The sequence below is a fragment of the Micromonospora sp. C28ISP2-4 genome (genome assembly GCF_030519385.1).
GTDB classification, from domain to species: Bacteria; Actinomycetota; Actinomycetes; order Mycobacteriales; family Micromonosporaceae; genus Micromonospora; species Micromonospora tulbaghiae.
This window is the reverse complement of the sequence record NZ_JAUMKG010000005.1, coordinates 508,175-558,004: the sequence shown is the minus strand read 5'-3', so window position 1 is coordinate 558,004 and position 49,830 is coordinate 508,175. Positions and strand designations below refer to the sequence as shown.

At 73.0% G+C, this 49,830-nt stretch carries 50 protein-coding genes (1 of these 50 running past the window's edge); 17 read left to right on the top strand and 33 right to left on the bottom strand.

The genetic code is table 11. The features are described from left to right. The 6 genes from Q3W68_RS21500 to Q3W68_RS21475 form a co-directional block, all read right to left on the bottom strand. On the bottom strand, positions 1-2,864 hold a 2,864-nt coding region (locus Q3W68_RS21500; RefSeq protein WP_302907138.1), incomplete at its 3' end, for a discoidin domain-containing protein. Positions 2,865-3,014: 150 nt separating this feature from the next. Continuing rightward, positions 3,015-4,640 carry a glycoside hydrolase family 13 protein gene (locus tag Q3W68_RS21495; RefSeq protein ID WP_302907165.1) on the bottom strand — a complete coding sequence of 542 codons (1,626 nt, stop codon included), beginning with the start codon at positions 4,638-4,640 and terminating at the stop codon, positions 3,015-3,017. 109 nt (positions 4,641-4,749) lie between these two features. After that, positions 4,750-5,637, bottom strand: coding sequence for a carbohydrate ABC transporter permease (locus Q3W68_RS21490; protein WP_302907137.1), 888 nt, complete (start codon positions 5,635-5,637; stop codon positions 4,750-4,752). 3 nt (positions 5,638-5,640) lie between these two features. Next, entirely contained in the window at positions 5,641-6,600 is a 960-nt protein-coding gene (locus Q3W68_RS21485; protein ID WP_302907136.1) for a carbohydrate ABC transporter permease, read from the bottom strand. A gap of 60 nt (positions 6,601-6,660) precedes the next feature. Beyond that, complete coding sequence (locus Q3W68_RS21480; protein ID WP_302907135.1) at positions 6,661-8,037, bottom strand: ABC transporter substrate-binding protein; 1,377 nt, start codon at positions 8,035-8,037, stop codon at positions 6,661-6,663. A 304-nt stretch (positions 8,038-8,341) separates the two neighbouring features. After that, complete coding sequence (locus Q3W68_RS21475; RefSeq protein WP_302907134.1) at positions 8,342-9,478, bottom strand: LacI family DNA-binding transcriptional regulator; 1,137 nt, start codon at positions 9,476-9,478, stop codon at positions 8,342-8,344. A gap of 64 nt (positions 9,479-9,542) precedes the next feature. On the opposite strand from Q3W68_RS21475, the gene Q3W68_RS21470 reads away from it, so the two are divergent. Beyond that, positions 9,543-11,543: a glycosyl hydrolase family 28-related protein gene (locus tag Q3W68_RS21470; protein WP_302907133.1), complete on the top strand. Its 2,001-nt coding sequence runs from the start codon at positions 9,543-9,545 to the stop codon at positions 11,541-11,543. Positions 11,544-11,597: 54 nt separating this feature from the next. On the opposite strand, the gene Q3W68_RS21465 is transcribed toward Q3W68_RS21470, so the two are convergent. From Q3W68_RS21465 to Q3W68_RS21450, 4 genes are all read right to left on the bottom strand, one after another. Continuing rightward, the gene (locus Q3W68_RS21465; protein ID WP_120570051.1) at positions 11,598-12,407 is read right to left on the bottom strand and encodes a SigB/SigF/SigG family RNA polymerase sigma factor; all 810 of its coding nucleotides are present in this window, start codon (positions 12,405-12,407) and stop codon (positions 11,598-11,600) included. Between the two features lie 142 nt (positions 12,408-12,549). Then, positions 12,550-13,113, bottom strand: a complete 564-nt coding sequence (locus Q3W68_RS21460; protein ID WP_302907132.1) for a GerMN domain-containing protein — start codon at positions 13,111-13,113, stop codon at positions 12,550-12,552. Continuing rightward, a complete protein-coding gene (locus Q3W68_RS21455; RefSeq protein WP_302907131.1) occupies positions 13,110-14,459 on the bottom strand; it encodes a cell wall metabolism sensor histidine kinase WalK in 1,350 nt (449 codons plus the stop codon). The genes Q3W68_RS21460 and Q3W68_RS21455 overlap by 4 nt, the downstream gene beginning before the upstream one ends. Continuing rightward, positions 14,456-15,130: a response regulator transcription factor gene (locus tag Q3W68_RS21450; RefSeq protein ID WP_302907130.1), complete on the bottom strand. Its 675-nt coding sequence runs from the start codon at positions 15,128-15,130 to the stop codon at positions 14,456-14,458. Before Q3W68_RS21450 ends, Q3W68_RS21455 begins: the two co-directional genes overlap by 4 nt. 149 nt (positions 15,131-15,279) lie before the next feature. Here Q3W68_RS21450 and Q3W68_RS21445 point away from each other — a divergent pair, with 149 nt between their 5' ends. The 5 genes from Q3W68_RS21445 (at position 15,280) to Q3W68_RS21425 (ending at position 18,404) form a co-directional block, all read left to right on the top strand. Further along, on the top strand, positions 15,280-15,645 hold the full coding sequence (locus Q3W68_RS21445) for an STAS domain-containing protein (protein WP_302907129.1): 366 nt from the start codon (positions 15,280-15,282) through the stop codon (positions 15,643-15,645). A gap of 9 nt (positions 15,646-15,654) precedes the next feature. After that, positions 15,655-15,969: a hypothetical protein gene (locus Q3W68_RS21440; RefSeq protein ID WP_302907128.1), complete on the top strand. Its 315-nt coding sequence runs from the start codon at positions 15,655-15,657 to the stop codon at positions 15,967-15,969. Then, positions 15,966-16,532: an STAS domain-containing protein gene (locus tag Q3W68_RS21435; protein ID WP_302907127.1), complete on the top strand. Its 567-nt coding sequence runs from the start codon at positions 15,966-15,968 to the stop codon at positions 16,530-16,532. The genes Q3W68_RS21440 and Q3W68_RS21435 overlap by 4 nt, the downstream gene beginning before the upstream one ends. Then, positions 16,532-16,816 carry a BON domain-containing protein gene (locus Q3W68_RS21430; RefSeq protein ID WP_269707092.1) on the top strand — a complete coding sequence of 95 codons (285 nt, stop codon included), beginning with the start codon at positions 16,532-16,534 and terminating at the stop codon, positions 16,814-16,816. Before Q3W68_RS21435 ends, Q3W68_RS21430 begins: the two co-directional genes overlap by 1 nt. 136 nt (positions 16,817-16,952) lie before the next feature. Continuing rightward, positions 16,953-18,404: a cellulase family glycosylhydrolase gene (locus tag Q3W68_RS21425; RefSeq protein ID WP_302907164.1), complete on the top strand. Its 1,452-nt coding sequence runs from the start codon at positions 16,953-16,955 to the stop codon at positions 18,402-18,404. 44 nt (positions 18,405-18,448) lie between these two features. On the opposite strand, the gene Q3W68_RS21420 is transcribed toward Q3W68_RS21425, so the two are convergent. Continuing rightward, a complete protein-coding gene (locus tag Q3W68_RS21420; RefSeq protein WP_302907126.1) occupies positions 18,449-19,351 on the bottom strand; it encodes a diiron oxygenase in 903 nt (300 codons plus the stop codon). A 51-nt stretch (positions 19,352-19,402) separates the two neighbouring features. On the opposite strand from Q3W68_RS21420, the gene Q3W68_RS21415 reads away from it, so the two are divergent. The 4 genes from Q3W68_RS21415 to Q3W68_RS21400 all read left to right on the top strand — a co-directional run bounded on the left by Q3W68_RS21415 (position 19,403) and on the right by Q3W68_RS21400 (position 21,911). Beyond that, entirely contained in the window at positions 19,403-20,119 is a 717-nt protein-coding gene (locus tag Q3W68_RS21415) for a TetR/AcrR family transcriptional regulator (RefSeq protein WP_302907125.1), read from the top strand. After that, positions 20,116-20,385 (top strand): DUF4873 domain-containing protein, encoded by a 270-nt coding sequence (locus Q3W68_RS21410; protein ID WP_302907124.1) that lies wholly within the window; start codon positions 20,116-20,118, stop codon positions 20,383-20,385. Before Q3W68_RS21415 ends, Q3W68_RS21410 begins: the two co-directional genes overlap by 4 nt. A 21-nt stretch (positions 20,386-20,406) precedes the next feature. Then, complete coding sequence (locus Q3W68_RS21405) at positions 20,407-21,045, top strand: YdcF family protein (RefSeq protein WP_302907123.1); 639 nt, start codon at positions 20,407-20,409, stop codon at positions 21,043-21,045. A 104-nt stretch (positions 21,046-21,149) separates the two neighbouring features. Continuing rightward, complete coding sequence (locus tag Q3W68_RS21400; protein WP_302907122.1) at positions 21,150-21,911, top strand: glycosyltransferase family 2 protein; 762 nt, start codon at positions 21,150-21,152, stop codon at positions 21,909-21,911. Here Q3W68_RS21400 and Q3W68_RS21395 read toward each other — a convergent pair. The 4 genes from Q3W68_RS21395 to Q3W68_RS21380 form a co-directional block, all read right to left on the bottom strand. Next, positions 21,871-22,644 carry an SDR family oxidoreductase gene (locus tag Q3W68_RS21395; protein ID WP_302907121.1) on the bottom strand — a complete coding sequence of 258 codons (774 nt, stop codon included), beginning with the start codon at positions 22,642-22,644 and terminating at the stop codon, positions 21,871-21,873. The two genes, Q3W68_RS21400 and Q3W68_RS21395, sit on opposite strands and share 41 nt — an antisense overlap. 5 nt (positions 22,645-22,649) lie before the next feature. Further along, positions 22,650-22,772 (bottom strand): ribosomal protein bL36, encoded by a 123-nt coding sequence (locus Q3W68_RS21390; RefSeq protein WP_091428126.1) that lies wholly within the window; start codon positions 22,770-22,772, stop codon positions 22,650-22,652. 122 nt (positions 22,773-22,894) lie between these two features. Then, positions 22,895-24,262, bottom strand: a complete 1,368-nt coding sequence (locus Q3W68_RS21385; RefSeq protein WP_302907120.1) for a PHB depolymerase family esterase — start codon at positions 24,260-24,262, stop codon at positions 22,895-22,897. Between the two features lie 127 nt (positions 24,263-24,389). Continuing rightward, entirely contained in the window at positions 24,390-25,475 is a 1,086-nt protein-coding gene (locus Q3W68_RS21380) for a DUF4037 domain-containing protein (protein WP_302907119.1), read from the bottom strand. Positions 25,476-25,574: 99 nt separating this feature from the next. Here Q3W68_RS21380 and Q3W68_RS21375 point away from each other — a divergent pair, with 99 nt between their 5' ends. Further along, complete coding sequence (locus Q3W68_RS21375; RefSeq protein ID WP_302907118.1) at positions 25,575-26,498, top strand: 5'-3' exonuclease; 924 nt, start codon at positions 25,575-25,577, stop codon at positions 26,496-26,498. Between the two features lie 8 nt (positions 26,499-26,506). On the opposite strand, the gene Q3W68_RS21370 is transcribed toward Q3W68_RS21375, so the two are convergent. Together Q3W68_RS21370 and Q3W68_RS21365 are read right to left on the bottom strand one after the other, a co-directional pair. After that, a complete protein-coding gene (locus Q3W68_RS21370) occupies positions 26,507-27,394 on the bottom strand; it encodes an MHYT domain-containing protein (protein ID WP_302907117.1) in 888 nt (295 codons plus the stop codon). 163 nt (positions 27,395-27,557) lie between these two features. Beyond that, positions 27,558-30,338 (bottom strand): RNA helicase, encoded by a 2,781-nt coding sequence (locus Q3W68_RS21365; RefSeq protein ID WP_302907116.1) that lies wholly within the window; start codon positions 30,336-30,338, stop codon positions 27,558-27,560. A gap of 103 nt (positions 30,339-30,441) precedes the next feature. On the opposite strand from Q3W68_RS21365, the gene Q3W68_RS21360 reads away from it, so the two are divergent. Both Q3W68_RS21360 and Q3W68_RS21355 read left to right on the top strand, forming a co-directional pair. Beyond that, positions 30,442-31,188 carry an HAD family hydrolase gene (locus tag Q3W68_RS21360; protein ID WP_302907163.1) on the top strand — a complete coding sequence of 249 codons (747 nt, stop codon included), beginning with the start codon at positions 30,442-30,444 and terminating at the stop codon, positions 31,186-31,188. A 56-nt stretch (positions 31,189-31,244) separates the two neighbouring features. After that, a complete protein-coding gene (locus Q3W68_RS21355; protein ID WP_302907115.1) occupies positions 31,245-32,210 on the top strand; it encodes a DMT family transporter in 966 nt (321 codons plus the stop codon). On the opposite strand, the gene Q3W68_RS21350 is transcribed toward Q3W68_RS21355, so the two are convergent. The 3 genes from Q3W68_RS21350 to Q3W68_RS21340 all read right to left on the bottom strand — a co-directional run bounded on the left by Q3W68_RS21350 (position 32,173) and on the right by Q3W68_RS21340 (position 34,668). Next, positions 32,173-33,099, bottom strand: a complete 927-nt coding sequence (locus tag Q3W68_RS21350) for a diacylglycerol kinase family protein (RefSeq protein ID WP_302907114.1) — start codon at positions 33,097-33,099, stop codon at positions 32,173-32,175. The two genes, Q3W68_RS21355 and Q3W68_RS21350, sit on opposite strands and share 38 nt — an antisense overlap. Before the next feature lie 108 nt (positions 33,100-33,207). Continuing rightward, the gene (locus Q3W68_RS21345) at positions 33,208-33,858 is read right to left on the bottom strand and encodes a fasciclin domain-containing protein (RefSeq protein ID WP_302907113.1); all 651 of its coding nucleotides are present in this window, start codon (positions 33,856-33,858) and stop codon (positions 33,208-33,210) included. A 111-nt stretch (positions 33,859-33,969) separates the two neighbouring features. Continuing rightward, on the bottom strand, positions 33,970-34,668 hold the full coding sequence (locus Q3W68_RS21340; RefSeq protein WP_302907112.1) for a hypothetical protein: 699 nt from the start codon (positions 34,666-34,668) through the stop codon (positions 33,970-33,972). Between the two features lie 186 nt (positions 34,669-34,854). Between Q3W68_RS21340 and Q3W68_RS21335 the strand changes: the two genes are divergently transcribed. Further along, positions 34,855-35,742 (top strand): ABC transporter substrate-binding protein, encoded by an 888-nt coding sequence (locus tag Q3W68_RS21335; RefSeq protein WP_302907111.1) that lies wholly within the window; start codon positions 34,855-34,857, stop codon positions 35,740-35,742. Between the two features lie 256 nt (positions 35,743-35,998). Here the strand turns inward: Q3W68_RS21335 and tatC are convergent, their stop codons facing one another. The 5 genes from tatC to Q3W68_RS21310 form a co-directional block, all read right to left on the bottom strand. Continuing rightward, positions 35,999-36,952, bottom strand: coding sequence for a twin-arginine translocase subunit TatC (gene tatC / locus Q3W68_RS21330; protein WP_302907110.1), 954 nt, complete (start codon positions 36,950-36,952; stop codon positions 35,999-36,001). A 21-nt stretch (positions 36,953-36,973) separates the two neighbouring features. Continuing rightward, positions 36,974-37,312 carry a Sec-independent protein translocase subunit TatA gene (gene tatA, locus Q3W68_RS21325; RefSeq protein WP_302907109.1) on the bottom strand — a complete coding sequence of 113 codons (339 nt, stop codon included), beginning with the start codon at positions 37,310-37,312 and terminating at the stop codon, positions 36,974-36,976. Positions 37,313-37,529: 217 nt separating this feature from the next. Beyond that, positions 37,530-37,778: a hypothetical protein gene (locus Q3W68_RS21320; RefSeq protein ID WP_302907108.1), complete on the bottom strand. Its 249-nt coding sequence runs from the start codon at positions 37,776-37,778 to the stop codon at positions 37,530-37,532. A gap of 10 nt (positions 37,779-37,788) precedes the next feature. Beyond that, a complete protein-coding gene (locus tag Q3W68_RS21315) occupies positions 37,789-38,796 on the bottom strand; it encodes a YafY family protein (protein ID WP_302907107.1) in 1,008 nt (335 codons plus the stop codon). Beyond that, a complete protein-coding gene (locus Q3W68_RS21310; protein ID WP_047893699.1) occupies positions 38,793-39,791 on the bottom strand; it encodes a YafY family protein in 999 nt (332 codons plus the stop codon). Before Q3W68_RS21310 ends, Q3W68_RS21315 begins: the two co-directional genes overlap by 4 nt. 104 nt (positions 39,792-39,895) lie before the next feature. Here Q3W68_RS21310 and Q3W68_RS21305 point away from each other — a divergent pair, with 104 nt between their 5' ends. Next, on the top strand, positions 39,896-40,888 hold the full coding sequence (locus tag Q3W68_RS21305; protein WP_302907106.1) for a cation diffusion facilitator family transporter: 993 nt from the start codon (positions 39,896-39,898) through the stop codon (positions 40,886-40,888). Positions 40,889-40,932: 44 nt separating this feature from the next. After that, positions 40,933-42,018: a DUF3866 family protein gene (locus Q3W68_RS21300; RefSeq protein WP_302907105.1), complete on the top strand. Its 1,086-nt coding sequence runs from the start codon at positions 40,933-40,935 to the stop codon at positions 42,016-42,018. A 12-nt stretch (positions 42,019-42,030) separates the two neighbouring features. On the opposite strand, the gene Q3W68_RS21295 is transcribed toward Q3W68_RS21300, so the two are convergent. From Q3W68_RS21295 to arc, 8 genes are all read right to left on the bottom strand, one after another. Then, complete coding sequence (locus Q3W68_RS21295; RefSeq protein WP_302907104.1) at positions 42,031-42,249, bottom strand: hypothetical protein; 219 nt, start codon at positions 42,247-42,249, stop codon at positions 42,031-42,033. Positions 42,250-42,308: 59 nt separating this feature from the next. Beyond that, the gene (gene pafA / locus Q3W68_RS21290) at positions 42,309-43,667 is read right to left on the bottom strand and encodes a Pup--protein ligase (protein ID WP_013286109.1); all 1,359 of its coding nucleotides are present in this window, start codon (positions 43,665-43,667) and stop codon (positions 42,309-42,311) included. A 146-nt stretch (positions 43,668-43,813) separates the two neighbouring features. Next, complete coding sequence (prcA, locus tag Q3W68_RS21285) at positions 43,814-44,647, bottom strand: proteasome subunit alpha (RefSeq protein WP_302907103.1); 834 nt, start codon at positions 44,645-44,647, stop codon at positions 43,814-43,816. A 54-nt stretch (positions 44,648-44,701) separates the two neighbouring features. Further along, positions 44,702-45,541 (bottom strand): proteasome subunit beta, encoded by an 840-nt coding sequence (gene prcB, locus Q3W68_RS21280; RefSeq protein ID WP_302907102.1) that lies wholly within the window; start codon positions 45,539-45,541, stop codon positions 44,702-44,704. Continuing rightward, positions 45,460-45,642 carry an endonuclease VII domain-containing protein gene (locus tag Q3W68_RS21275; protein ID WP_225853395.1) on the bottom strand — a complete coding sequence of 61 codons (183 nt, stop codon included), beginning with the start codon at positions 45,640-45,642 and terminating at the stop codon, positions 45,460-45,462. Before Q3W68_RS21275 ends, prcB begins: the two co-directional genes overlap by 82 nt. Before the next feature lie 76 nt (positions 45,643-45,718). Continuing rightward, the gene (locus Q3W68_RS21270) at positions 45,719-45,925 is read right to left on the bottom strand and encodes a ubiquitin-like protein Pup (protein ID WP_013286106.1); all 207 of its coding nucleotides are present in this window, start codon (positions 45,923-45,925) and stop codon (positions 45,719-45,721) included. 107 nt (positions 45,926-46,032) lie between these two features. Continuing rightward, on the bottom strand, positions 46,033-47,550 hold the full coding sequence (gene dop / locus Q3W68_RS21265) for a depupylase/deamidase Dop (protein WP_368045756.1): 1,518 nt from the start codon (positions 47,548-47,550) through the stop codon (positions 46,033-46,035). 165 nt (positions 47,551-47,715) lie between these two features. After that, positions 47,716-49,497, bottom strand: a complete 1,782-nt coding sequence (arc, locus tag Q3W68_RS21260) for a proteasome ATPase (RefSeq protein ID WP_174535578.1) — start codon at positions 49,495-49,497, stop codon at positions 47,716-47,718. Between the two features lie 177 nt (positions 49,498-49,674). On the opposite strand from arc, the gene Q3W68_RS21255 reads away from it, so the two are divergent. After that, positions 49,675-49,830: the 5' portion of a ferredoxin gene (locus Q3W68_RS21255; RefSeq protein WP_013286103.1), read on the top strand. The gene runs 138 nt beyond the window's last position; 156 of the gene's 294 nt are visible here — the first part of the coding sequence; it begins with the start codon at positions 49,675-49,677; its stop codon lies off the right edge, out of view.

The window sequence follows — 49,830 nt, the reverse complement described above, 5'->3', positions numbered from 1 at the left end:
CACGAGGCGTACACCTCGAACTCGGACAGCTGGCCGGCCGGCCAGCCGGTGTTGCCGGTGAAGGTCAGCCGCACGAAGCGGCGGTCACCGGCGGGCAGCGCGATCGACAGGCTGTTGCCGCCCGCCGGGTCGAACGTGTAGCCCGCCGCCGCCTTCAGCGTCGAGAACGACGAGCCGTCGGTGGAGCCGAGCACCGACACGGTCTGGGTGCGGGTCTGCCAGGCCGCCGACGGGGGCAGCTTCAGCACCACCCGAGCGACCGGCCGGGCGCTGCCCAGGTCGACTGTCACCGACTGGGGGAAGGCGTTGCCGGCGCTCTCCCAGTAGGTGTTCGCGTTGCCGTCGACGGTGTTTGCGGCGCCGTACACGTCGGCGTGGCTGGTCTCGGTGACCGGACGACCCGCTGCCAGGTTCCCGGCCGGTGGCGCGGTGGTGGGCGGCGCAGTCGTGGTGGGCGGCGGTGTGGTGGTGCCGCCGCCGTACACCTCCAGCTCGGCGAGCTGGCCCGCCGGCCAGCCGGTGTTCCCGGTGACCGTGACCCGGACGAACCGCCGGTCGCCGGACGGCAGCGCGATCGACACGGTGTTGCCGGCGGCCGGGTCGAACACGCGGCCCGCGGACGCGGCGAGCGTGGTGTACGAGGAGCCGTCGGTGGAGCCGAGCACCGACAGCGTCTGGGTGCGCCGTTCCCAGCCGGGCGGCAGCTTGAGCACCACCCGGTCGACGGTGCGGGACGCGCCGAGGTCGACGGTGAGCGACTGCGGGAACGCGTTGTTGGCGCTCTCCCAGTAGCTGGCCGGGTTGCCGTCGACCGCGTTGCCGGCGGCGTACGTCTGGGTGGTGCTGGTGGCGGTCGCCGGCCGGCCCAGGGCCAGGTTCCCGCCGGCCGGCGGCGGCGTGGTCGGCGGCGCGGTGGTCGGCGGGGCCGTCGTCGGCGCTGCCGTGGTCGGGGGCGGGCTGGTGGGCGGCGGGCTGGACGGGCCGTTGCCCCACTGCGGCTGCGGCCACGGCCCGCAGTACGGGGTGGGCGTGTACCAGCCGGAGTTGCCGGTGCCCTGGGTGATCTGGAAGCCGCTGCCGACGCAGTTGTGGATCGGGTTGGACTGCGCGATGCCGGTGGCCCGCACGTTCGTGAACCGGACCTGGCTGGGCGCCTGCACCTGGAGCGCGTACGTGCCCGCGCCGTCGATGCGCACGTTGTCGAACGAGATGCCGCTGGTCTGGCCCTCGATCCAGTGCAGCGCCGCGTACGAGCTGTCCAGGATGTCGGTGCCGGTGACGTTGATGGCGGCGCCCTGGATCGGCTCGTTGAGCGCGGAGAACCAGATCGCGCCGACGCCGAACTGCCAGTTGTAGTCGGAGTTGCCGTTGCGGATCAGCGTGTTGCGGGCCACGGTGATGGTCCCGGCCACGGCCGTCGGCCCGGTGACGCCCGGATAGCGGTTGGCGACGTGGATGCCGCCGCCGTTGGTGACCGAGTCGGCGGTGACGTTGTCGGCGATGGTGATGTCCCGCCCGCCGTACGTGACCAGGTGGTTGGCCAGGACCGTCACGCCGATGGTGTTGCGGGTGAAGGAGTTGCCGACGTTGGGCACGCTCTGCGCCCACATGGCCAGCGCGTCGTCGCCGGTGTTGCGGACGAACGTGTTGGTGACAGTGGAGTTGGTGACGCCCCAGTGGAAGTTCACCCCGTCGGCGGTCTGGTCGAGGATGCGGCTGTTGCGGATGGTGAAGTTGTCCATCGGCCCGTCCATCCAGGCGCCGACCTTGGTGTGCTGCAACCACAGGTTGTCCACCACCGAGTTCGTCATCGCGCCGCCGATGGCGTTCACCTGGTCCTCGTCGACGCGTTCCCGGATGTCGCCGATGATGGCGAAGTCCCGCAGCGTGACGTTGCGGCTGGGCCCGCCGGCCTCGTGCGACCGGATCTCGCCGGAGTAGCCGCCGCCCGGCACGTACTTGCCGTAGATGCCGGCGGCCCGTTTGCGGTCGGTGGGGTGCCGGCCGCCGAGGACCGAGTACCAGGGGCCGGCGCCGCGCAGTGTCACGCCGTCGACCACCACGTGGTCCCAGAGCGTGAACGTGCCGGCCGGGATCCACACCGCCCGGCCCTGCGCCTTGCCGGCGTCAACGGCGGCCTGGAACTTCGCCGTCGAGTCGGTGGCGCCGGTGGGGTCGGCGCCGAAGTCGGTCACCACGTCCAGCACGCCGGACGGTTTGGTGATCTGTGCTCCGACCAGCTCGAAGTCGGCCAGGTCGATGGTGAACGTGGGCGACTGGGCGGTCGAGGAGACCTGGAGGCGGATCTTCGTGCCGGCCGGGTAGGTGGTGCCGAACATGGTGCGGGTCTCGTCGTAGAAGTGGTGCGGGTTGGTGTCGCCCGGGTTGTTGTTGAACGGGTAGCCGCCGTAGTACCAGCCGTACCGGGAGGTGACCGGCACGGCCTTGACCAGGGTGCCGTTGGCGCGCAGGTCGATGCTGGCGTCGCGGCCGGTGCCGGCGGCGTTGTCCGGCAGGCTGTACCGGAACGTGACCGCGTTGGCGGGGGCGGTGAGCGTGAACTCGACGTACTCGCCGACGGCGTCGAGCGTGACCGCCTCCCGGCCGGACGCCTCGGACGGCAGCGTGCCGTAGCGCCGGTCGGGGCCGATCTTTGTGCCGGTGTGTGCGGCCTGCTCGGCCTCCTGCTCCCGGAACGGCACAGTGGCGCCGCGTCCGGTGATGTCGAACGGGGACAGTCCGGCGGCGCGCGCCGGGGTGGCGGTCGTGGTGAGCGCCACGACGACGAGTGTCGAGGCGGCGAGCGCGACGGCGGCCAGGGCGGCCACGGTGCGGTGGCGGTGCGCGGTGCGGTGCTCGGCCATGCGGGGTGTGCTCCCTTTCGTCGGTGGCCAGATCCCCCGTGCGGCGTTGCCTCTCCTTCCTCCTCCCCAGGTGTGCGGCGTGGTGGCGGCCGGGACGGCCGCCCGGTGTCGCTGCGGCGCCGGCGGCGGGACGGGCCGCCGGCGCCGCGGTCAGGCCGATCGGGTACGCAGCCAGACCGCTGTGTCCGGCGGCAGCCGGTCGTCGTCGAGTGGGCCACTGGCCAGCAGCAGCCGGTCGTGCGCGGGCAGCGGCACTGCCGCGCCGCCAAGGTTGACCAGGCAGGTGAAGCCGGGTTCGCGGGCGAACGCGAGCACGCCGTCCGGTGCGGGCAGCCAGGTCAGCGTGCCGTCGCCGAGCGCGGGTTCGGCGCGGCGCAGCGTCAGCGCGGCCCGGTACAGCTCCAGCATCGAGTGCGGGTCGCCGGTCTGGGCGCGGACCGTACGGTCCTTCCAGTCGGCCGGCTGCGGCAGCCAGGGCGCGGCGCTCGCGCCGTCGGGGCTGAACCCGAACGGCGGGGCGTCGCCCTGCCAGGGCAGCGGCACCCGGCAGCCGTCGCGGCCCGGGTCGACCCGCCCGGACCGCTCCCACATCGGGTCCTGCCGCAGCTCGTACGGGATGTCCTCGACCTCCCAGAGCCCCAGCTCCTCGCCCTGGTAGACGTAGGCGGCGCCGGGCAGCGCGAGGGACAGCAGCGCGGCGGCGCGGGCCCGGCGGGTGCCCAGTTCCAGGTCGGTGGGGATGCCCTCGCGCTTGGCGGCGAAGCTGAACCGGGTGTCGGCGCGGCCGTACCGGGTGACGTGGCGGGTGACGTCGTGGTTGGACAGCACCCAGGTGGCGGGCGCGCCGACCGGGGCGTGCGCGGCGAGCGTGCCGTCGATGCTCTCCCGCAGCGCGGTGGCGTCCCAGGCGCAGCCGAGGAAGTCGAAGTTGAACGCGGTGTGCAGCTCGTCCGGGCGCAGGTAGTTCGCGAACCGCTGCCGGTCGGGCAGCCACACCTCGCCGACAAGCGCCCGGCCGCCCGGGTACGAGTCGGCGATGCGCCGCCACGCGCGGTACACGTCGTGTACGCCGTCCTGGTCGCGGAACGGGTGCGGCCGGTCGGTGTGGACCTCGGGCAGCGTGCCGTCCTTGACCAGCAGGCCGGCCGAGTCGATGCGGATGCCGTCCACGCCCCGCTCGAACCAGAACCGCAGGATGTCCTCGAACTCCTCGCGGACCCGGGGGTGGTCCCAGTTGAAGTCGGGTTGCTGCGGGGCGAACAGGTGCAGGTACCAGTCGCCGGGCGTGCCGTCCGGGTCGGTGGTGCGGGTCCAGGTCGGTCCGCCGAACTCGCCGGTCCAGTCGGTGGGCGGCAGGTCACCGCCCGGTCCCCGGCCGGGACGGAACCAGAACAGGTCCCGCTCGGGCGCGCCCGGTCCGCCCGCGAGGGCGGCCTGGAACCAGGGGTGCGCGTCGGAGCAGTGGTTGGGCACCACGTCGACGATGCTGCGGATGCCGAGCGCGTGCGCCTCGGCGATCAGCGCCTCCACCTCGGCGAGCGTGCCGAAGACCGGGTCGATGTCGCGGTAGTCGGACACGTCGTAGCCGGCGTCGGCCATCGGCGACGGGTACCAGGGGCTGAACCAGATCGCGTCGACGCCGAGAGCGGCGAGATGATCCAGGCGCGACCGGATGCCGGCGACGTCGCCGATCCCGTCGCCGTCGCCGTCGGCGAAGCTGCGCGGATAGACCTGGTAGATCACCGCGGAGCGCCACCACGGGCTGTTGTCGGCCATGGACACGGGCACCTGCTTTCTGCGGGGTCGGTTCTGCGGCGGCGGGCGAGCGACCGGCGGCGGGCTGTACGACCGGCGGCCGGCTCGCGGCGGGCGGCGGTAGGCCCGGTCAGCCCTTGAGGCCGCCGGTGGTCAGGCCGGACATGATGTTGCGGTGGAAGATCAGGAACAGCACGACTGTGGGGATCGCGGCGATCACCGACGCGGCGATGACCACGTTCATCGGGGTGCCGCCGGCGAAGGCGTAGATGCCGACGCTGACGGTCCGCGTCTCCGGTGACGGCATGACCAGCTTCGGCCAGAGGAAGTCCTTCCAGACCGCCGTCACCGCGAAGATCGCCACCACGCCGAGGATCGGTCGCGACATCGGCAGGACGATGGACCAGAGCGTGCGCAGCGGGGTGGCGCCATCCATCACCGCGGCGGCCATCAGGTCCTCCGGGATCGAGTCGAAGAACCGTTTCAGCAGGAAGATGTTGAACGCGTTGGCCACCAGCGGCAGCCAGATCGCGAACGGCGAGTCGAGCAGGTTGACGTGCACGATCGGCAGGTCGATCACCGTCACGTACTGCGGGACGATCAGCACCATCGCCGGGATCATCAGCGTCGCCAGCATCATGCCGAGGATCAGCTTGCCCAGCACCGGGCGCAGCTTCGACAACGCGTACGCGGCTGCGGTGTCGAGGACGAGCTGGAACAGCACCGCCCCGGTGGCGTAGTAGAACGTGTTGAACAGCAGCTTCGCCAGGTCCAGGTTGGTCCAGGCGTCCACATAGTTGCCCGGTTGCGGATCGCGGGGGAACAGCGACGGCGGTGTCTGCGCGATCTCCTGGCCGGACTTCAGCGCGCCGGTGACCATCCAGTACAGCGGGCCGAGGAACACCAGCGTGAACCCGGCCACGACCACGGAGAGCACGATCCAGTAGAGGACCCGGCCACGACCGCGCCGCAGCTGGGCGTGGGAGATGAGCGTACGGGTGGTGGAGTCGGCGGCCATGTCCTAGTCCTGTCTCGCGGTCAGTCGCAGGTAGACGGCGGAGAACCCGGCCAGCACCACCAGCATGATCACGCCGAGCGCGGCGGCGCCGTTGAGGTCGTTCTGGAAGAACCCGTGCTGGTAGATCAGGTACGCCACGGAGGTCGCCGAGTCCTGCGTACCGGCACCGTTGGCGAGGATCAGCGGCTCGATGAACAGCTGCATGGTGGCCACGATCTGGAGCATCGCCAGCAGCGCGAGGATCAGCCGGGTCTGCGGCACGGTCACGTGCAGGATGCGCCGCCACACCCCGGCGCCGTCGATCTCGGCGGCCTCGTACAGCTCGCCGGGGATGTTCTGCAACGCGGCCAGGTAGATCAGCACGGCGCCGCCCATGTTCATCCAGGTCGAGGCGATCACCAGGGCTGGCATCGTCATGGTGGGCGACTGCATCCACTCCGACGTGGGCAGTCCCAGCGCGGTGAGGATCGCGTTGAACAGCCCCGCCTCGCTCGGGTCGTACGCGTAGAACTTGAACAGGAACAGCGCGGAGGCCGGCGGCAGCATCACCGGCAGGTAGACCAGCACCCGCAGGTAGCCCTTGGCGTGACGCAGCTCGTTGAGCAGGATCGCCACGACGAACGGCACCAGGTAACCGAGCACCAGCGCCAGGCCGGTGAAGACGAACGTGTTCTTCCAGGCGGTCCAGAAGCTCGGATCGGCGATGATCCGGCTGTAGTTGTCCCAGCCGACCCAGGTGGTCTCGCCGCGCCGGGTGCGCTGGAAGCTCATCACGACGCCGCGGACCATCGGGTACCAGGAGAAGACGGCGAAGCACACGACCGCGCCGATGAGGAACGTGTGCCCGGTGAGGTTGTCCCGGACCTTGCGGCCGAGGCCGGCGCGGCGTCCGGCGGTACGCGACGGCGTCGGCGCGACGGGGCCGGGACGGCGGGTGGCGCCGGGGGCGGTGGTGAGCGCCAAGGCGACTCCTGCGGTGCTCGGGGAGGTGGAGCCGGTGCGCCGGCCCCACCTCCGGTCGGGTCAGCTCTGCGTGGCCAGCAACTGGTTGACCTTGTCCTCGGCGGTCTTGAGCAGCGCGTCGATGTTCGCGTTCGGGTTGGTCAGCACCCCGGACATCGCGGCGTCGAGCACCGCGTAGATCGTCTGGGCGTTGCGCGGCTCCCCCTTGATCGGCACCGGGTTGGCCTCGAAGACCGCGAAGTTGGTGGTGTCCACGTTCGCGTTGGCCTTGCGCAGCTCCAGTTCCTGCTTCTGCGCGTCGCTGCCGTTCGTGAACAGCAGCGGCTGGGGCAGGCCGACCGGGTAGTTCTGCGGCTTGGCGCGCACGTAGTCGAACTGGCCCTTACCAGGGGTGAGCTTCTGGTAGGCGAGCCACTTCAGACCGGCCTTCACCTGCTCCGGGCTCAGGCCCTTCTTGAAGAAGTAGCCCTCGCCGCCGCCGAGCGTGGCCTTGGCGGGGCCGTCCTGGCCGGGCAGCGGGCCCATCGCCCAGTCCTGGTACTTGCCCTGGAACTGGCTGACGATCGCCTGGGTCGCGTCCGGCGCGCCGATGAACATGCCGACCTTGCCGGCGCCGGCGTTTGTGAGCAGGTCACCCCACTGGAGGAGCTGCCGGGCACCCATGCTGTTGTCGCCGTACCGCATGTCCTTGAGGTTCTGCAGGACCTGCTTGCCCATGGCGTTGTTGAAGTCGGCCTTCTTGCCGTCGGCGCTGAGCACCTGTCCGCCCTGGGAGTAGAGCAGCGAGGTGAAGTGCCAGCCGCCGGTGTTGCCGGCGCTGTACTCGGCGTATCCGGCGATGCCGTCGCCGAGCGCGGAGATCTTCTTGGCCGCGGCCCGCACCTCGGGCCAGGTCTTCGGGGGGTTGTTGACGTCGAGCCCGGCCCGCTGGAACAGCGCCTTGTTGTAGATCAGGCCCATCGAGTAGTTCTTCACCGGTACGGCGTAGAGCTTGCCGCCGTCGGTGAACACGTCCTTGAGCGCCGGGTCGACGCTGTCCCAGGTGGGGATGGTGTCCCTGGTGGCGTACTGGCCGATGTCCATCGCCTGGCCGGAGTCCAGCACCTGCTGGAGGTCGGTCATGTAGCCGTAGAACACGTCGGTGACGGTGCCGCCGGCCAGGCGGGCGGTGAAGTCCGGCGGGTTGTTGCACTGCTCGCCGACGCTGACGCTCTTGACGACGATGTCCGGGTTCTGCCGCTGGAACTCGGCGACGTCGTCGTTCCAGTTCTTCAGCAGTTCCTTCTGCGCGCCGACCGGCTGGCAGTCGACGGTGATGGTGACCTTGCCGCCGGCGTCGCTGCTGTCGTCGCTCTTCGTGGAGCACGCCGCAAGGCTGAGCCCGAGGCCGGCCGCGAGCGCTGCCGCCGCGACCTTCCGATACTGCCGTACGGACATCTGTCCATCCCTTCGGGAACGGGTGTATCCATGGCCTTCACTGATGTGCGGTGACCGCGCGGCTGCCTGCGGTGGTGGAACGGCAACCGGCGCGCGCCCTGCCTCCCGAAACCGCGCCCCGGGTCAGGTGTGAGTGGAGTCACTGTAGCGACGCCGACCGAAGCCAGCAAGATGCCAACTCAAGAATGCAAGAACGCGACTTTCGCGCTCGCGGGCGCACGGGTTCACCCGGCTGCGGGCATGAGGCGTCCACGTGGGACCGGGTGAGAGTCGCGAGGGCGAGGCGGGCGGAGGCGCCCGGGGATCAGCGGCGAGGAGCGGGGGCGGTGGAGCCGCGTACCACCAGCTCGGGCTCGAACAGCAGCTCGTCGTGCAGCACGCCGGCACCCTCGATCTGGGTCACCAGCAGATCCACGGCGGCCTGGCCCATCGTCTCGATCGGCTGCCGCACAGTGGTCAGCGGCGGGTCGGTGCAGGTCATGAACGCCGAGTCGTCGAACCCGACCACCGACACGTCGGCCGGCACCGCGCAGCCCAGGCGGCGGGCTGCCCGGATGGTGCCCAGCGCCAGGACGTCGCTGGCGCAGACGATCCCGGTGACGCCGCGCTCGATCAGTTTCGTGGCCGCGACCCGCGCGCCCTCCATGGAGAAGCTGGACCGTTCCACCAGGGACCGGTCCTCGGCCCAACCGGCGGCCCGGACCATGGCGTCGAGCTTGCGGCGCGAGGGCACGTGGTCGGCCGGGCCGAGCACCATGCCGATCCGCTCGTGGCCGAGGGAGCGCAGGTGCCCGTACGCCTGCTCGACGGCGACGGCGTCGTCTGTGGACACCCGAGGGAAGCCCAGCTCCTCGACACCGGCGTTCACCAGCACCACCGGCAGGCCCCGGTCGGTCAGGCGCCGGTAGTGCTCGTGCGAGGCGTCGGCCAGGGCGTACGAGCCGCCGGCGAAGATGACGCCGCTGACCTGGTGGTCGAGCAGCATCTCCACGTACCCGGACTCCGGCACGCCGCCGATGGTGCGGGCGCACAGCGCCGGGGTGAAGCCGCGCTGCGCGAGCGAGCCGGTGACCACCTCGGCCAGCGCCGGGAAGATCGGGTTCTGCAACTCCGGCAGCACCAGGCCGACGAGGCGGGCGCGCTCGCCGCGCAGCTTCGTCGGGCGCTCGTACCCGAGCACGTCGAGGGCGGTCAGCACTGCGGTCCGGGTCGCCTCGGACACGCCGCCGCGACCGTTGAGCACCCGGCTCACCGTCGCCTCGCTGACACCCGCCTTGCGGGCCACCTCGGTCAGGCGCTTCGTCACGGCGGCAATCGTACGTCGGATTCTTGCAAGAAATGAACAGCCGAAGCGGTCAGGTCTTGCTCGGAACGGCCGCAAGCGGTCCGAAAGATGGAGGCAGATTGATGCTTGAAAGGCAACAGATAGCCGGAATAACATGAGGAACCCTTTCGATGGCCTGTGCCGCCGAGGCCACCCGTCCCCCGAGAAAGTGGGTGCTCCGATGTCGCGGAGCGTGCCGAGGATCCTCGCGGCGCTTGTCGTCGCCGCCGCCCTGCTCGTACCGCCCGGCGCCGCCACAGCGGGCCAGCCCCGCGGACCGGCCCCGGTGGTGACGCGCGCCGGGCTCGACCCCGCGCTGGTGGCCGGGCGCGGCGCCGCTGTGGACTACGTCGAGCAGGAGGCGGAACACGGCCGGACCACCGGAACCGTGATCGGACCGGACCGGTCGGCGTACACACTGGCCGGTGAGGCGTCCGGCCGCCGCGCCGTGCGTCTGCTGCCCGGCCAGTACGTCGAACTCACGCTCCCCCGGCCCACCAACGCGCTCACCGTGCGCTACAGCATCCCGGACGCGCCGGGCGGCGGCGGGATCACCGCGCCGCTGCGGGTGGCCGTCGGACGCGCGCCCGCCCGGACCATGACGCTGACCTCGCAGTACGCCTGGCTCTACAACCAGTACCCGTTCACCAACGACCCCGCCGCCGACCTGCTGCACCCGGACTGGTGGATCACCGAGTGCTCCTGCGTCCCGGCCGCCACCACGCCCGCGCCGGTGATCAGCAAGCCGTTCCGGCCGCACCACTTCTACGACGAGCAGCGGATGCCGCTCGGCCGCACCCACCTGGCCGGCGAGGTGGTCCGGCTGACCGCGCCGCGCGGCACGGCCGCCGCGTGGACGGTGATCGACCTGGTGGACGCGCATCTGGTCGCCCCGCCCCGGACGGTCCCCCGCGCGGTGAACGCGCTGTCCTTCGGCGCCGACCCGACCGGCCGGCGGGAGTCCGCCGACGCGTTCGACCGGGCGATCGCGTACGCCCGCCGGGTGGACCGTCCGCTCTACCTGCCGCCGGGCACCTACCAGGTCAACCGGCACGTCCTCGTCGACGACGTGACGATCGCCGGGGCCGGGAGCTGGTACACGATCGTGCGGGGACGCGAGGTCGCCCTGGACACGCCCGCGCCCGACGGCTCGCGGCACACCGGCGTCGGCTTCTACGGCCGCGACGCCGCCGACGGAGGCAGCAGCAACGTGCACCTGTCCGGCTTCGCGGTCGAGGGCGACGTGCGGGAGCGGATCGACACCGACCAGGTCAACGCCGTCGGCGGGGCGCTCAGCCACAGCACCATCGACGGCCTCTACCTGCACCACACGAAGGTCGGCATGTGGTTCGACGGGCCGATGACCGGCCTGCGGGTCACGAACACGGTGATCGCGGACCAGATCGCGGACGGGCTGAACTTCCACACCGGCGTCACGCACTCGTCGGTGACGAACTCGGTGGTCCGCAACAGTGGCGACGACGCGCTGGCGATGTGGTCGGAGGGCACGGCTGACGCGTCGAACACGTTCGCGTACAACACCGTGCAGTCGCCGGTGCTCGCCAACGGCATCGCGCTGTACGGCGGCGCCGACCTGACCGTGGCGCACAACCTGATCGCCGACCCGGTGCGCGAGGGCAGCGCGATCCAGGTGGGCTCCCGGTTCGGGGCCGAGCCGTTCACCGGAAGGCTGCGGATCACCGGCAACACCACGGTCCGGGCCGGCACGTACGACCTGAACTGGAACATCGGCCTCGGCGCGATCTGGTTCTACGCGCTGGACCGCAGCATCGACGCGGCGGACATCGAGGTGCGCGGCGACGCGTACCTGGACAGCACCTACAACGCGATCATGCTGGTCAGCGACTGGCCGGTGAAGGACAGCGTCCGCATCGGCAACGTGCGCTTCCGCGACATCCGGGTCGACGGCACCGGCACGTCGGTGGTCAGCGCGCGTACGGCGGGCGGGGCGAGCTTCGCGAACGTCGACGCCCGCAACGTGGGCGCGGTCGGCGTGAACAACTGCGGGTCGTTCCACTTCACCCCGGCCGGGTCGGAGTTCGCCCTGACCGACCTCGGCGGCAACGACGGCGGGTGGCTGGCGCCGTGGTTATTGCCGAACACCATCACCTGCGACGACCGGCCGCCCGTGGTGCCGCCGCCCCCGCCCTCGCGCTGGTGACAGGACGACGCGACCCCCGCCGGCCGGGCCGGTGGGGGTCGCGTTCGGGGTCGATCAGGCCTCGGTGAGCTGGCCGCGCAGCTTGGTCAGGGCGCGGGCGAGCAGCCGGGACACGTGCATCTGGGAGACACCGACCCGGGCGGCGATCTCGCTCTGGGTCAGGTTGCCGTAGAAGCGCAGCGTGAGGATCTTCTGCTCCCGCTCGTCGAGCGTGGCGAGCGCCGGGCCCAGCGAGGCGCGCAGGTCGGCCAGCTCGTACTCGTTGTCCTCGGTGCCGAGCGTGTCGCCCAGCTCGGTGGCGCTGTCGCCGTCGCCGATCGGGGTGGACAGCGACACCGCGTTGTACGCGCGGGCGCCCTCCAGGCCCTCCAGGACCTCTTCCTCGGTGACGTCGAGGTGGGCGGCGATGTCGGCGACGGTCGGGGCCCGGTTGAGCGTCTGGGTCAGGGTGCTGTTGGCCTCGGAGATGCGCAGCCGCAGCTCCTGGAGGCGACGCGGAACCCGGATGTTCCAGGTGCGGTCACGGAAGTGCCGCTTGATCTCGCCGAGGATGGTCGGGATGGCGAAGCCGGCGAAGTCGACGCCGCGCGAGGCGTCGAACCGGTCGACGGCCTTGATCAGGCCGAGCGCCGCGGTCTGGGCCAGGTCGCCGGCCGGCTCGCCGCGACCGCTGTAGCGGGCGGCCAGGTGGTTCGCCAGCGGCAGCCACGCCTCGATGACCTGGTTGCGCAGGGCGGCCCGCTGCGGGTGGTCGGCGGGCAGCGTGGCGAGCGCCGCGATCAGCTCACTGGCGCGGCTCTCCTCACCGGTCTGCGGCGCGCGCTGCACCTCGGTCGCGGTCGATGCCATGGTCATCGTGGTCATGCTGCCCTTCCTGTCCTCGGAGAACGGGTGGCCTCCCACACCGGTCGTGCCAGCCACACTAGACCAAAGGTTACCGCCAAATCAACCGAACGGACGATGGAGATTTCGTGTCATAACCGGACAAGGCGGCGAGGAGGGGGTGTCAGCGAGGTAACAGCGGCCGGTAGTCGGCGGCGGTGAGCGGCAGCGCGGAGAGGCTTCCGTCCGCGCGTGGCACCTCCAGCGGCTGTCCGTCCCGGCGGAACGCCACGCTGAACACGTCGGGCCGCTGAGTGAGGCTGCACACGATCTGCCCGAAGGCCAGCACCTCGTCGTTGCGGCCGGTCTCCTCCCCCGCCTGGCGCACGTCGACGGTGGCGAGCGTGCCGGCCAGCGTCGCCCCGGCCACCGCCACCGTGCCGGGCAGCGCCGTGGCCAGCCCCTGACGGCGCTCGCCGCCGTCCGGCCCGGCCAGCAGGTGCTGGAGGTGCGCGTCCACCCCCGGCAACCCGTCCACCCGGCGCTTGACCACGACCAGCCCGTCGTCCCGGACGAAGCAGAACGGCTCGTCCACCCGCCCGTCCCCGTCGACGGTCGAGGACACCGCGGGCGTCGGGAAAGCGCCCGGCGGCGTCTGCACCAGGCGCGGCTCGTCGTCCACCGGCACCCCGCAGCCGGCCAGCAGCACGGCCGCGAACAGGGCGGGCAGGAGCCGCCGGCGGGTCACCTCAGCGCTCCGGGCAGCTCGACCCGGAACCGGGCGCCGGGCTCGCGGTCCAGCACCGCGGCCGTACCGCCGTGCGCGGCGGCGTGCTGCGACACCAGCGCGAGCCCGAGGCCGGTGCCGTCGGTGCCGGCCCGGTCGTGCGCCGCCCGCCCGCGCACGAACCGGTCGAAGATGATCTCGCGGTCGCCGGCCGGCACGCCCGGACCGTCGTCGTCGACCTCCAGCACGCCCACCCCGTCGCGCCCGCCGAGGCGTACGGCGACCGGCCCGCCGCCGTACCGCTCGGCGTTCTCCACCAGGTTCAGCAGCGTCTGGGCGAACCGGCGCCGGTCGACCCACCACAGGCGCGGGGCGTCGCCGTCGAGCCTCACCAGGCTCTCCGGCAGCGACCGCTCCCGGCAGACGGTCCGGGCCAGCTCCACCACGTCGACCGTCTCGCGGTGCGCCGGCTGCTCGGTGCGGGCCAGCTGGATGAGGTCGTCGACCAGGCGCTGGAACCGGGTCACCTCGTCGGCGACCAGGCCCGCCGCGGTCGCGGTGCGCTCGTCCTGGTGCTCCCGGCGGCGGTTGAGCACGCTCGCGGCCGCGGCCAGGGTCTGCAACGGCGAGCGCAGCTCGTGGCTCACGTCGGCGGCGAAGCGCCGGTCCCGCTCGATGCGGTGCACCAGCTTGTCGACCATCTCGTTGAACGAGCTGGACAGGCGGGTGAGGTCGGGATCGGTGGTCGGGTCGAGCCGGGTGGCGAAGTCGCCGGCCGCGATCCGTTCCGCCGCGTCGGCGACCGCGGTGAGCGGCCGCAGGCTGTGCCGGGTGGCGTACCAGCCGAGCGCCGCGCCCGCCCCGGCGACCATGATCGCCACGGCGATCAGCGCCAGGCCCACCACCTGGAACGTCTCCTCGACCTCCCGCAGCGAGGTCAGCTCGTAGTAGCCGAGCGCGCCGGGCAGCGGCACGCCGACCAGCAGCGCGGGCTGACCGTCGAGCCGGATCCGCTGCACCGCGGGCTTGCCGTCGGCCACCATCCGTTGCAACTCCACCGGCACCGAGCTGGCGCCCACGTCGGCGGTGCGGGCGTACCAGCCGTCGGGCAGGTGCAGCAGCGGGCGGCGGGCGCTGCCGGTGTCGAGCGAGCGCAGCACGGCCACCACGTCCGGGGTGCCGGTGTCCAGGCCGGAACGGACCACAGCGGCGTCGTAGTAGGCGGCCCGGACGGCGGTGCGCTCCCGCTCGTCGAGCAGCGAGCGCCGGGTCAGGTCGTACGAGAAGAGGGCCATCAGCGCCGACAGCAGCAGTGCCCCGACGGCGAACGCCGCGGTGACCCGGGCGCGCAGGCCGGGACGGGTCATCGCTGGAGCTTGTAGCCGAGGCCGCGCAGCGTGACCAGGTGGCGCGGGTTGGCCGGGTCGGGTTCGATCTTCTGCCGCAGCCGGCCCACGTGCACGTCGACGAGCCGCTCGTCACCGGTCTCGTAGCCCCAGACCCGGCTGAGCAGCTGCTGGCGTGACAGCACCCGGCCGGCGTGCTCGGCCAGCTCGCACAGCAGCCGGAACTCGGTGCGGGTGACCGGCACCGGCTGTCCCGAGCGCCGCACCTCGCCGGCCTCCGCGCTGATCTCCAGGTCGCCGAAGAACTGGGCGGGCACCGGCCCGGACACCGTGCGGACGCGCCGGCGCAGCGCCCGCAGCCGGGCGGACAGCTCCTTGATCGCGACCGGCTTGACCACGTAGTCGTCCGCGCCCGCCTCCAGCGCGGCGACGATGTCGTGGGTGTCGTCGCGGGCGCTGATCACCACGACCGGCACGTCGTCGTCGCGGCGCAGTTGACGGATGCAGTCGAACCCGTTCATGCCGGGCAGCATCAGGTCGACGAGCACGTAGTCCGCCGGCTTCTCCCGCTGGCGGCGCAGGCCGTCCTCGGCGGTCGGCGCGCCGTCCGCCTCGTAGCCCTCCTCCTCCAGGGCGAGCTGCAGCGCGAGCCGGATGCGGTCGTCGTCCTCGATCACCAGTACGGCCGTCATATGGGCATCATGACCGGCGCGGCACGGGTCGCCCAACCGCGTGGGCCGTTCGTGGTTTTTGTCATCGAACCGTCATACAACCGTCCGGTGACCTCCAAGATCCCTGCGCAGAGTGGGGTCTGACCCGATCACGTCACGGAAGCGACCCGATGCCTGCCAGCCTGCCGTCCCCGCCGGAGTCCGCCGTGCCGCACGTGCGCGTGGACATCACCGACGAGCTGGACCTCGCCGGGCTGCCCGAGGTCGCCCACGTGCTGGACCGCATCCTCGCGCTACGGCCCCGCGAGCTGACGATCGACCTCGCCGGGTGCCGGCATGTGGACGCCGCCGCCGTAGCGCTGCTGCTGGACGTGCATCGCCGGCTGGCGCGGCGGGGCGGCCTGCTCACGTTGAGCAATCCCCATCCGCGGATCCGGCGCATCCTGGAGAACTCCGGGCTCGGTGCCGTACCCGTCGTCGACACGCCCCGTCCGGCCGCGCGCGGCCGGGCCCGGGTCGCGTCCGCATCACGCTGAGGAGGAGTGGTGACCGGCAGCACGCTCGTGGGAGCGCTCGTGGTTGGTCTGGCCGTCGGCGGGCTGGGACGCCTCGTCCTGCCGGGGCGCAAGGCCGTCCCGGTGTGGCTCACACTCGCGCTCGGTGTCGCGGCCGCGCTGCTCGGCGCGATCGTGGTCGGGCTGGTGGACCACCGCACCGACGGATCCCCGGTGCTGCCGCTGATGGTGCAGACCGGCTTCGCCGCCGTGGCGGTCGTGCTGGCGGTGGTCGCCGCGGGCCGGCCGGCGGCGGAGGGGCAGACGCCTCCCGGCACGGGCGGCCGGCGGAAGGAGGAGGTGTGACCGTCGTACCCGCGGACCATCTGATGATGCTCATCTGCGACGGCTGCGGCGACAGCGTCACCGGCGCGGGTGCCACGCTGCCCGACGCCGAGGTGGTGTGGACGCTGGTGTTCGAGCACGACTGGGTCGGCTCGCCGTTCGCGTCCGGACCGCATCACTGCCCCCGGTGCAGCGCCCGGGCGGCCATCGCCGAGGACGGCCTGGGCACCGAGGATCTGGAGCAGGTGGGTGGCACCCCGGCCGCCCACGACGTCGACCCGGCCACGGCGGTCCGCCGCGCCCTCGACGAGCGCTCGCTGCGCGACGACGTGGAGCTGGTCGACCTGTCCGGCTTGGAGGTGATCGACTCCGCCGGGTTGAGCCTGCTGGTGCGCGCGCACCAGGACGCCCGGCGCGACGGCCGGCGGCTGTGCCTGCTGTCCCCGTCGCGGTTCGTGCTCACCGTGCTGCACACCATGCGGCTCGACGGCGTGTTCACAGTCGTCGACGGCCGCGTCCCGGCGCCGGGCTCCGCGTCCCGGCAACCGGTCCTGACCGAACAGAAGGAGCCCTCCCCGTGGTGATGCCCTGGCCGTACCCCGAGTTCCCGTTCACCGGCGGCGGACCGGAGCCCGACGACGCTGACACCCGCCTCGCGTCGCTCGTCGCTCAGCGGCTCAGCGCCGACTGGACCACCCGCCGGCAGCAGATCACCGTGACCGTGCAGAACCGGGTGGTCATCCTCGCCGGCCTGGTGGCCGACCCGCAGACGCGCCTGGTCGCCGCCGAGCTGGCCTGGGACGTGCCGGGCGTGTTCGACGTCTGCAACGCGTTGCGGCTCTACGGCGGGCGCCGCGGCGGCCGCTGACCGGCGGTTGCACGCATCGGCATCCACCTCTACGCTCGGCCGTGGGAGCGCTCCCCCAGGCCGCCGCGTCGGGCTTTCCGGGCAGGTTCACGACGGGCACCGTCCGATCACCATCCAGACGATGGGACCTTCCCGCATGTTCTCGATTCCCCGCCCGTCCCGGCGGCACCTGCTCGTCGGCGGCGCGGTCGGCGCGCTCGCCCTGGCGGCCACGGCCGTCCTGCCGTCGCCGAACGCGATGGCGGCGACCGGCTGCGCCGTCACCTACACCACCAACTCCTGGCCCGGCGGCTTCACCGCGACGGTGGCGGTGCGCAACCTCGGCGACCCGGTGAGCAACTGGACGCTGGGCTTCACCTTCCCCGACGGCGGCCAGCGCGTGGTGCAGGGCTGGTCGGCCACCTGGCAGCAGAGCGGTTCGGCGGTCACCGCGCGAAGCCTCGACTACAACGGCGCGCTCGGCACCGGCGCGAGCACCACTGTCGGTTTCAACGGCTCGTGGACCGGGTCCAACCCGAACCCCACGTCGTTCACGCTCAACGGCACCGTCTGCACCGGCGGCACGAGCGCCCCGCCGCCCAGCACGCCCCCGCCGAGCACCCCGCCCCCGCCGACCACTCCCCCGCCCACCACGCCGCCGCCGACCGGCACCACGCCGGTGGCGATCAACGGCCAGCTCCAGGTGTGCGGGGTCAACCTCTGCAACCAGTACGGGCGGCCGATCCAGCTGCGCGGCATGAGCACGCACGGGTTGCAGTGGTTCGCCAACTGCTACACCGACGCCTCGCTGGACGTGCTCGCGAACGAGTGGCGGTCCGACCTGCTGCGCATCTCCATGTACGTGCAGGAGCAGGGCTACGAGACCAACCCGGCCGGCTTCACCGCCCAGGTCAACACGCTCGTGGACAAGGCCGAGGCCCGGGGCATGTACGCGCTCATCGACTTCCACACGCTGACGCCCGGTGACCCGATGTACAACCTGGACCGGGCCAAGACGTTCTTCGCCGACGTCTCGGCGCGCAACGCCGCGAAGAAGAACGTGATCTACGAGATCACCAACGAGCCCAACGGGGTGAGCTGGTCGACCATCCGCAACTACGCCGAGCAGGTCATTCCGGTGATCCGGGCCAACGACCCGGACGCGGTGGTCATCGTCGGCACCCGGGGCTGGTCCTCGCTCGGCGTGTCCGAGGGCGGCAACTCCGACGAGATCGTGAACAACCCGGTGCGGGCGCAGAACATCATGTACACGTTCCACTTCTACGCCGCGTCGCACAAGGACAACTACCGCAACGAGGTGCAGCGGGCGGCGAGCCGGCTGCCGCTGTTCGTCACCGAGTTCGGCACGGTCACCTACACCGGTGACGGCGCTGTCGACACCGCCAGCAGCAACGCCTGGCTCGACCTGCTCGACCGGTTGAAGATCAGCTACGCGAACTGGACGTTCTCCGACGCCCCCGAGGGCTCGGCGGCGCTCCGGCCGGGCACGTGCGCGTCCGGCTCGTTCAGCGGGACGTCGGTGCTCACCGAGTCCGGCGCGTTCATGCGTGAGCGCATCCGTACCGCTGACGACTTCCCCGCCTCCTGACCGGGCGGCCGGCGGCGGTCCTTTCCCCTTCGGGTCGCCGCCGGTCAGCCCTCCACCAGCCCGGCCCGGCGCCACAGCGCCCGGCCCGGCCCGGCGACCAGCCCCAGTTCGGTCAGATGGTCGGCGATCCGCTGCGCGGACCAGCGCAGCGTGGCCCGCCAGTGCGGGTTGGCCCGCGCCGCGGCCCGGCCGGCCGCCGGGTCGATCCCGACCGCCGCGTACGCCCGCGGGTGCACCAGGCGCCGCGTGATCGAGTACGCGGCCCGGCCGATCACCAGCCGCGAGTACGCCAGCGCCACCGGCCCGGCCGCCTCGACCTGCCGGGTCAGCTCGTCGCGGGCGAAGCGCACGTGCCGGGCCTCCTCCACCACGTGGATGCGCGACACCATCCGGATCAGCGGCTGCAACGACTCGTCGGCCATGATCTCCCGCTGGAACGAGTCGAGGATCTCCTCGGCGATGAGGATGGCCGCGTACATCTGCGGGCCGGTCGCTGTGGACTTGAGCCAGCGTCCGAGCAGGTGGTCGAACGGCTCGGCACGGTAGACCGGCGCGCCGGCGGCCTCGATGAGCCGGCCGAACATGATGGAGTGCCGGCACTCGTCGGCGACCTCGGTGAGCGCGTACTGTGCGTGCCGGCTGGTCGGGTCGGCGTCGTAGTAGTGCCGGATCAGCATCTGCATGAGGATCGTCTCGAACCAGATCCCGGCGCTGGCAGCGCTGGCGACCTCGTGCTTGGTCAGCTCGACCCGCTGGTCCTCGGTCATCGCTTCCCACAGTGGAGTGCCGTAGAGGCTGCTGCGTGACGGCGGCAGCCAGTACGCGCCGGGCACCGGTGGCGCCGACCAGTCGATGTCGACCACCGGGTCGTAGCTGGTGCGTACCGAGGCGGAGAGCAGGCGATCGGCGACCGCCTCGCGCGGGAATCCGGCCGTCGTCCGCTCCATGGTGACCCCTCCGTATTGACGTAACTTCGAGTAACTGTTACGAGTGGTAGCATGCGACGCACCACCACCGATGTCAATGGCCCCGACGCTCCCGGGGAGCCGGCCGCGCCCCGTCCCGGCGGGCGGCGCGACCGCTGGGCCGACCACCGCGAACAGCGGCGGCAGGAACTGATCGCCGCTGCCATCCAGGCGCTGCTGCGGCACGGCCCGAGCGTCGACATGGACCAGGTCGCCGCCACCGCCGGGGTCAGCAAGCCGGTGCTGTACCGCTACTTCGCCGACAAGGCGCAGCTCTGGCTGGCGGTCAGCGAGGTGGTCGCGGCGCGCGTGGTGGCCGCCGTCGCCCCCGCCGTGGAGCAGGTCCGCGAGGAGCGGGCGCTGGTCGAGGCGACGATCGACGCGTACCTGAGCGTGGTGGAGTACGAGCCGTCGCTGTACCGGTTCCTCGTGCACGAGTCCGGGCATCCCGGCATCCAGCAGGTGGTCACCGGCACCAGCCGGCAGGTCGCGACCGGGCTGGCCCGGGTCATCGGCGACCGGCTGCGCGCGCTCGGCCTCGACGCCGGCCCGGCCGAGCCGTGGGCGTACGGGCTGGTCGGGTTCGTGCAGGCGGTCGGCGACTGGTGGACCACACACGGGCAGCCGATCCACCGGGCCGCGCTCACCGAATACCTGACCACGCTGCTGTGGAGCGGCATCGAGGGGGTACGCCGGGGCGCCGACCTTCCGCCGGAGCTGACCCGCGCGCACGAACGGATCGACAGGTGACCTGGCAGGGCACGGCCGAGATTGCCGGCACCTCGGTACGGCTGCACGCCGGCGGGCGGTTCGAGCCGATCGACGGCCGCTACCACTGGGCCGGGCGGGTCGAGCCGGAGCCGCGCCTGGTGCGGCTGCTGCGCTCCGGCCGCCGCGACGTGGAGGTCCGGATCGGCGAACGGGTCGCCCGGGCCCGGCTGGCCGAGGTGGACCCGTGGGGCGGCGTCCGCATCACCGGTGTCGGCACCCCGCCGTGGCCGCCGGACGACGAGTGATCCTGCCCGTACCGTGAAGGGATGACGCCTCCCGCCACCGTGCTGCTGGTCTTCGGCCGGGGGGTGGTGGCCGGCGACGACGGCTACCGGCTCACCGCGGAGAGCGTCGCGCGCACCGAGGCGGCGGTGGCGTACGTCCGCGCCCACGCCGAGGCGTTCCGCCGTACGCCCGGCGCGCGGGTGGTGTTCACCGGCGGCTGGCCGCACGGCCCGGCCGGCACGCCCGGCCCGCCGGCCGGATACCGGGAGGCGGAGCTGATGCGGGCGCTGGCGCGCGACGCCGGCCTCGACGCGTACGCCCGGTCGGCGGCCGAGACCCGCTCCCGCACCACCGTGCAGAACCTGGCGCACACCGTCCAGGACGGGCTGCTCGGCGCGGCGGAGTTCACCGCCCAGCGCCCGCTCGGGCTGGTCTCCCACCCGTGGCACCTGCCCCGCGTCCGGCTGCTCGCCGCGCGCGTGCTCGGGCTGTCCGGCCCGGCGCTGGCCGACGTGCCGGTGACCGCACCCGACCCGGTGCCCGTCCGGCGGGAGCGGGCCGCCCGGGCGTTCAGCCGGATCGGCTTCCTCGGTGTGCGTACCCCGGAGGCGTCGCTGCGCCGCGAGCGCGCGCTGACCCGCGCCGCCGACCGGATCGCACGCCTCACGCCCCGCCGCTGATCCGCCGTCGCGCGCCAGTGATTCACCGTCGCACGCCCGGGGTACGACGGTCCTCGATCGACCCGGCGGGCCGTACCGGCGGGCGAGTCCACCCGGGAGGTTCCGTGATCGTGCTCGTGCCGGTGTACCGGCCCGGTGACCGGCTGCCGCCGCTGGTCGGCGACCTGCGGGCCGCGCTGCCCGGCGCGGACGTGCTCGTCGTCGACGACGGCAGCGGCCCGCCCGCCGCGGAGGTGCTGCGCGCGGCCCGCGCCGAGGGGGCGACGGTGCTGCGCCGCCGGGTCAACCGGGGCAAGGGCGTGGTGCTGCGCACCGGCTTCCGGTACGCCTCGACACACCACCCGGGACGCGACGTGGTCTGTGTGGACGCCGACGGCCAGCACGGCGTGCCCGACGTGTGCCGCGTGGCGGAGCGGACGCGCGCCACCGGAGCGCCGACGCTCGGCGTACGCCGCTTCGACGGTGAGGTCCCTCCGCGCAGCCGGTTCGGCAACGAGGCGACCCGGGTGGCGTTCCGGCTGGCGACCGGCCGGGACGTGCGCGACACCCAGACCGGCCTGCGCGCCTACCCGGCCGCCCTGCTCGGCTGGCTCACCACCGTTCCGGGTGACCGCTTCGAGTACGAGATGACCGTGCTGCTGCGGCTGGTCCGCGCCGGGCTGCCGGTCGAGCAGGTGGACATCGCCACCCGCTACCACGGCGACAACTCGGGATCGCACTTCTCCGCGCTCGCCGACTCGGTACGGATCTACCGGCCGCTTGCCGCCTCCGCCGCCGCCCGCCTGGTGGGGCGTCGCGAGGCGGACGCCGTACCGGCCGCCGCCGTCACGACGTCGCGTCCCACACCTGCGACTCGAACTCCCTGAGCTGGTCGCGCAGCGACGGCGGATACGCGGTGCGGTACGCGTGCTCCCCGGCCGGCACCACCCGGACCATCTCGTCGATCATCTCCTGCGGGTCGCGCTGGTGGCCGAGGTAGTCGCCGAAGTCGGGCCGGGGCAGCAGGGCGGCCGACTCGTCCCACCACTGGGACATGGTCTCCACCCCGGTGTCGTTGTACCCGGTCCGGTACGGGCCGGGGTTGATCACCGCGACGCGTACCCCACGCGGTTCCAGCTCGCCCTTCATGGCCCAGGCCAGCGCCTCGATCGCGTGTTTGGTGGCGGCGTAGACGCCGATGAAGGGCCGGGTCCGCACGCCCACCGCGGAGGACACCCAGACCACCTTCCCCGCGCCCCGGGCCAGCATCGGCGGCACCAGGTCCCGCGCCAGGTGCAGGTGGCCGAACACGTTCACCTCGAAGGACCGGCGGACCCGGTCCATCGGGATCTCCACCACGGCGCCGGCCTCCTGCACGCCCGCGTTGAGCACCAGGATGTCCACCCGGTGCCGGGCCGCGGCCGCCCGGTCGGCCGGGTCGGTGACGTCCAGCTTGATCGCGTCCAGCGCGACGCCCGCCCGCTGCGCCTCGGCGCGCAGTTCGCGGACCTGGGGCCAGACCTGAGCGGCGGCGATCACGTGGTGACCTTCGCGGGCCAGCCCGAGCGCGGTGCCCCGGCCGAGCCCGCTGCCGGCCCCGGTGATCAGGATGTCGGCCATCGGGCTCAGCCCTGCCGGGCCTTCTGCCGCCGGTCGGCCTTGTTGAGGACGAACAGCTTGCCCCGGCGCCGGACCACTATCGAGCCGGCCTTGCGCTTGAGCGCGCGCAGGGAGCTTCGGACCTTCATATCCGCTCCTTCGGTTCCCGCCGGTGTCCGTCCGGCACGGGTACCCGCCGCCGGTGCGGTCATGCCCGGCCGCGCCCGCCCCGGTCGGGACGGGCGCGGCCGGGATGCCACCAGGACCCCGCTCAGGCGGTCGTGCAGGTGCTCCCGTTGAGCGTGAACGAGGCGGGCCGCCCGGTGTTGCCGTTGTGGGTGGCCTGGAAGCCGATGTCCACCGAGCCGCCCGGCGGGACCGACGCGTTGTAGGACACGTTGCGGGCGGTCACCGCGCCGCTGGACGGGCTGTACGTGGCGTTCCAGCCCCCGGTGATCGTCTGACCGCCCGGCAGCGTGAACGCGAGGTTCCAGCCGTTGATCGCCGTGGTGGACGTGTTGGTGATCGTCACGGCGGCGGTCAGGCCGTTGTTCCAGGCGTTCACCACGTACCCGACCCGGCAGGCGCCCGACGGCGGCGGTGTGGTCGGCGGCGCCGTGGTGGGCGGCGGCGTGGTGGGCGGGGGCGTGGTGGGCGGCGGAGTGGTCGGCGGCACGGTGGTCGGCGGCGGAGTGGTGGTCGGCGGCGTGGTGGAGTCCAGGCCGAAGAAGCGGATCGCCTGGGCCGCGTCGACCGGCAGGTTGTGCGTGACGCCCTGCATGCTGATCGCCTCGACGGTCGCGGTGCCGCCGGTGCCGCCGTAGCGGGTACGGGTGTAGCCGGCCTGCGGACTGTCCGTGTACGCGGGCGTCTGGCTCAGCCCGTTCACGTTCGTCCACTGGTCGATCTGCTCGCCGAAGTTCGGGTAGCGCAGCGTCTCGTCGTTCGTGCCGTGCCAGATCTGCATCCGCGGGCGCGGGCCGGTGTAGCCCGGGTACGCGTTGCGCACCAGGTCACCCCACTGCTGTGGGGTCTTCAGCACCTGCCCGTTGGCGCACTCGCTGTTCCACTCCGAGCCGTTGGTGGTGGCGAAGCAGCCGAACGGCACACCGGCGAAGGCGGCACCGGCGCGGAACACGTCCGGGTAGTCGCCGAGCAGCACGTTCGTCATCATCGCGCCGGACGAGGTGCCGGTGGTGAAGATCCGCTGCGCGTCGACCGGGTAGCGCTGCCGCACGTAGTCCACCATGGACTTGATACCCACCGGGTCGCTGCCGCCGTCGCGGCGCAGAGCCTGCGGCGACGAGACGTCGAAGCACTTGCTGCTGCGGGTCACCGAGGGGTAGACCACGATGTAGCCGTACCGGTCGGCGAGCGCCGCGAACTGGGTGCCGGAGTACATGGCCGGGCCGCTGCCGGTGCAGTAGTGGTTCACCACGAGCAGCCCGGGACGGGCCGCCACGGTGTCCGGGACGTACAGGTACATCCGCAGGTTGCTCGGGTTGGCGCCGAAGTTCGTCACCTCGGTCAGCGCGGCGGCCGAGGCCGGCCCGGGAACGGCGAGCGCCGCCCCGACGGCGAGCCCGGCGGCGGCCAGCGCCGCGCCGAGCAGCCGGAGTCTGCTCCTTCTGGACAGCATGCTTCTCCTCGGATGGTGGGAACGCCGCGTGGCGCGGCGTCCTCGCCGGCGAGGCGCCTGCGACGGGCGGCCCGGACCCTCGGAGACGAGATAGACAGTCGCGGATCGATGCGACTCGAATCGGAGTCTAGGCCCCGCCCGGCGGGCCGACAACCGCCGCGGCCACCCGGCGGGCACGGTCGGCGTGGGTGAGCACGTCCACGCTGTCCACGTACTGGTCCACCGCGCCGACCGGCGGCCGGTCGCGCAGCTCCGGGTCGGTGATCGCGGCGCGTAGCGTCTCGACGAACCGGCAGGCGTGCAGCACCAGGAACGGCCGGTCGTGGAACGGCCGGGCGGCCGGATCCACCGCCGGCGCCGGCGCGGCGTCGTTGGTCCAGCCGGCGACCGTCTCCAGCGCCCGGACCAGACCCGGCTCCCGGGCCGCCCAGTCACCCGGGCCGAGCGCGGCGGCCAGCCCGTCCACCACCGGCGCCGCGTCCGGCAGCGTCGCGAACACCGTGCCGAGCCATTTCGCGTACGGCGGCCAGCGCCGGTGCAGCAGCAGGCCGAGGCGCATCAGATCCCGGGCCAGCCCGGCGACCACGACCCGGCTGCCCAGATCGTCGCCCACCTCGGCGCACCGGCCCGCCAGGTGCTCGGCCTGCGCGATCCGCTGCCACCCGGAGGCGAGCACGTACCGCCACACGTCGTCCGGATACCAGGCCAGCCGGGCGCGGACGGCGGTGAGCGCGCCGTCGAGCCCGTCGTGGAACACCGCTCCCCCGGTCAGCTCGGCCAGCCGCTGCGTCGGCGTCGCCAGCCAGTCCGCCGCCGTCAGTCCGGCGCGCGGGTCGGCGCCGAGCCGCTCCCGCAGCCATCCGCCGAGTTCGTCCACCGTCACGCCGTGCCGATCGCCGTCGGCGCGGACCGTGCCGAGCCGCGCCTCCGGCCCGCCCGCGTACCGGGTCGGCCAGTCGAGGAACCGCGCCGGCAACTCCGCGTCCAGCACCGCCCGTACCGGCGCGACGTCGCGCGCGTCCGCCACGAAAAGCTGGGTACGCGGACCCCAGTCGTGGTCGGTGGAGCGGGGCGTGTCGAGGCCGAGCAGCTCGGAGCCGCCGTCGAGCAGACCGGCGCAGTACGGCAGGCCAGGCAGCCACCGCGCCAGCAGCGGGCCCACCACCTCGTCGTGGAACCGGCGGGCCAGGGTCAGGCCGGGTACGAAGCTCACCCCGCCAGTCTGCGCACCGGACGCCCCGCGCGCGCCCGCGTTTCCGGTCCGGCGGCCGCCTCCCCCATCCCGTCACAGGGCTGTGGAAGGCTTGTCGCCGTGGCACACCGACAGCCGATCCTCCTGATCGACTCCCCCAGCCTCTACTTCCGCGCCTACTTCGGCATTCCCGAGTCGGCCGCGAAGACCGGCGACGGCCAGCCGGTGAACGCCGTACGCGGCTTCCTCGACATGCTCGCCCAGCTCGTGCGCACCCGCCGGCCCGACCGCATGATCTGCGCGCTCGACTACGACTGGCGGCCGGCGTGGCGGGTCGAGCTGCTGCCGTCGTACAAGGCGCACCGGGTCGCGCCCGAGGGCGGCGAGGTCGTGCCGGACACCCTGTCCCCGCAGGTGCCGATGATCCTGGAGGTGCTGGACGCGCTCGGCATCCCGGCCGTGGGCGCCGACGGCTACGAGGCCGACGACGTGCTCGGCACGCTCGCGGTGACCCAGCCCGGGCCGGTCGAGGTGGTCTCCGGCGACCGCGACCTGTTCCAGCTCGTCGACGACGCCCACCCGGTCCGCCTGCTCTACGTCGGCCGTGGCGTGGCCAAGCTGGACGACTGCGACGACGCGGCGGTGCGCACCCGGTACGGCGTGCCGGCCGACCGGTACGCCGACTTCGCGGCGCTGCGCGGCGACCCCAGCGACGGGCTGCCCGGCGTGGCCGGGGTGGGCGAGAAGACCGCCGCCCGGCTCATCGACCGCTACGGCGGGCTGGACGGCATCCTGGTCGCGCTGGACGACCCCCGCTCCGGTTTCGCGCCGGGGCTGCGGGCGAAGCTCGACGCCGCCCGCGACTACCTGGCCGTGGCGCCGAAGGTGGTCCGGGTCGCCACCGACGTGCCGCTGCCCGAGCTGGATCCGGCACTGCCGACGTCGCCCGCCGACCCGCACCGGCTGCTGGAACTGGCGCAGCGCTGGAACCTCGCCGGCTCGTGCCGCCGCCTGGTCGACGCTCTGGCCGGCGACCGATCGTGATCAGTTGATCACGACTGGCGGTCGGTGCTCCGCCGGGACGGGAACTGCGCGCCGGGCTGTGCCAGCGTCGACCGGGCACGCAGGCCGACCGGGTCCGGCGCGGGTTCGGCGGCCACGGTCTGCGGCCCCTCGTCGAGCCGCGCGCTGACGTACGCGGCGCCGGCCCGGTCGTCGTCCGACGGCGCGGCGAGCAGCGCGTAGACGAGCCCGACCACGCCGAAGACCACCGCCAGCACGATCGGCACCAGCAGTCCGCTCACCTCGGTGCCGGAGGCCGGGCCGCGGCTGTCGTGCAGGTGCACCGACAGCGCGCTCATGCCGGTGAAGTGCATGCCGTTGACCGCGATGCCCATGACCAGCGCCGACGCGGCGATGGCGAGCGCCCGCCGGACGGTCATCGCCAGCCAGAGCGCCACGGTGGCGGCCACGATCGCGATGACCACCGACAGCGTCACCCGCAGCGGGTCGTAGCCGAGCGAACCGTCCAGGCGCATCGCGGCCATGCCCGTGTAGTGCATGGCGGCCACGCCCGCGCCGGTGAAGAACCCGCCGGCGAGCAGCCGGGGCGCGGCGAGCCGACCGGTACCCACGATCGCCAGCCCGATGCCGACCGACGCCACCGCGATCACCGTGCTGGCGGCCGTCAGCGGCACGTCGTAGCGGATCCGGGTGCCGCCGACGGCGAACCCGAGCATCGCCATGAAGTGCATGGCCCAGATCGCCGTGCCGCCGAGCGCCCACGCCGCGAGCAGGCCCCACCAGGCGCGCTGGCCGGCGCTGGTGGCGGTCCGGATCCGCCCGGCGCAGACCAGCCCGAGCGCCGAGCCGAGCACCGACAACGCGTAGCTGAGCGCGGGTGTGATCCACCCGTACTCGAAGTGATTGATCTCGCCCACGACGCCCTCCCCCACCATCGGCCGAGCGCGATCCACGGCGCCCGGGGCAATGATGGAATAGGCCCTGACCAGGGCGTGCATCGCCCCCCCGACAATTCGCGGGGTGGCAGCGCCGTGACGCAGCAGTGCGTCGGTTTCGGCACTCGGCGACCGGAAGTGACCGTCAGGCGGAAGCGTGGTAGGCCAGCACGCCGCGGTTGACCGCCGCGATGGCCTGCCGGGCGGTGCCGCGCAGCTCGGCCGAGGCGCCGCCCGAGTCGGCGACCTGCCCGAGCAGGTCGACCACCTGGCGCGCCCAGCGGACGAAGTCGCCGGCCGGCATCTCCCCGTCGATCTGGTGACCGCTGGCCAGCACCTTCGCCAGCGCCTCGCCGCGCGCCCACCGGTAGATCGGCCAGGCGAAGCCGAGATCCGGCTCCCGGGTCACGGCCAGGCCACGAGCCGCCTCGTCCGCTTCGATGTCGCCCCACAACTTGAGCGTCTCGTCGACCGCGTCGGCCACCGCGCCGCGCGGCAGCGACGCCCGCTCGTCGACGTCCCGCCGGGCCTCGAAGACCACCACCGACACGGCGGCGGCCAGCTCGGCCGGGGACAGGCCGTCCCACACCCGGCGGCGCAGACACTCGGCCACCAACAGGTCGGCCTCGGTCCAGATCCGGGCCAGCATCCGCCCGGCGTCGGTGACCTCGCCGTCGGCGGCCAGGTAGCCGCGCGCCGTCAGCAACGCGACGATCCGGTCGAAGGTACGGGCCAGCGAGCCGGTCCGCCCGGACACCCGCTCGCGCAGCTCCTCGGTGTCGCGCTCCAGCCGGCGCCGCCGCTCCGCCCAGCGGGCGTGCTCCTCCCGGTCCGGGCAGGCGTGACACGGGTGCGCGCGCAGCTCGACGCGGAGCTGGCTGAGCCGGTGGTCCTCCCCCACCGCCTGGCGGGACCGGCCGCCCCGCCGGCCGCCGTGCCGGTCCAGGCCGGTGCCGCTGACCGCGGCGGCCAGATCCCGCCGGGCCGCCGGCGAACGGTGGTTGAAGTGCTTCGGCACCCGGATGCGGGTCAGCACCTCGGCCGGGGTGGTGAAGTCGCCGGGGGTGACCCGGCCGGCCCAGCGGTCCTGCGTGAGGACCAGCGGCCGGGGCTCGCCGAACCCGCCGGTGGCCGGGTCCAGCACCACCGCCAGGCCGGCCCGCCGCCCGGACGGCACCCGGATCACGTCACCGACCCGCAGCCGCTCCAGCGAGGCTACTGCGGCCGCCTTGCGCTGGGTCTGCCCCTGCCGGGCGATGGCGCGTTCCCGGTCGGCGATGGCCACCCGCAGCGCGAAGTACTCGTCGAAGTCGCCGTGGTGGCAGGCGGCCTCCGCGCCGTACGCGTCGATGGTCTCGGTGTTGCGCTGCACCTGCCGGGCCAGGCCGACCACCGACCGGTCCGCCTGGAACTGCGCGAACGAGGACTCCAGCAGTTCCCGGGCCGGCGCCGCGCCGACGCTGCCGACCAGGTTGACGGCCATGTTGTACGACGGCCGGAAGCTGGAACGCAGCGGGTAGGTGCGGGTGGAGGCGAGCCCGGCGACGTGCCGGGGGTCGGTCTCCGGCGACCACACGACGACCGCGTGGCCCTCCACGTCGATGCCCCGGCGGCCGGCCCGGCCGGTGAGCTGGGTGTACTCGCCGGGCGTCAGGTCGACATGCGCCTCGCCGTTGAACTTCACCAGGCGTTCCAGCACCACGCAGCGGGCCGGCATGTTGATGCCCAGCGCGAGCGTCTCGGTGGCGAACACGGCCTTGACCAGCCCGCGGACGAACAGCTCCTCGACGACCTCCTTGAACGCGGGAAGCATGCCGGCGTGGTGCGCGGCCAGGCCGCGCTCCAGGCCGTCGAGCCACTCCCAGTAGCCGAGCACTGACAGGTCCTCGCCGGGGATGGCGGTGACCCGGGACTCCACCAGCCGGCGGATCTCGGCGCGTTCGTCGGGGGAGGTGAGGCGCAGCCCGGCGGCCAGGCACTGCTGCACGGCGGCGTCGCAGCCGGCCCGGCTGAAGATGAACAGGATCGCCGGGAGCAGCCCCTCCCGGTCGAGCCGGTCGACGATGTCCGGGCGCATCGGGCCGCGCCAGCGGGGGCCGCGCCGCCCGCCGCCGGGGCCGGCGCTGCGGCCCTCGCCCAGCTCCAGCCGGCGCATCGTGTCCCGGGTGTAGCGAAGCAGCTCGGGGTGCACGTCGTGCTTGCGGGCCGCGTCGGCGTCGTGGAACAGGTCGAACATCCGCTTGCCGACGAGCATGTGCTGCCACAGCGGCACCGGCCGGTGCTCGGAGACCACCACCGCGGTCTCGCCGCGTACGGTCACCAGCCAGTCGGCGAACTCCTCGGCGTTGGAGACGGTGGCCGACAGCGACACCAGCGTGACCGACTCGGGCAGGTGGATGATCACCTCTTCCCAGACCCCGCCGCGGAACCGGTCGGCCAGGTAGTGGACCTCGTCCATCACCACGTACGCCAGGCCCTCCAGGGTAACCGAGCCGGCGTAGAGCATGTTCCGCAGCACCTCGGTGGTCATCACCACCACCGGCGCGTCGCCGTTTATCGCGTTGTCGCCGGTGAGCAGGCCGACCTGCTCGGCACCGTAGCGGTCCACCAGGTCGTGGTACTTCTGGTTGGACAGCGCCTTGATCGGCGTCGTGTAGAAGCACTTGCGCCGGGTGGCGGGCGCGTCGCCGCCGGGCCGGCCGCGCAGCGCCAGGTGCACCGCGAACTCGCCCACCACGGTCTTGCCGGCGCCGGTGGGAGCGCAGACGAGCACGCCGCTGCCCCGCTCCAGCGCCTCGCACGCCTCGCGCTGGAAGTCGTCGAGATCGAACCCGAGATCCAGGGAGAATTCGTCCAGGGCCGGGAAGGCGGAGGCCTGCGCGGCCCGGCGGCGCGCCGCGGCGTACCGCTCGGCGGGGCTCGACATGGATCCAAGATTAATCGCTGCCGCCGACGAGTACCGGTCAAGGCCATCCGACAGGACGGTCGGAGCGGTCGGTAGGGTGCACGACGTGCCGGACCGTACCGAACTGCCCCACGCCTCGAGCGGCGCCGACGACGCCGTCCGCCCAGGCCCGTCCCGCCGGCCGGTGGAGGCGGTGCTCTTCGACTTCCACGGCACCCTCGCCCAGGTGGAGGAGCCGCTGGCCTGGGTGCTCGCCGCCGCTTCGGCCTGCGGCGTCGAACTGGACCGGATCCGGGCCACCTCGCTGGCCGACCGGCTGCTCACCGCCGGGCGCGCCGGCGGCCCGCTGCCGGCGCGGGTGCCGCCCCGGCTGGCCGAGCTGTGGGCCGACCGTGATCTCTACCCGCACGCGCACCGGGGGGCGTACACCGGGCTGGCCGAGACCGTGGACACCGGCATCGACGGGTTCGCCGACGCGCTCTACGAGCGGGTGCTGGTGCCCGAGGGCTGGGTGCCGTACCCGGACACCGCCCCGGTGCTCGGTGCGCTGCGGTCCGCCGGGGTGAAGGTGGCGGTGGTCAGCAACATCGGCTTCGACCTGCGGCCCCTGTTCGCCGCCTGGGGACTCGACGGGCTCGTCGACGCGTACGCGCTGTCGTACGAGGTGGGGCGCTGCAAGCCGGACCCGGGCATCTTCCTGCGGGCCTGCGGGATGCTCGGCGTCGACCCGGAGCGCACGCTCATGGTGGGTGACACACCGGCAGACGCGGGCGCGGTGGCGGCCGGGTGCGGGGTGCTGGTGCTGCCCTGCGCCGACGCGGGCCGCCCGAACGGGCTCGGCGCGGTGCTGGACCTGGCCGGGGCCGGCTGACCGCTCGGCCCTCAGCGGCGCGAACCCGTCCCGGGACACCGGCTACCGTCAGGGGCATGACCGGTGTCCACCCCTTGCCGCCGCGTGCGCCGGGACGGCTCGGCGGGGTCGCGCTGGTGCTCGGCGGGGCACTGTCCGTGCAGTTCGGCTCCGCGCTCGCCGCCCTGCTGTTCCCTCGCACCGGGGTGGCCGGGGCGGTGACGCTGCGGCTGACCATCGGCGCGCTGCTGATGCTCGTGTTCTGCCGACCGCGGGTACGCGGGTACGGGCGCCGCGACTGGGCGGCGGTACTGGCGTTCGGGCTGGCCCTGGCCGGCATGAACTCGATCTTCTACCAGGCGATCGAGCGGATCCCGCTCGGCCCGGCCGTCACGCTGGAGGTGCTCGGCCCGCTGGCGCTGTCGGTGATCGCCGCGCGCCGGATGGCCGCCTGGTGCTGGGCCGCGCTGGCGCTGGCCGGTGTGGTCCTGCTCGGGCAGGGCGGCTTCGACCGGCTCGACCCGGCCGGCGCCGTGCTGGCGCTGACGGCGGGCGCCATGTGGGCCGCGTACATCGTCTGCTCGGCGCGGATCGGCGCGCGGTTCCCCGGCGCCGACGGGCTGGCCCTCGCCCTGACCGTCGCGGCGCTGCTCACCCTGCCGTTCGGGCTGGCCGACGGCGGCGGCCGCCTCGCCGACCCGGTGGTGCTGGGGCTCGGTACCGGGCTGGCGCTGCTCGCGTCCGTGCTGCCGTACAGCTTGGAGCTGGCCGCGCTGCGGCGGCTGCCGACCGCGACGTTCGCGGTGATGATGAGTCTCGGCCCGGCGATCGCCGCCGTGGCCGGCTGGCTGGTGCTCGGCCAGGCGCTGCGCCCGGTCGAGGTGCTCGCCATCGCGCTCGTCGTCGCCGCGAGCGCCGGCGCGGTCCGCGCCGCCGCCCCGCCGCCGTCCCCTACCGCGCCGCCGGCCGTTCCCGGCCCGCCCGCCGCACCGGACCCGGCGGCGGTCAGCGCAACAGCCGCAGCGCAGCCGGCGCGGCGGTGACTGTCACCGGCAGGTCGATGGAGCGTTCCCCGTCGGCGTACGTGGTGATGCCCTCGGCGGACAGCTCCACCGTCCGCGCCCGGTAGACGCGCGCCAGCGGGTGCGTGACGTGGGTGCCCCGGTAGATCTGCGGCTTGACCCGCATCAGCGTGCGCCTGTCGAAGCGCCCGCCGACCACCACGTCCAGCAGGCCGTCGTGCGGGTCGGCGTCCGGGCAGATCCGCATGCCGCCGCCGTAGCTGGCCGTGTTGCCGACGGCGACCAGCACCGCGTCCAGCTCCTGCGCCACCCCGTCGAGGACCAGCCGGTAGCGGCGTGGCCGCAGCCGGGCCAGCTCCACCACTATCGCCAGGTCGTACCGGCGCGGGCCGCGCGGCCAGCGCATCCGGTTGGCGCGTTCGTTGACGATCGCGTCGAAGCCGGCCGCGAGCACCGCGCCGAACCAGCGGTCGGCGACGCCGGGCCGGGACAGCCGCGCCAGGTCGACCGGGCGGGCGCGGCCGGCGGTGAGCGCCGCGGTGATCACCTCGACGGCGGCCGTCGGGTCGGCCGGGAAGCCGGTCTCCACCGCGAAGTCGTTGCCGGTGCCCGCCGGGACCGGCCCGAACGGCACGGCCGTGCCGGCGACCGCCTGCAGCGCGCGGTGCATCGTGCCGTCACCGCCCACCGCCACGACCGCCCCGGCGCCGCCGGCGACCGCGGCGTGGCACGCCGCTTCCGCCTCCTCGGGGGTACGCGCGCGCAGCAGCTCGACCGGGCGGCCCGCTGCGGCGAGGCGCTCCAGGATCCCGGGCAGCAGACCGCTGTGCCGCCCCCGGCCCGCGGCCGGGTTGGCGAGCACGGCGACGGGGCCGGGCGGGACATGATCGTGCGCGGTCACGGCGAGCACCGTACGGCACGGCTGACGCCGCCCACCAGAGGCAGGTCAGGCAGGGTACGTCCGGCGCACGCCGACGGCGCCCGGCAGGGGGTGGCCGGGCGCCGTGGCGGGGGTGGTTCAGGGCAGGTCGATCGGGCGAAGCACCCGGTCCACCGCGTGCGCGATCTGCTTGTTGCCCTTGTTGATGTCGTACCGAACCACCTTGGCGTTGCGGTCGCTGGTGTCGGCGTCGACGAGGCGCACCTCGCGGCCGTACCAGCAACGCTTCACGTCCACCTCGACGGTGGCGCCGAGCGCGGTGGTCAGGTCCGCGCCGTCGGCCTTCAGCGCCGCCCTGCGGTCGATCGTCGCGCCGGGCACGACGTGGTAGAGCAGGACGTCCTCCACGGTGTCCACGCCCAGGCCGGCGACCGCGTCGAACGCGGCCTTCTCACCGGGCAGCTTCCTCGCGGCGGTGATGTCCCGCACCAGCTCGCGGAACGCGTAGTCGTTCGGCACGAACGCGGTCAGCGCGACGGTGCCGTCGGTGAGCACCTTCACCGGCGAGTCCGGCTTGGCCTGCAGCACCGTCAGGACCGCCTTCGTGAGGACGTCGAAGTCCCGCGAGTTGCGGTCGAAGCCGCTCTTGTCGGCGGTGAGCACTGCCGCCAGCGACCGCGTACCCGGCTGCTTGGCGCCGGCCTGGGCGGGCACGGCGACGGCGGTGGTGGCCACCGCCGCGGCCGTGGCGCCCACGGCCAGCCGGGCGGCGAGACGAGCGATGTTCATCGGGGAGCCTTTCGTCGAAGCGACCAGGTCCGTGACTTGTCGTCACGACCATTGCTTCGCCCGGACCGTCCCCGGTGGATGCACCCGGATCGACGCGTTTTCGCGGCCGCGTCAGCGCACCACCAGGCGCTTGCTCACCGACGGCACACCGTCGCCCTTGACCTTCAACGACCAGTCCCCCGCCGCGCCCAGCGTCACCACCGTCTCGGCGGTGCCGTTGGCCTCGGCCTTCATCTCGGCGACCCGCTTGCCGTCGGGGTTGAGCACGTACAGCGTCCGGGCCCCGGCGGTCTTGTTCGTCACCTTGAACGCGAGCTTCTCGCCGGGCTCCGCGATCAGGGCGTCCACGCCGTTCATCGCGTCGTCGGTCAGTTCGATCGTCACCGACCGGTCGTAGGCCACCTCGGCCGCGGCGCTGGCGAGGTTGCCGTCGTCGGAGACGGTGATCCGGGTCCGCACACCGTCGCCCTGCCGGCCCGGCTTGCAGGCCACCTCGTACGTGCCGGTCTGCAGCGACGCGCGCAGGTCGCCGGTGCGGCCCGCCGGCACGTCCGCGACCTCGGCGATCACCTTGGTGAAGGCGTCACCCTCCCGGCCGTAGACGTAGACCCCGGTGGCCTGCTGACCCCGGTTGGTCACGGCGAACGTGACGGTGCCCGGGGTGAACAGCGTGGTGGTGACCTCGCAGCTGGTGTCGGTGGCGGTCACCGGCACCTGCTGGCCTTTCGGCGCGGGCTCGTCGTCACCGCAGGCGGTGAGCGCGGTGGCCGCGCAGAGGACGGTCAGGACGGCGGCGGTACGGCTCTTCATCGGGTTCTCCGGAGCGCAGGTCAGACGGGCTGACCGGAACGGGGCGCCGACGCACCCCGGCACACCGCCCGGGGGGCTCGGCGGAGTCAGCAGAGTCTAAGCGGGTACGGCGTCCCGGCAAGGCCCGAGGGCGATCCGATCTGCCCGCGCAGCGGGGCGGTCCGCGCGACCGGCATGATGGCGGGCATGCGGCTGGTCTCCCTGCTCCCCTCCGCCACCGAGATCGTGTACGCGCTCGGCCTCGGCGACGACCTGGTCGGCGTCACGTTCGAGTGCGAGGTGCCCGCGTCGTACCGGTCGGGCACCACTGTGGTCGTCGGTGGCCGGGACACCCGGGGCATGAGTCCCGGCGAGATAGACGCCTACGTCCGGGCGCAGGTAGCGGCCGGTGCCGACCTCTACACGCTGCACTCCGGCGCGCTCGCCGGGCTGGACCCGGACCTGATCCTCACCCAGGACCTGTGCCGCGTCTGCGCACTGCCGTCAGGGCGGGTCGCCGACGCCGTGGCGCACCTGGGGTGCCGGGCCGACGTCCTGTCGCTCGACCCGTACACCCTCGACGACGTGCTGGAGTCGATCCGCGCGGTGGGCGCGGCGGCCCGGGTGCCGGATCGCGCGGAGGCCCTTGTCGACGGCCTGCGTGCCCGGCTCGCGGCGGTCCGCGCGGCGGTGGCGGGCCGGCCCCGGCGCCGGGTCGCGGTGGTCGAGTGGGTGGACCCGCCGTTCGGCGCCGGGCACTGGATCCCGGACCTGGTCGACGTCGCCGGCGGCGAGCCGGTCGCGACCCATCGTGGCGCCCGGTCCGCGCCGACCACATGGGAGGCCCTGCGGGTCGCGCGGCCCGAGGTGGTGCTGGTCGCGCCGTGCGGGTTCCGCCTCGACGGCGCGGCCGAGCAGGCCGCCGCGGTCGCCGACCACTTCCCGGACGCGCAGGTGTGGGCGCTGGACGCGGACGGCCTGATCGTGCGCGCCGGCCCGCGGCTGGTCGACGGCGCGGACCTGCGGAGGCCGCGATCCTGCACCCTGAGTCCGTCCCCCCACCCCGCCCCGACACAGCCTGCCGCCTTCACGTGACCGGCTCCCAAAGCCCCACCCCGTTCCACCCTGCCCCGCCAAGAAGGCCCCGCCCCGCCCCGCCCCCGCCCCGCCCCGCGATCTCGCACTTCGGCCCGGGCGAAGTGCGGGATATCGGGCATTCGAGGGGCACCAAGTGCAAGATCGGCGCGGGACAGAGGGCGCGGTCGCCGAGAAGGCCGCGAGGGGCGGGTGCGGAGACGCGGACGCCGTCCCCCTGGAGCGGGGACGGCGTCCGGGAGGTGAGCGGGATCGGTCAGGTCATGTCGTCGTAGCGGCGCTCGATCGGCTTCGGCGCGGCGACCGGCTCGGGTACGCCGATCGGCTCGGACGCCTCGATCCGGCCACCGGCGGGCACCGGCTCGTCCGACAGGTCCAGCGGTGACACCTCGTCGTCGGCGATGCCGGCGTAGGCCTCACGCCCGCGACCGCGCCGCCTGTCGTTGAGGAACGCCACCCCCACCGCGGCGAAGTAGAGCGCGCAGAGGCAGATCGCCAGCGCGGTCATGCCGAACGGGTCGGGCGTCGGCGTGACCACCGCGGAGAACGCGAAGAACACGAACACCGCCACCCGCCACCAGCTCAGCAGCCGCTTGGCGCTGGCCAGACCGACGAAGTTGAGCATCAGCACGACCAGCGGGAACTCGAACGCCACCCCGAACAGCAGGATCAGGTTCGTGACGAACCCGACGTAACGGGTGATGTCGAGCGTGGTGGTCACGTCGCCGCCGCCGGAGACGTTGAGCAGGAACTCCAGGCCCTTGGACGTCACGAAGTACGCCAGCACCGCGCCGGCGCCGAACAACGGGGCCGCCAGCGCGGTGAAGAAGTACGCGTACCGCCGCTCGTGCCGGTGCAGGCCCGGTGCGATGAACGCCCAGAGCTGGTAGAGCCAGATCGGCGCCGCGATGATCAGGCCGACCCAGAGGGCCACCTTCATCTGCAGCAGGAACAGGTCGGCGGGACCGAGCTGGACGAAGTTGCAGTTGCCGTCGATCAACCGCGCCTTGGGCAGGTCGCAGTAGGGCTTCTGCAGGATGTGCAGCACCGGCCCGGACAGCCACACGCCGAACCCGAAGCCGACAAGGATCGCCAGGGACGCGCGGAACAGCCGGTTACGCAGCTCACGGATGTGCTCGATGAGCGTCATCGAGCCGTCGGCCGCGCGCGCGAAGTTGCTCGGGCCGCGCTTCTTCAACCCGAAGGCCACGGTGATTGAGGCCCTCTCGGATCAGTTCTCGCGGACGCGCTGCACCGGGTCGACCGGCGGGGCCACGGGCTGCTGCGGCTGCGGCGCGTACGGCTGCTGCTGGGCGTACTGCTGCTGCCCCTGAACGTACGGCTGCCCCTGCACGGGCTGCTGCTGCGGCGTGAGCGGCTGGTAGCCGGCCTGGGCGTCGGCCTTCTCGGCGAGATCACGGTCGTCGTCGTGCAGGCTCTTGGTCTCGGCCTTGATGATCCGCAGCGAGCGGCCCAGCGAGCGGGCCGCGTCGGGGAGCCGCTTCGCGCCGAACAGCAGGATCAGCACGACCACGAGTACGGCGATGTGCCACGGCTTGAGGGCACCCATGGGAAGCTCCAGTCGCTCTGTGTCGGTGAGGGGTGGGTCGTCGCCCATCGTACGTGTGTCGCAGCGGCTTGCCACCCCCGCGGGCCTGCCGGTGCGGGCCCGATCGGTGAAGTTTCGACCAACCCGAAGTGTCCCGTCAACCGTCCAGGTCCGCGCGTTCCTGCGCGTAACCACCCGGGAACGCGCAGACGACGCTCACCGGGCCGACCGCCGTCGATCAGTCGCCGCGCTTGGCCTTGATCAACGCGATCCGCTCCTGCGCGAGCGCCGCCCGTTCCTGGAGCGACTCGGCCCGCGCCTGCAACTGCTCGGCGGCCGACTGCAGCGACTCGGCCTCGGCCGCCCGGCGCTGCAACGCCAGCGCGGACCGGCGCAGCCCGGGCAGGCGGCTCACCACCGGACGGATCGCCAGGGCCAGTACGACCAGCGCGAACACCACGACCCCGAGCACGATCCACGTCACCACGGCGGTCAGCCTATCGGGTGCCGCCGGCGGCTGCCGGGTCGGCGCTGCCGGCCGGGGTGGCGTACGCGTCGAGCGCCGCCACGGCCTGGGCGCGGACCTGCTCGGCCAGCTCGGCCGGGGCCACCACAGTCACCTCCGGGCCCAGCCCGAGCACGAACCGCCGGGCCCACCCGAGGTCGGTGACGCGCAGCGACACCAGCCACTGCTCGCCGTCGGCCTCGACCCGCTCGCACGGATAGTATTCGGTGATCCACCGCTCCCCCCGGCCGATCCGCAGCGTGATCAGCGGCAGGTCGGCCGACGGGCTGAACACGCCGTCGCTGAGATCGTGCGGGCGGGCCTGCGGCGGCACCACCGCCTGCTCCGGCAACTCGGTCACCGCGTCGATCCGGTCGGCCCGGAACAGCCGCACCCCCTCGGCGCGGCGGCACCACGCCTCCACGTACGCCCGGCCGCCGACCATCAGCATCCGCAGCGGGTCGATGGTGCGTTCGGTGGTCTCGTCCCGGGCCGGGGTGTAGTAGGTGATCCGCAGCGCCCGGCCGCGCTCCACGGCGGCGCGCAGCTCGCGTACCCGGGCGGAGTCGCCGGGCAGGCGGACCTCGACCGGCGCGCCGGCCAGGTCGCCGGCGGCGTTCTCGATCTTGGCGAGTGCCCGCTCGACCGCCTCCCGGTTGGCCACGCCCGGCGTCTCGGCGATCATCCGCAACGCCACCACCAGGGCCAGGGCCTCATCCGGGGTGAGCCGCAGCGGGCGGTCGATCCCGGCGTCGTAGGTAATCGTCACCCGGTCGCCGTCGAACGCCATGTCGATCAGGTCACCGGGGCCGTAGCCGGGCAGCCCGCACACCCAGAGCAGTTCCAGGTCCTCCCGGAGCTGCTTCTCGGTCACCCCGAGGTCGTGCGCCGCCTCGGCGATCTCGATGCCGGGTCGGGCCAGCAGGTAGGGCACCAGGTTGAGCAGCCGGGCCAGCCGGTCGGCGGAGGCACGGCCCGCGCGGGCCGCCGGCCGGGTCACCGGGCACCCCCGGTCACTGCCAGCTCGTCGTGCCGGGCCGCGACCTCCTTGAGCCGCTGGATGACCGCCTCCCGTACCTCCGGCGGCTCCAGCACGCGGACGTCCGGGCCGTACCCGACGATCTGGCCGGCCAGGTAGTCGGCGTCGGCGTACGGCAGCACCAGCCGGTCGCCGTCGGGGCCGGCCTGGCACTCGACCGCCCAGCGGCGCAGCCCGGCGGCGCGCCCCGGCGCGGCCAGCACCGTCGCGCGGCCGGTGCGTTCCACCGGCCCGGACCAGCGGGCCACGTGGCTGATCAGGTCGACCCCGGCGGGCGGCTCGTAGGCGCCCGGCTCGCCGGTCGCCCGGACCGTGCCGACCACCCGGGACAGCCGGAAGCAGCGGGTCGCCGCGCGGTCGAGGTCGTGGCCGACGACGTACCACCGGCCGCGCCAGCAGACCACGCCCCACGGCTGCACCCGGCGGCGGGTGGGCGCGTCCCGGTCCGGCACGCGGTAGTCGAAGCTGACCTCGCGCCGGTCCCGCGCGGCGGCGGTGAGCGGCGCGAACGCCGGGTCGACAGTCACCATCGGCTCCAGGCCCAGCGTGGCCTGCGGGTCGACGTCGATGCCGGCGGCGCGCAGCTTCGCCAGCCCGGACGACGCGGCGGCGGCCAGCCCGGCGTGCTGCCACAACCGGGCGGCGATGCCCACCGCGGCAGCCTCGTCCGGTTCGAGCGGGATGTCCGGCAACGCGTACGCGCGTGGCGCGATCCGGTAACCCGGCTCGGCGTCGAAGACGCTCGCCGTGCCGGTCTCCAGCGGCACGCCCAGCTCACGCAGCTCGGCCTTGTCGCGCTCGAACTTGCGCTGGAACGCCTCGTGGTCCTTGGCGTCGTCCGGGTCGTGCTCGTAGCCGGGCACGGTCGCGGCGATCTGCGCGGCGGTCAGGAAGCGTCGCGTCGACAGCAGGCAGATCACCAGGTTGACCAGGCGTTCGGTACGGGTCCGGGACACGCCCAAACGCTAGCAGCCCGCGCGTGCGGCGCGGGCACCCGCGCGGCGCGGCGCGGGGGTCTTCCCACCGGGCGGCGCGCACCGACCGGCCATAGGGTGATCGCATGGCGGAACCGGAGGTCAAGACCGAGAGCGTCGGCACAGTCGTGGTGGCCGGCGCGGCGAACCTCGCCATCGCCGTCGCGAAGCTGGTCGCGGGCCTCATCTCGGGCTCCGCGGCGATGCTGTCCGAGGCCGCCCACTCGCTCGCCGACACCACCACCGAGGTGCTGCTCTACCTGGCGCTGCGCCGCGGCGCGCGGCCCGCCGACACCCGGCACCCCTTCGGGTACGGCAAGGAGAGCTACGTCTGGGCGTTCCTCGCCGCGCTGTTCACCTTCGTCGCCGGGGCGGGCTTCGCCATCACGCACGGTGTCACCACCATCCTGGTGCACGAGCACAGCGGCGAGTACCTCGTCGCGTACGTGGTGCTGGCGGTCTCCTTCGCGATCGAGTCGGTGTCGCTGGCCCGGGCGGTACGGCAGGTGCGCGGCGAGTCGCGCCGCTGGGGCACCACCCCGCGCCGCTACCTGCGCCTGACCGCCGACACCACGGTCAAGGCGGTGTTCCTGGAGGACAGCGCCGCGCTGATCGGCCTGCTGATCGCCGCCGGCGGGCTCACCCTGTCGCACCTGACCGGCGACGAGCTGTACGACGGGATCGCCTCGATCCTCATCGGCGTCCTGCTGCTGGTGGTCGCCGCCGTGCTGGCGCGCAGCAACATCTCGCTGCTGGTCGGCCGTTCCGTCTCCGACCGGCTGCACCGGCGCATCGAGCGGGAACTGGCGGACGTGCCGACGGTGGACCGGATCGACACGCTGATGACCATGTTCCTCGGCCCCGACGACATCCTCGTCGCCGCCAAGGTGGACTTCCGCGACGACGCCACCGGCGCCGACATCGAGGCCGCAGCCGACGAGGCCGAACGCCGGCTCACCGGGCACTTCCCGGAGATCGCCTACGTCTTCCTCGACCCCACCCGGTCCCGTTCGGGCGGCCGGTCCGCCCGCACCACCCAGGACGAGGCGGGCCGCCCGGTCGACGACCGGAACCCCTGACCCGCCCGGGGGCCGCCCCGGCCGCGGCCGATACCGTGCACCGCATGGTGCGATGGCGGTCCGGCACGGTCACGGCGGTACGGCGACGGTGGGCCGGCGCTGTCGAACTCGACGTCGACCTGCCCGACGGCGCCCGGATGCGCGCCCTGGCCTACCCGACCCTGGTCGGCGAGCCGGAGCCCGGCGACCGGGTGCTGCTCAACGCCGGCGCGCTGCTGATGGGCCTCGGCACCGGCGGGTACGCGCTGGTCGTGGCGCTGCCCGACCGGCTGCCGCCGGACCCGCCGCAGGCCGGTGACAGCCGCGACGCCGGGCACCTGGTCAAGGCCCGCTACACGCCGCTGCAACCGATCCTGCTCGGCGTGGACGAGGAGGCGTCGCCGCACCACGACCGGCTGGCCGCCGCCGATTCGGTCGACGGCATGCCGGTGGTCACCGCCGACCTGCACTCCGCGCTGCCCGCGATCCTGGCCGGCGTACGCGCCGACGCGCCCGGCGCCCGGGTGGCGTACGTGCTGACCGACGGCGGGGCGCTGCCGGCCTGGTTCTCCCGCACGCTGGCCGGGCTGTCCGGGCACCTCGTGGGCACGGTGAGCGTGGGCCAGGCGTTCGGTGGCGACCTGGAGGCGAGCACGCTGCACAGCGGTCTGCTCGCCGCGCGGCACGTGCTCGACGCGGACCTGACGATCGTCGCCCAGGGGCCGGGCAACCTCGGCACCGGCACCCGCTGGGGTTTCTCCGGCGTGGCGGTCGGCGAGGCGGTGAACGCGGTCGCCACCCTGGGCGGGCGCCCGGTCGGGTCGCTGCGCATCTCCGACGCCGACGCCCGGCCCCGGCACCGTGGCGTCTCCCATCACAGCCTGACCGCGTACGGCCGGGTGGCGCTGGCCCCCGCGGAGCTGGTCGTGCCGGACGGCCTGCCCCCCGGCCTGGCGGCGGAGGTCGCCGCGGCGCTCGCGCCGCTGGCCGACCGGCACACGATCGTCACGGTGCCCGCCGACGGCCTCGACGCGGCGCTGCGGGCCGCCCCGGTCGGCCTGTCCACGATGGGCCGGGGCCTGGACGCCGACCACGCGTACTTCCTGGCCGCGGCTGCCGCGGGCCGGCACGCGGCCCGCCTGCTGGGTTGATCGGCGCGGCGCTCAGCCGAGGAACAGGATCAACGCCAGCCAGGCGCCCACGATCAGCACCAGCGCCACCGCCAGCACCCACGTCGGCACCGTGTAGTCGCCGCGCCTGTTGCGTTCGATCTCGGCGCGGATCTTCTCCCGCCGGCGGTCGATCCAGTTGAGCTTCTCGGTGCCGTCGCGGTCCGAGGACGTCTCGCGGCCGGACCCACCGGCGGATTCGGAAGTGTTCATCGCGACGCCAGCGTACCCGTGGACGGGCGGCCGGGGCCGGGCACCGGCCGCCGCCACGGTCACATGCTGGCGATCAGCCGTTCCACCCGCTCGTCGTAGGCCCGGAACGGGTCCTTGCACAGCACCGTGCGCTGCGCCTGGTCGTTCAGCTTCAGGTGCACCCAGTCCACGGTGAAGTCACGCCGCTTCTCCTGGGCGTGGCGGATGAACTCGCCGCGCAGCCGCGCCCGGGTCGTCTGCGGCGGCGTCTCCTTCGCCTCGAAGATCTCCGGGTCGGTCGCCACCCGGTCGACCTCGCGGCGGCGCTCCAGCAGCCCGTACAGGCCGCGCCCGCGCCGCAGATCGTGGTAGGCCAGGTCCATCTGCGCCACCCGCGGGTGCGACAGCGGCAGGTCGTGCTTGCGCTGGTAGCGCTCGATCAGCTTCAGCTTGGTGACCCAGTCGATCTCGCGGGCCACCGGGTCCAGGTCGCCGGTCTCGACCGCGCGCAGCACCCGGCCCCACAGGTCGACCACCCGCTTCGCGGTCTGGTCGCCGCCCCGGCGCTCCACGAACTCCGTGGCCTTGGCCAGGTATTCCTGCTGGATCTCCAGCGCCGAGACCTCCTTGCCGGAGGCCAGCCGCACCTTGCGCCGGCCGGTGATGTCGTGCGACACCTCGCGGATCGCCCGGATCGGGTTCTCCAGCGTCAGGTCGCGCATCACCACGCCGGCCTCGATCATCCGCAGCACGATGTCGGCGGTGCCGACCTTCAGCAGCGTGGTGACCTCGTTCATGTTCGAGTCGCCGACGATCACGTGCAGCCGGCGGTAGCGCTCGGCGTCCGCGTGCGGCTCGTCCCGCGTGTTGATGATCGGCCGGCTGCGGGTGGTCGCCGAGGAGACGCCCTCCCAGATGTGCTCGGCCCGCTGGGACAGGCAGTAGACAGCGCCGCGCGGCGTCTGCAGCACCTTGCCCGCGCCGCAGATCAGCTGCCGGGTGACCAGGAACGGGATGAGCACGTCGGCGAGCCGGCCGAACTCACCGTGCCGGGACACCAGGTAGTTCTCGTGACAGCCGTACGAGTTGCCGGCCGAGTCGGTGTTGTTCTTGAACAGGTAGATCTCGCCCGCGATGCCCTCGTCGTGCAGCCGCTTCTCGGCGTCGACGAGCAGCCCCTCCAGGATCCGCTCACCGGCCCGGTCGTGTGCCACCAGGTCGGTCACCGAGTCGCACTCCGGGGTCGCGTACTCCGGGTGCGAGCCCACGTCCAGATAGAGGCGGGCGCCGTTGCGCAGGAACACGTTGCTCGACCGGCCCCACGACACCACCCGCCGGAACAGGTACCGCGCGACCTCGTCGGGGGACAGTCGGCGTTGCCCGCGATAGGTGCAGGTGACGCCGTACTCGGTTTCGAGGCCGAAGATTCGCCGCTCCATGATGAGACACTAGCCGCCCGGAGCCTCCGATGGGCAGCGCCGACGCTCGCCGCTTGCGATCTCCCCCACCGGATCGGGGAGGTGGCGGGCTCCGTACGCGAAAGACCCCGCCACCTCGGCGAGGCGGCGGGGTCCGTGAACGCGCGTCACTCGGCGGGCTTGTCCTCCGCGTTGCCCTCCAGATCGGCCGAACCCGCCGACGTGGTCGGCTTCTTCGCCTCCTCCGTCGGCACTGTCGGCGTCTTCGCCCGGCCCGGCGCCGGGGGAACGTCCCCCTCCGCCTCGCCGTCCAGCAGCGCGGTCAGCGCCGCGCCGGTCACCCGCCGGAACGTACGCCCCACCCGGCGCCGGTCCAGGACCGCCACCTCCAGCTGGTTCGCGGCGATGGTGCGGGCCGCCCCGCCCTCGCCGCCGACGCTGCTCAGCGCCTTCATGGCGGCGCGGACCGCCTCCGACAGGGACATCTCCGGCCGGTGCTCGTTCTTCAGCACCCCGGTGATCGCCTCGGCCTGGCCGCCCATCGCCATCCGGCCCGGCTCGTCGTTCACCGAGCCGTCGTAGGTCACCCGGTAGAGGGAGTCGTCCTCGGCCGTGGCGCCCACCTCGGCCACGCAGATCTCCACCTCGAACGGCTTCGACTGCTCCGTGAAGATCGCGCCGAGCGTCTGCGCGTACGCGTTTGCGAGCGCCAGACCGGTCACGTCCCGCCGGTCGTAGCTGAGCCCGTTGAGGTCGGCCATCCGCACACCCGCGCGGCGCAGGTTCTCGAACTCGTTGTACCGGCCGACTGCGGCGAAGCCGATCCGGTCGTAGATCTCGCTGACCTTGTGCAGCGTGCTGGACAGGTTCTCGGCGACGAAGAGCACCCCGCCCGCGTAGCTCAGGACCACCGCGCTGCGGCCCCGGGCGATGCCCTTGCGGGCCAGCTCGGAGCGGTCGCGCATGATCTGCTCGGGCGAGGCGTAGAACTGCATGGCCACGGCGGCGGTTCTCCTTCTGCGGGGCTGCTGACTCGGTGGACGGTGGGAGGGGCCTCAGCCGCCGGGGTTCTCCATCCGGCCGGACACCACGCTCTCCGCGATCGCCGCCGTCTCGGCGTCGGTGAGCCGGTGGGTGCCCTCGGCGGTGGCGGTCATCACGACCGGGTAGATCCGCCGGGTCAGGTCGGGGCCGCCGGTGGCGGTGTCGTCGTCCGCCGCGTCGTAGAGCGCCTCGACCGCCAGCCGCGTCGCGTCCTCGACCGACAGGCCGGCCCGGAACCGCTTCTTCAGCGCGGACTTGGCGAACAGCGAACCGGAGCCGATGGCGTCGTAGCCGGTCTCCTCGTACGGGCCGCCGGTCACGTCGAAGCTGAAGATCCGCCCGGCCCGCGCCGGGTCGCTCGCGGCCAGGTCGAAGCCGGCGAACAGCGGGATCACCGCGAGGCCCTGCATGGCCGCGCCCAGGTTGCCGCGGATCATCGAGGCCAGCCGGTTGGCCTTGCCGTCGAGCGAGAGCATCGCGCCCTCGATCTTCTCGTAGTGCTCCAGCTCCACCTGGAACAGTCGCATCAGCTCGATGCCGATGCCGGCCGTGCCCGCGATGCCGACCAGCGAGTACGCGTCGGCCGGGTGCACCTTCTCGATGTCGCGCTGGGCGATCAGGTTGCCCATCGTGGCGCGCCGGTCGCCGGCCATGACCACGCCACCGGCGGCCGCGATGGCCACGATCGTGGTCGCGTGCGGCGCCATGTCGGCGGCCATGCCGGGCGGCAGCGGCCGACGGCCGGGCAGCATCTCGGGGGCCACCTTGCTCAGGAACGCTGTGAAGGAGGACGTCCCCGCGTTGGTGAACACATCTGGAAGACGCCCGGATGGATCAAAACCCGCTGCCACGTGGTTCCTCTCAGGTACGTGATCGCCCCGGCCGGCCCCACGGGAGTGTCCCGGGACCGGCCAAGACCACCGTTGCAGTTGAAGCAGATTATCCCGCGCACCCGTGCGGTGCGATCATCGTGGTGCCGGCGGTTGACGGCCTACCCTTCGCCCTACCGGACGAAACGGACATATGCTCTACTGGCCGCCCTTTTGTACATATCCCCGGACGAACTCCTCGGCGTTCTCCTCCAGGACGGAGTCGATCTCGTCGAGCAGATCATCCACGTCCTCGGTGATCTCGGCGTGCCGCTCGGCCACCTCGGGGTTCGCCTCCGCGGTGACCTCCTCGACCTCCTCGCGGGACTTGCCGGACTGGGTCTGCCCACCCTCTTGCGTCGCCATGGTGGTGCCTCCTCCACGATCGCCTGCGATCAACTTACCTCGCGGGAGCGACGAAAGGCCCGTCGCGTGCCCGTTTCCGGCACCCGGCGGGCCTTCCGGCATCGGGGTCACCCGCCGGTGAGCGTCTCCAGCAGATCCTTGGCGCTCTCGCACCGGTCGAACAGCTCGCCCACGTGCGCGCGGGTGCCCCGCTCGGGCTCCATCATCGGCACCCGGACCAGCGACTCCCGGCCCACGTCGAAGATGACCGAGTCCCAGCTCGCGGCGACCACCTCGGAGGCGTACCGGTCCAGGCAGCGGCCCCGGAAGTAGGCCCGGGTGTCCTCCGGCGGCTCGGTCATCGCGGTGCGGGTCTGCTCGTCGGTGAGCAGCGTCTTCATCGAGCCGCGCTGCACCAGCCGGTGGTAGAGGCCCTTCTCCGGCCGCACGTCGGAGTACTGGAGGTCGACCAGTTGCAGCTTGTGCGAGCCCCAGGCCAGCTTCTCCCGCTCCCGGTAGCCCTCCAGCAGCCGCAGCTTGGCCACCCAGTCCAGTTCGTCGGCGCACTCGAACGCGTCCCGGCCGAGCCGGTCCAGCACGCTCTCCCAGCGGCGCAGCACGTCGGCGGTCTGCGGGTCCACGTCCTTGCCGTAGCGGTCGTCCACGAAGGAGCCGACCCGCTCCAGGTACGCCCACTGCACGTCCAGCGCGGTCAGCCTACGGCCGTCGCGCATCCGCATCAGGTGCTTGAGCGACGGGTCGTGGCTGACCGCGCGCAGCTCGGCCACCGGGTCGGCGATGCCCAGGTCCGCGCCGAGCGCCTTCTCCTCGATCATGGCGAGGATCAGCGAGGTGGTGCCGACCTTGAGGAACGTGGAGATCTCGGAGAGGTTGGCGTCGCCGATGATGACGTGCAGCCGGCGGTACTTGTCGGCGTCGGCGTGCGGCTCGTCGCGGGTGTTGATGATGGGCCGCTTGAGCGTCGTCTCCAGTCCCACCTCGACCTCGAAGAAGTCGGCCCGCTGGGAGATCTGGAAACCGGCCTGGCCGCCGTCCTGGCCGATGCCGACCCGCCCGGCGCCGCAGACGATCTGCCGCGTGACGAAGAACGGCGTCAGGTACGCCACGATGTCGGCGAACGGCGTCTGCCGGCGCATCAGGTAGTTCTCGTGCGCGCCGTAGCTGGCGCCCTTGTTGTCGGTGTTGTTCTTGTACAGGTGGATCGGGTGGGTGCCCGGGATGGTCGCGGCCCGCCGGGCCGCCTCGGCCATCACCCGCTCCCCCGCCTTGTCCCACCGCACCACGTCCAGCGGGTTGGTCACCTCGGGCGTGGAGTACTCCGGGTGCGCGTGGTCGACGTAGAGGCGGGCACCGTTCGTGAGTATGACGTTTGCCAGCCCGAGGTCCTCGTCGGCGAGCGCCTCGGCCGGGTCGTACGCGGCCCCGGAGTAGGTGAACCCGCGGGCGTCGCGCAGTGGCGACTCCTCCTCGTAGTCCCAGCGGGCCCGGCCGCCCCGGTTGAGTTCCGGCCGCGCCCCGTAGGCGTTCACCACCTGGGAGGAGGTGACCATCGGGTTGGCTCCGGCCTGACCGGGCACGGAGATGCCGTACTCGACCTCGGTGCCCATGATCCGTCTAACGCTCATCGACCTGCCCGCTCCGCTCGCCGTCCCGGTCCCCGTCACGTCGAGCGTAGTCGGCGTGACGCGCCGAGGGGGCGTGGCGGCAGCGCCGGTCCGGTGTGGCGGCCCACCCGGGTACGCGCGAAGGCCCGCGGCGCGTACGCCACGGGCCTTCGTCGAGCGGTCGGACTACAGGTATTGGCCGGTGTTGCTGGCGGTCTCGATGGACCGTCCGGCCTCGGCGCCCTTGCCGCCGGAGACGAGCGTGCGGATGTAGACGATCCGCTCGCCCTTCTTGCCGGAGATGCGGGCCCAGTCGTCGGGATTGGTGGTGTTGGGCAGGTCCTCGTTCTCGCGGAACTCGTCGACGCAGGCGTCGAGCAGGTGCTGCAGCCGCAGCCCCTTGCGGCCGGAGGTGAGGAACTCCTTGATGGCCATCTTCTTGCCCCGGTCGACGATGTTCTGGATCATCGCGCCGGAGTTGAAGTCCTTGAAGTAGAGGACTTCCTTGTCGCCGTTGGCGTAGGTGACCTCGAGGAAGCGGTTCTCCTCGGTCTCGGAGTACATCCGCAGGACCACCGCGTCGATCATCGCCGCGACTGTGGCCTGGGCGTCGCCGCCGTGTTCGGCCAGGTCGTCGGCGTGCAGCGGCAGGCCGGCGAGGATGTACTTGGAGAAGATGTCCTTCGCCGCCTCGGCGTCCGGCCGCTCGATCTTGATCTTCACGTCGAGCCGGCCGGGGCGCAGGATCGCCGGGTCGATCATGTCTTCCCGGTTGGAGGCGCCGATGACGATGACGTTCTCCAGGCCCTCGACGCCGTCGATCTCGCTGAGCAGCTGCGGGACGATGGTGTTCTCCACGTCGGAGGAGACGCCGGAGCCACGGGTGCGGAACACCGAGTCCATCTCGTCGAAGAACACGATCACCGGCGTGCCCTCGCCGGCCTTCTCCCGCGCCCGCTGGAAGATCAGCCGGATGTGCCGCTCGGTCTCGCCGACGTACTTGTTCAGCAGCTCGGGGCCCTTGATGTTGAGGAAGAAGCTGGTGTGCCGCTCCTTGCCCTCCCGCTCGGCGATCTTCTTGGCCAGCGAGTTCGCCACCGCCTTGGCGATCAGCGTCTTGCCGCAGCCGGGCGGGCCGTAGAGCAGGATGCCCTTCGGCGGCCGGAGCTGGTGCTCGCGGAACAGGTCGGAGTGCAGGAACGGCAGCTCCACCGCGTCGCGGATCTGCTCGATCTGCGCCTGGAGGCCACCGATGTCCTCGTAGTTGACGTCGGGCACCTCCTCCAGGACCAGTTCCTCGACCTCGCTCTTCGGGATCCGCTCGTACGCGTACGCCGAGCGGGGCTCGATCATGAGCGAGTCGCCGGCCCGGATCGCGCTGCCGATCAGGGTCTCGGCGAGGTGCACGATCCGCTCCTCGTCGGAGTGCGAGACCACGAGCGCCCGGTCACCCGGAGCGCCGTCGGGGCCCGCCAGGATCTCCTTGAGCATCACCACCTCGCCGACCCGCTCGTAGCCGAACGCGTCGACGATGTTGAGCGCGTCGTTGAGCAGGACCTCCTGGCCACGGCGCAGCTCGTCGACCTCCAGCGAGGGCGAGACGGCCACCCGGAGCTTGCGCCCGCCGGTGAACACGTCCACCGTGCCGTCGTCGTGCTTGGCCAGGAAGACGCCGTAGCCACTCGGTGGCTGGGCGAGCCGGTCGATCTCCTCCTTGAGCGTCACGATCTGCGCGCGAGCCTCCTTGAGGGTGCTCACGAGCCGTTCGTTGTTCTCGGTCAGCCGCGCCAACTGGGCCTGGGTGGCCGCCAGCCGCTCTTCGAGCTGCCGGACGTGTCGGGGGCTTTCGGTCAACTTGCGCCGCACCAGAGCGAGTTCCTCTTGCAGGAACGCGACCTGCGTGGAGAGATCGTGGGCTTCCTTTTCCCACCGTGCGGCGCGCGAGTCCGCGTCGTCGCTGCGTGCCACGTCCCACCTCCCCGGGGGGCTTGAACGTTCTGACCTAACACTAGCCGCTATGAGCCCGATTCGGTCCACAGCAACGCGCTCGTCACCGAAGCTTGATCGCGAAGGGCTGGTCGCGGGGCGGGTACGGGCGTTCGGGTACCGTCGGAGTGTGGGACGGGAGAACATGGGGGGTGCTTCGTGACCGACGTCGCGACCGACCAGTTGCAGGTCTGGGTGGATCAGGATCTCTGCACCGGTGACGGGCTCTGCGTGCAGTACGCGCCGGAGGTCTTCGAGTTCGACGTCGACGGCCTGGCGTACGTCAAGGGCCCGGACGGCGAGCTGCGGCAGGCC

Coding starts and splice junctions, on each gene's coding strand:
- Q3W68_RS21495 (WP_302907165.1), bottom strand. CDS start 4,640: ATGGCCGACAACAGCCCGTGGTGGCGCTCCGCGGTGATCTACCAGGTC.
- Q3W68_RS21490 (WP_302907137.1), bottom strand. CDS start 5,637: ATGGCCGCCGACTCCACCACCCGTACGCTCATCTCCCACGCCCAGCTG.
- Q3W68_RS21480 (WP_302907135.1), bottom strand. CDS start 8,037: ATGTCCGTACGGCAGTATCGGAAGGTCGCGGCGGCAGCGCTCGCGGCC.
- Q3W68_RS21475 (WP_302907134.1), bottom strand. CDS start 9,478: ATGTTATTCCGGCTATCTGTTGCCTTTCAAGCATCAATCTGCCTCCAT.
- Q3W68_RS21470 (WP_302907133.1), top strand. CDS start 9,543: ATGTCGCGGAGCGTGCCGAGGATCCTCGCGGCGCTTGTCGTCGCCGCC.
- Q3W68_RS21465 (WP_120570051.1), bottom strand. CDS start 12,407: ATGACCACGATGACCATGGCATCGACCGCGACCGAGGTGCAGCGCGCG.
- Q3W68_RS21455 (WP_302907131.1), bottom strand. CDS start 14,459: ATGACCCGTCCCGGCCTGCGCGCCCGGGTCACCGCGGCGTTCGCCGTC.
- Q3W68_RS21450 (WP_302907130.1), bottom strand. CDS start 15,130: ATGACGGCCGTACTGGTGATCGAGGACGACGACCGCATCCGGCTCGCG.
- Q3W68_RS21445 (WP_302907129.1), top strand. CDS start 15,280: ATGCCTGCCAGCCTGCCGTCCCCGCCGGAGTCCGCCGTGCCGCACGTG.
- Q3W68_RS21430 (WP_269707092.1), top strand. CDS start 16,532: ATGCCCTGGCCGTACCCCGAGTTCCCGTTCACCGGCGGCGGACCGGAG.
- Q3W68_RS21425 (WP_302907164.1), top strand. CDS start 16,953: ATGTTCTCGATTCCCCGCCCGTCCCGGCGGCACCTGCTCGTCGGCGGC.
- Q3W68_RS21420 (WP_302907126.1), bottom strand. CDS start 19,351: ATGGAGCGGACGACGGCCGGATTCCCGCGCGAGGCGGTCGCCGATCGC.
- Q3W68_RS21415 (WP_302907125.1), top strand. CDS start 19,403: ATGCGACGCACCACCACCGATGTCAATGGCCCCGACGCTCCCGGGGAG.
- Q3W68_RS21405 (WP_302907123.1), top strand. CDS start 20,407: ATGACGCCTCCCGCCACCGTGCTGCTGGTCTTCGGCCGGGGGGTGGTG.
- Q3W68_RS21395 (WP_302907121.1), bottom strand. CDS start 22,644: ATGGCCGACATCCTGATCACCGGGGCCGGCAGCGGGCTCGGCCGGGGC.
- Q3W68_RS21390 (WP_091428126.1), bottom strand. CDS start 22,772: ATGAAGGTCCGAAGCTCCCTGCGCGCGCTCAAGCGCAAGGCCGGCTCG.
- Q3W68_RS21385 (WP_302907120.1), bottom strand. CDS start 24,262: ATGCTGTCCAGAAGGAGCAGACTCCGGCTGCTCGGCGCGGCGCTGGCC.
- Q3W68_RS21365 (WP_302907116.1), bottom strand. CDS start 30,338: ATGTCGAGCCCCGCCGAGCGGTACGCCGCGGCGCGCCGCCGGGCCGCG.
- Q3W68_RS21355 (WP_302907115.1), top strand. CDS start 31,245: ATGACCGGTGTCCACCCCTTGCCGCCGCGTGCGCCGGGACGGCTCGGC.
- Q3W68_RS21345 (WP_302907113.1), bottom strand. CDS start 33,858: ATGAACATCGCTCGTCTCGCCGCCCGGCTGGCCGTGGGCGCCACGGCC.
- Q3W68_RS21340 (WP_302907112.1), bottom strand. CDS start 34,668: ATGAAGAGCCGTACCGCCGCCGTCCTGACCGTCCTCTGCGCGGCCACC.
- Q3W68_RS21335 (WP_302907111.1), top strand. CDS start 34,855: ATGCGGCTGGTCTCCCTGCTCCCCTCCGCCACCGAGATCGTGTACGCG.
- tatA (WP_302907109.1), bottom strand. CDS start 37,312: ATGGGTGCCCTCAAGCCGTGGCACATCGCCGTACTCGTGGTCGTGCTG.
- Q3W68_RS21305 (WP_302907106.1), top strand. CDS start 39,896: ATGGCGGAACCGGAGGTCAAGACCGAGAGCGTCGGCACAGTCGTGGTG.
- Q3W68_RS21300 (WP_302907105.1), top strand. CDS start 40,933: ATGGTGCGATGGCGGTCCGGCACGGTCACGGCGGTACGGCGACGGTGG.
- Q3W68_RS21295 (WP_302907104.1), bottom strand. CDS start 42,249: ATGAACACTTCCGAATCCGCCGGTGGGTCCGGCCGCGAGACGTCCTCG.
- pafA (WP_013286109.1), bottom strand. CDS start 43,667: ATGGAGCGGCGAATCTTCGGCCTCGAAACCGAGTACGGCGTCACCTGC.
- Q3W68_RS21270 (WP_013286106.1), bottom strand. CDS start 45,925: ATGGCGACGCAAGAGGGTGGGCAGACCCAGTCCGGCAAGTCCCGCGAG.
- dop (WP_368045756.1), bottom strand. CDS start 47,550: ATGAGCGTTAGACGGATCATGGGCACCGAGGTCGAGTACGGCATCTCC.